This is a genomic window from Mycobacterium sp. G7A2 (assembly GCF_041902445.1).
Taxonomy (GTDB): Bacteria; Actinomycetota; Actinomycetes; order Mycobacteriales; family Mycobacteriaceae; genus Mycobacterium.
The window spans coordinates 3,245,929-3,301,867 of record NZ_CP169251.1 but is presented as its reverse complement, the minus strand read 5'-3'; the positions used below and the strand labels follow the sequence as shown (position 1 = coordinate 3,301,867).

Below are 55,939 nucleotides of genomic sequence, written 5' to 3'. Positions count from 1 at the left end.
AACAGGCCGAACCAGCGTTGATCGGGGATACGCCCCCTGCGGGTGAGCCACAGGGCTGCCAGCGCGAAGGCCACCGGGATCAACAGGAACCCGATCATGGCGCGAAACGCCCAGTAGGTGACGAACAGGTTCGGCCGGTAGTCGCCGGGACCGAACTTCTCCTGGTAATCCGCCTGCAGGTCGTTGACCCCGTCGAGGGTCACCCCGGTGAACTTGCTCTCGGCCAGGAATGGCAGCACATAGGGCACCTCGATGAGGTGGATGACGCTGTCGCAGTTGTTGTGCGTGCCGACGGTGAGGACGGAGAAGTTCGGATCGGTCTCGGTGTCACACAACGACTCCGCGGATGCCATCTTCATCGGTTGCTGGACGAACATCAGCTTGCCCTGGAAGTCGCCGGTCAGGAAGAGTCCGCCGGCCGCGATCAGCGCCACCAGGCTGCCCATGATGGTCGCCGGGCGGTACATGGAGCGGGCCTCGGCTGTCTTGTGGTCGCGCACCATCAGCCAGGCTGAGACCCCGGCGACGAACACCCCGGCGGTGAGGAAGGACCCGGCGACGACATGCAGGAACGCCCAGATCGCTGTGTTGTTGGTCAACAGCGCCCCGAAGTCGACGAGTTCGGCTCGACCGGTGTCGGGGTTGAACCGGGCGCCGACCGGGTGCTGCATGAACGAGTTGGCGGCGATGATGAAGTAGGCCGAGGCGTTGACGCCGAAGGCGACGATCCAGATGCAGGCGAGGTGCACAGCCCGGGGCAGCCGGCCCCAGCCGAAGATCCACAACCCGATGAAGGTGGATTCGAAGAAGAACGCAATCAGCCCTTCGAAGGCGAGCGGGGCTCCGAAGATGTCGCCGACGAACTTGGAGTACTCGCTCCAGTTCATGCCGAACTGGAACTCCTGGACGATGCCGGTGGCGACGCCGAGCGCGAAGTTGATCAGGAACAGTTTGCCGAAGAACCGCGTCAGCCGGTACCAGGCGGTGTTGCCGGTGATGTGCCACGCGGTCTGCATGGCAGCGATCAGCGGTGCCAGGCCGATCGTCAGCGGGACGAAGATGAAGTGGTAGACCGTGGTGATCCCGAACTGCCACCGCGAGACATCCAACGCGTCCATTCGCCGCTCCCAGGCTGTACTGACCTAATCTACGACACAGTGTAGTAACTATTGGGGCGCTGTGCGCTAGGGACTTCCGGCCCTCATTCGGTCGTGGCGGCGGTGACTTCCTGCCTGAAATCCGTCATTTTCTTGCTCGCGCTGCGGATACCGAAGGCCGAGACCACCTCGAACGCCCCCAGAACGATCAGCCAGATGCCGACCACCTGGGTGAGGATGGCAAGCGACTCGAACGGAACGGCGAGCATGATCACACCGGCGATGAGGCTGATCACCCCGATGAAGATCTCCCAGCCCCGCCCAGGCAGCGTCGGGTCGCTGATCGCGGACACCAGGGTCGCCACGCCGCGGAAGATGAACCCGATCCCGATCCAGATCGCCAGCAGCAGCACCGCATCGCCGAAGTTGATGAAGCACATCACGGCCAACACGAGCGCCGCGGCGCCGCTGATGAACAGCAGTACCCGACCGGCCAGGGAGACCTTCAGGCTGAACGCGAACACCACCTGGGTGATGCCGGCGACCAACAGATATGCCGCGAAGAAGACCGACGCCACGAAGATGCTGATGCCGGGCCACACCAGCACCATGACGCCGAGGATGACGGCAAGAATTCCTGAAAGCAGCACGGTTTTCCACAGATGCTGCAACATGCTTGGGGGAGCACCGGTTTCCATTCGCGCAGTGTGGCACACCCGCTGCGCCGACCCGCCGATTTCGCGTTACCGCTGTGTTGTCTCCACACGGTCGTTAATGTTCCGTTACCGGCGCTGCGCGCCGGGTCATCGGTCGTTAACGTCCTTGGCTGGAGATGACCGGAGAGAACTCCGGTCAAGGCTGACGGCCCGAAGCAGAAAGTAGAGGCAACCGTGTTGTTGGGTGGAATCCAAGAGCGCCGGACGAGGTTCTGGCGCATCGCGGCCGTCTTCGCCGCTAGCGGAGCCCTGGCCCTTTCGGGCTGTTCCAGCAGTACCGACTCCAGCGCACCCGAGTCGCCGACCGAGAGTGTGCAGGCCGAGACAGTCGAAGAGATCGCGAACACCGTGCCCGAGCCCATCAAGTCCTCGGGCAAGCTGATCGTCGGTGTCAACATCCCGTACGCCCCGATGGAGTTCAAGGACCCGCAGGGCCAGATCGTCGGCTTCGACGTCGATCTGATGAATGCGATCGCCGCGACGCTCGGTCTGACGCCGGAGTATCGCGAGGCGGACTTCGCCAAGATCATCCCGTCCATTCAGGGCGGCACCTTCAACGTCGGGATGTCGTCGTTCACCGACAGCAAAGAGCGCGAGGAGCAGGTCGACTTCGTCACCTATTTCTCCGCGGGCACGCTGTGGGCCAAACCGGCCGGCGCCGACATCACGCCCGAGACCGCGTGCGGCAAGCGGGTCGCCGTGCAGGCCACCACCGTCCAGGAGACCGACGAGCTGCCCGCCCGCAGCCGGGAGTGCACCGACGCCGGGCAACCGGCGATCCAGATCGTGCCGTTCGACAGCCAGGACGCCGCGACCAACGCGGTCGTGCTGGGCCAGGCCGACGCGATGTCGGCCGACTCGCCGGTGACGCTGTATGCGATCAAGCAGACCAACGGAAAGCTCGAACAGGCCGGCGAGGTGTTCGACTCGGCTCCCTACGGCTGGCCGGTGGAGAAGGGGTCGCCGTTGGCCCAGTCGCTGCAGCAGGCGCTCGAGCATCTGATCGAGAACGGTCAGTATCGCGAGATCGCGGCGAACTGGGGGCTGGAGGAAGGCCTCATCGACAAGCCGGTGATCAACGGCGCGGTCTCCTGACCGGGGACTGTTCGCATGAGTGATGCGGCTGCGCCGTCGGCCATCGATGCCGTCCCGCTGCGACATCCGTGGCGATGGGTGACGGCGGCCGTCATCCTCGTGGTGGTGGCCCTGTTCCTGTACGGGGCCGCCACCAACCCGGCTTACGGCTGGGCGACGTTCTTCGAGTACCTGTTCAACGAGCGGGTGCTGCTCGGGGTGTTCAACACCATTCAGCTGACCGTCTACTCGATGGTCATCGGCATCGTGCTCGGTGTCGCGCTCACCATCATGCGCATGTCGGGAAACCCGGTGATGAGTGCGGTGGCGTGGGTGTTCCTGTGGGTGTTCCGCGGCACGCCGGTGTACGTGCAGCTGGCGTTCTGGGGTCTGCTGCCGGTGATCTATCAGAACATCCAGCTCGGTGTGCCGTTCGGGCCCACGCTGGTGCAGTTCGACCTGCAGTCGTTCTCGTTCCCGTTCATGCTGGCGGTGCTCGGGCTGGCACTCAACGAGGCCGCCTACATGGCCGAGATCGTGCGCGCCGGGATCACCTCGGTGCCGGAGGGGCAGCTGGAGGCCTCGACGGCGCTGGGCATGTCCTGGTCGCTGGCCATGCGCCGCACCGTGTTGCCGCAGGCGATGCGGGTGATCATCCCGCCGACCGGCAACGAGGTCATCAGCCTGCTCAAGACGACCTCGCTGGTGACCGCGGTGCCGTATGCCTTCGACCTGTACAGCATCGCCACCCGCGAGATCGCCGCGCGGATCTTCCAGCCCGTGCCGCTGCTACTGGTCGCTGCGGTGTGGTACCTGGCGATCACCAGCGTGTTGATGGTGGGACAGTTCTATCTGGAGCGTTACTTCTCTCGCGGCGCGTCGCGGAAGCTGACCACCAAGCAACTTGATGCGCTGGCGTCTGCTCAGGCGGGGCCGACGGAACGGGAGGGGCAATGACGACGCAGGAAGCCGACCGGCCGGTGGTCAAGGCCGAGCTCGTCTGCAAGGACTTCGGGGCGCTGAAGGTGCTCAAGGGCATCACCCTCGAGGTGCAGAAGGGCCAGGTACTGGTGTTGGTGGGTCCGTCGGGCTCGGGAAAGTCGACGTTCCTGCGGTGCATCAACCACCTCGAAACCATCAGCGCGGGAAGGCTGTACGTCGACGGACAGCTGGTGGGTTACCGCGAGCGCGGCGGCAAGCTGCACGAGATGAAACCCGCCGATGTCGCCCGGCAGCGCCGCGATGTGGGCATGGTGTTCCAGCATTTCAACCTGTTTCCGCACCGCACCGCGCTGGGCAACATCGTCGAAGCGCCGGTTCAGGTCAAGGGCGTGAAGAAGGCGCGAGCCCTCGAGCGGGCCCGTGATCTCCTCGATCAGGTCGGCTTGGCGGACAAGGCCGAGGCCTATCCCGCACAGCTCTCCGGCGGGCAGCAGCAGCGAGTCGCGATCGCCCGCGCACTGGCGATGGATCCGAAGCTGATGCTGTTCGACGAGCCGACCTCGGCGCTGGATCCCGAACTCGTCGGCGAGGTGCTGGCGGTGATGAAGAAGCTCGCCTCCGAGGGCATGACCATGGTGGTGGTCACCCACGAGATGGGTTTCGCGCGCGAGGTCGCCGACGAGCTGGCGTTCATGGACGGCGGGGTGGTCGTCGAGCGCGGCAACCCGCGCGAGGTGATGGCCAACCCTCAGCACGAACGGACGAAAGCGTTTCTCTCCAAGGTGATGTAGCGCCCGACCCGGCCGCGCCGCTGTGGCGGGCGGCTCAGGTGTTCCGGCTGCTCAGTTGCCTCTACGCGCTGGGCTTTCAGTTCGCGATCAACGCGGACCTCGACCACCCGCTGGCCGGCTGGCTGCTGTTCGGTGTCCTGATCGTGGTCAGCGTCGGTTACGCGATCGCCTACCTGCGGGGCTTCGGCCGGCGCCCGGGCTGGGTGATCGTCGAGATCGTCGTGGTGCTGGCGTTGATGCTGTCCACCGAGGTGATCGCCGGTGACCAGTGGGTGGCCGACAACCAGTCCTGGCCGACCACGCTGTGGGCCACCAACGCCGTGATCTCGGCGGCGATCCAGTTCGGTCCGATCGCCGGCATGCTGACCGGCTTGGCCGTGATGGCCGCCGCCGCAGCGCTCAAGGGTTACGTCCACATCGATCTCGGCCGTCACGCGACGCTGGTCATCGAGCTCGCTGTCGGGCTGGCGGTGGGTATGGCCGCCCAGACCGCGCGCCGGGCGCACGCCGAACTGCAACGCGCGGTGCGGCTCTCGGCCGCGCTCGAGGAGCGTGAGCGGCTCTCTCGTCAGGTCCACGACGGGGCGATCCAGGTGCTGGCGCTGATGGCGCGCCGCGGACGCGAGATCGGTGGCGAGACAGGGCGGTTGGCCGAGCTGGCGGGGGAGCAGGAGCGGGCACTGCGCCGGCTGGTCAGCTCGACCGGGACCGAACCGGCCGATCCCGGCACTGCCGACGTGGGGGCGCTGGTGCGCAGGCGTGCGTCCGACCGGGTGTCGGTGAGTGTGCCCGCCGAGCCGGTGTTGTTGGACGCCACGGTCGCCGGCGAGCTGATTGCCGCGGTCGGCAACGCCCTGGACAATTCCGAGAAGCACGCCGGGCCGGACGCGCGTGCGTATGTTCTCGTCGAGGACCTCGGCGACGCCGTCACCGTCAGTGTTCGCGACGACGGAGTGGGCATTCCGGATGGGCGGCTCGCTGAAGCGGCCGCCGAAGGGCGGCTCGGAATCGCGAAATCGATTGTGGGAAGAATGAACTGGTTGGGCGGCCGGGCGGAGTTGAGCACGGGTGCCGGCGCGGGCACGGAATGGGAGCTCACGGTGCCCAGGACGGGGGGATCGGGTGACTGAGCGGCGCACGACGGTGATGGTGGTCGACGACCATCCGATCTGGCGCGACGCCGTCGCCCGTGACCTCGCCGACGATGGTTTCGATGTGGTCGCGACCGCCGACGGAGTGGCCTCGGCCAGACGGCGGGCCGCGGTCGTGTTGCCCGACGTGGTGCTGATGGACATGCGGCTGGTCGACGGCGGCGGGGCGCAGGCCACCGCCGAGGTGCTCGCGGTGTCCCCGTCGTCGAAGGTGCTGGTGCTGTCGGCCTCCGATGAGCGCGAGGACGTGCTGGAGGCTGTGAAGGCCGGCGCGACGGGTTACCTGGTCAAGAGCGCGTCGAAGCAGGAACTCGACGACGCGGTGCGCGCCACCGCGCAGGGGCGGGCGGTGTTCACGCCGGGGCTGGCCGGGTTGGTGCTCGGGGAGTACCGGCGGATCGCGCGTGACTCCGCGCGTCCGTCCGGCCCGCCGGGGCCGAGCCTGACCGAGCGCGAAACCGAGATCCTGCGGTTCGTGGCCAAGGGGCTGACAGCCAAGCAGATCGCCGAGCGGTTGTCGCTGAGCCATCGCACGGTCGAGAACCACGTTCAGGCGACATTCCGCAAGCTGCAGGTCGGCAACCGGGTCGAGCTGGCCCGCTACGCGATCGAACACGGTCTCGACGAGTAGTTGTACTCATCCTCTGGGCGCCCGGTCGTTGCGAGGATGACGGTATGACCGAACCGCACGCCGTGATCGCCAGGATCCGTGCCGACCTCGCGGCCATGACGCACCAACTCGACAGGGTCTCGACCGACGTTGCCGAGCTCGACCGGATGCTGACGTGGCAATCCGGCGCACCGGCGCCTGTTCGGCCGCCCGCCGTGCCCGCCGCGCCGCCACCGCCCGCGCCGCAGTACTGGCCCTCGTATCCGCCGGTCCAGCCGGTGCCGTACTACCCGCCGGGGGCCGCGCCGCCGCTGCGGAAACCCGAATCGAAACCCCGGTCCGAGGGTTGGATCGGCAAGCTGCTCGCCGTTGCCGGGGTGTCGGTGACGCTGGTGGGCGTCGTCCTGTTGCTGGTGCTGGCCGCCCAAGCCGGTCTGCTGCGGCCCGAATTCCGCGTCGGGGCGGGGGCGGTGCTGGCTGCGGCGTTGGTGGCCGCGGGGTGGTGGCTCAACTCCCGTCCCGGTGGCCGGGTCGGGGCGATCGCGCTGGCAGCCACCGGCGTGGCGACGGCCTACATCGACGTCATCGCCGTCACCGCGATCTACGGCTGGGTGGTTCCGGCTGTCGGGCTGACGCTGGCAGCGGCGGTCGCTGCCGCAGGCCTGGGGCTGGCCCGCCGCTGGGACACCCAGCAGCTCGGTCTGTTGGTGCTGGTGCCGATGATCGTGTTGGCGCCCGTGGTGACCGACGGGATCACGCTGCTCCTGGTCGGGTTCATGCTGGCGTTGTCGGCGGTGTCGCTGCCGGTACAGCTGGGCCGGGACTGGATCTGGCTGCAGGCCGCCCGCATCGCGGTCGCCGTCCTGCCGCTGTGGATTGCGCTGCTGGCGCGTGCGATCAACGACCGGGACGATCCCTGGCTGGCCGGCGCGTGTGCCATCGCCGCCCTGATCGCGATCGGCACCGGTCTGATCCTGCTGCCGGGCACCACCAACCGGGTGTGGATGGCTCTGTTGACCGCGGCCGGCGTCGCCCCGGTGCTGGCCGTGGGAGTGGCGGTGGACCAGGTGCTCGCCGCGCTGATGGCCGCGGCTGTCGCGGCGGGCATGTTGGCACTTGCGTTGGTCGGGCACCGGCTGCCGGGGGTCACACCCGCGGTACGCCAGGTTTTCGGCGCCTTGTCGGCCGTCGCGGCACTGGTCGCCGTCACCGCCGCGTTCGACGGGCGCGTGGCCGGGCCCGTACTGCTGGCGCTGGCTGTGGTGGTGGCGGTGGCGGGTCGCCGCGACACCACGGCGCGGTGGGCGGCGTTCGGCTTCACGCTCGTCGGCGCCGGAGTCCATCTGAGCTACTCGCCGCTCTTCACGCTGCTCGAACCGGTGAAGACCAGTACAGCTGCGGGCGTCTCGACGTTGGTGTCCAGTGTTCTGCTCGCATCGAGCGCGGTGGCGGTGCTGTGGTCGTGGCGCAGCAGGGAGGCAGCGCTGTGGGTGGTCGCCGGCGGGGTGGTCGTCTACTCGATCACATCGTTCACCGTCACGGCGGGCACGATGCTCGCCGGCGACGGCGCCGGCTTCTACGGCGGCCACATGGCCGCGACGATCTGCTGGATCGTGCTGGCCGCCGCGTTGTTCGGCTACGCGGCCCGACGCTCCCGGGCCGAGCGTTCTGTCCCGATCGGGGCGGGACTCGCGCTGGTGGCCGCCGCGGTGGCCAAGTTGTTCCTGTTCGACCTCGGCACGCTCGACGGCATCTTCCGTGTCGTGGTGTTCATCGTTGTCGGGTTGATCCTGCTTGGCATGGGCGCCGGATACGCCCGGTTGCTCGACAAGCAGGACAGACAGGATCACGAGAATACCGTCGACGTGACGACCGACACCGGCTAAACTGGACTCAATCCAGAAAGCCGGACGTTGGGAGAGACATGAGTACTACAGCGAACCGTCGCAGGACCGATGCCGAGATCAGTGGATTCCATGCCTCCCCGGCGTTGGCCGAATCCCTCCAGCGAGTGCTGGTCGACCTCATCGAGCTGCATCTGCAGGGCAAGCAGGCGCACTGGAACGTCGTCGGCACCAACTTCCGCGACCTGCACCTTCAACTCGACGAGGTGGTCGACTTCGCCCGCGAGGCCAGCGACACCGTGGCCGAGCGGCTGCGGGCGCTCGACGCCGTGCCGGACGGCCGCTCGGACACCGTGGCGTCGACCACGTCACTGCCGGACTTCCCGGCGTACGAACACAGCACCGGCGAAGTCGTCGACCTCATCACCGCACGCGTCTACGCCGCGGTGGACACCATCCGGTCGGTGCACGACACCGTGGACGCCGAGGACCCCAGCACCGCCGACATCCTGCACCAGCTCATCGACGGGCTGGAGAAGCAGGCTTGGTTGCTCAAGTCGGAGAACCGGAAGGTCTGAGCGGGCGGTGCCCGACGAGGTACCACGTGTGCATGGTGCCCTTGCCCTTGATGTCGACCACACCGCGTTCCTCGAGCACGAACCGGTGCCGCAGGCGGTCATAAACGTTGTCGGGCACCTGAATTCGGCCTTCGACGTCGGTGGTCTCCATACGGGAGGCGACGTTCACGGCGTCGCCCCACACGTCGTAGAAGAACTTGCGGGCACCGACCACTCCGGCCACGACGGGGCCCGCGGCCATGCCGATGCGCAGCGGCACCTCCCGGCCCCACGGATCTTTGAGATCGGCCACGGCGTCGGCCATGTCGAGAGCCAGCGCCGCCAGCGCCTCGAGGTGATCGGACCGCGGCGTCGGGACCCCGCTGACCACCATGTACGAATCGCCGCTGGTCTTGACCTTCTCCAGGCCGTGGCGGTCGACCAACGCGTCGAGGTCGGTGTAGAGCAGATCCAAAAACCGCACGAGGTCGGCCGGCGGGGTGTCGCTGGCGCGCTTGGTGTAGCCGGCGATGTCGGCGAACAGGATCGACGCGTCGTCGTACTTGTCGGCGATCACGCTGCGTGACGGATCTTTGAGCCGCTCGGCGATCGTCGTCGGCAAGATGTTGGCCAGCAACCGTTCGGAGCGTTCGTACTCGGCCTCCATCGCCGCCTCGGCGCGGTCGATCTCGCGCAGCGTGTACCAGATCGTGGCCACCACCATCACCGCCGAGCCCACCACCGAGCTGACGAAACCGACGGTCAGCGTCCACGGCGGACCCAACCCCCGGCTCTCCGGCACGGTCATCTCCAGTGCGATGGTCAGCGCCCCGCCCGCGGCAGCGACCAGCGAGGCCAGCACGATGCGTTCGATGCCCAGCACCAGCACCATCAGCGAGGCCGCGACCAAGAAGTAGAACTGCAGGCCGGATCCGGTGCCCACCGTGTAGCACATGAAACCGACCGACGCGTAGGCGAACACCGCGAACGTCAGTGGTGCGACGAGCTCACCGTAGGGGCACAGCTTGGGGATGACCAGGAACACCACTGCGCACGCGACGTTCGCCACGCCCAGCCACCACAGGGCACCGCCCAGCGTCAGCTGCAGGGCACCGAACGATGCCGTCACCGCCGCTGCGATCCAGCTGGCCAGTTTGAGCACCCGCACCCGGCGGGCCACCCGGTCGCTGTGATGCCGACTCGGCGACCAGGCGCGGCCCGTCAGAGCAACTTCGGGTACGCACATCGGCCGCACGCTGAGCACGGCCAAAGACTATCGCCCGGACGACGACTAACCTGCAGGAATGACGCGTATCGCGTGCTGCCAACTCGACCCCGTACTGGGTGATCTCGACGGCAACGACGAGCTGATCCGCGCAGCGCTGACCGAGGCCGTCGCCGCTGGTGCCGACGTCGTGGTCCTGCCCGAGCTGGTGACGTCGGGGTACATGTTCACCGATGCCGCCGAGGCGCGGACGGCGGCATTGTCGGCGGACAGTCCTCGATTCGCCGAATGGGCTGCGCTGCTGGGCAATTCGATCGCCGTGTTGGGATTCTGCGAACTCGGCACCGACGGGGGGCTGTACAACAGCGCCGCGGTGCTGCAGTCCGACGGCGTCACCTCGGTGTACCGCAAGACCCACCTGTGGGACCGGGAGAAGCTGATCTTCACGCCGGGACAGCAGCTGCCGCCACTGCTCCAGACGCGCCACGGCGTGCTCGCGGTGATGGTCTGCTACGACCTCGAGTTCGCCGAGCTGACCCGCCACGTTGCCGTGGCCGGCGCCGAACTGCTCGTCGCGCCGGTGAACTGGCCGCTGTTCCCGCGTCCGGCCGGTGAGCACCCCGGCGAGGTGATCACCGCGATGTCCACCGCGCGGCTGAATCGGGTGGCCGTGGCCGTGTGCGACCGGGCCGGCGTGGAGCGGGGGCAGGCCTGGACCGGCGGCACCGTCGTGGTCGATCCCGACGGGTGGATCGCCGCCGAAGTGGGGCCGGGGGTGGGGACAGCGGTCGCCGACATCGATCTGGCGCGAACGCATGACAAGAAGCTGACCGAACATGTTGACCTGCTGGCCGACCGCAGGCTCGACCTCTACGGCTGAGCTGGGGTTATCCGGTGCCCTCGGTGAGATTCGAACTCACACTGTACGGGTTTTGAATCCGTTTAATACGGCGTCGTCGGGTACTGAGGTGTTTGGCGGCTTCGGTCAGATTGCCGTCTGATCTGGGATTAAATGTTGTAGCCGTTGATGGTTCTACGGCGGGTTTGAATCTTAGTGCGGACTATCTGCGGACCAGCCTGGCCCACGTAGTGCGGAGGGCCTGCTTCTGTCTAAACGGCGGCGGATCCTGTTGCCGGCTCGCCTCTGCGCCAACATCCCCTTCGCGATGACCCGTGACGCCCGAGAGACCGGAATCGCTGACGGTCGCGACTACGCTCAGAACGTGCTTGGCATCGAGTGGACCGAGTGCAACAACCAGCTCGGCGAGTGTGTGGGGGCGAAGCGATGACCAAGATCCTGATCACCGTGCTGGGAGCCATCGGCATCGGTCTGCTGGCTGCTCCGGTAGCCGCTGCGGACGAGGATGGCTTCATTGCGGCCATCGAGTCCCTGGACTACTACTCGACGGTCTACCCGCAGGACACGATCTCAGTGGGCTACCGCGTCTGCGGTGCTTTCGCTCGTGGTGGTGACACCGCTGCCATCGCCGAGGTGCTGCGGACCTACAACGGGCCGGGGCAGAGCAACCTGGAGTACTACGCCACGCTGTTCGCTCAGTACTCGGCCTATGAGCTGTGCCCTCAGCACAGTGGAGAGATCGGGCAGATCTAGCCCACAACGCAAAGAAAGCCCCGCTCCGGTGATCCGGGCGGGGCTTTCTGCTTACCTACCCACCGACCGCCGGTCCGGGGTAATGGCCAATACCGGACCGGCAGGCTCGCCACAATTCCTCGGCAGCTTCTGGGTTGGGTTTGTTCCAAATTGGATCGTCCTTGCGGACGCTTATCTCCCGATCGCCGCATGTCAGCGTCTGCTGATCCGACTCGAACACCTGCGGAAGCACCAGTGCGGCGGTCAGCGGGACAGTCATGATCGTGATAAAGGCCACTCCGAACGAGACGAGGTACTTCGTGCCCCCACTCAGTGCCAGATACCAACGTGTGAATGAATCTCCCCAGTTCCCCATGGGGCCGAGGATAGCCGCGCTGAGACCGTCAGCGTGGTCGATGCTGTCCTGGAGGTGTGTGGCTGAGGTCCAGTCCTGGGTCGGATCTCAAATCCGGCCCTTCCGAGCTACAGAGGCCCCACTCTCCTGAGACGGTGGGGCTTCTTGCTGTCTGAGGTGGAGACCCCGGAACCTGTGAGACATAGGGCACCCTGGGAAGCACACCTATATCTCACGTCCTTCAGGTGAGATCACTTCTGTAGAAACGATTCTCGACAGACACCACACCCCGACCGGGACGCAGGCACGCCCGAGAGTTTCAGTGTCCGGAGAGTCGGTGGTTCGGCCATACGCTGGAGTCACGCGTGATCGCGATCAGATAGACAAGGAACTGCCGTTTTTGCGCGGAGTCCGGACCGCGATCAGGGAGTGTGATGGACGGCGATCAGCAGAGGCACTGAACACTCTGCTCGATGAGCGCTCGCTTTGAGTGCGGTTACGGCAGGTCCAAGACCCGCAGGTCGGTGAGTCGGCCATCCCGAACCTCGACGCTGAATGCTTCGGGTTCCTTCCGCACCTCGGCGTAGACAGCGTCTAACTGTGCTTGGGTTGCCGGCGTTCTGACATCCCAAAGGACCTGGCCTTGAGGAAAGTCTGAGCGGGGGATGTCCACTCTGACCAGCCCGTCCCGGAAACCCATGGCCTTGGCGGCCACGCTGACCGCATGAAATGAGTCAGCAGCGCCCGCAATGTCGATCACAGGGACGTCGGCATCCAGGCTGACATAGATTGACTGCGCCTCGACGGAGGCCTCAAGTTGGCGAGCGATGCGCACACCATCTTCGGTTTCACCGGGGCGGAATCGTAGGGCTCCAAGTGTGACCTGGGGGCTCAACCTGATAGTCAGAGGGTGGTACGCATCCGCGAAATCGGCGAGCATCGATGCGCTGAGTTCGTGGCCCACTGACGCAACTTGCCCATCGACAGCGTTCGGCATTGACACCTCCACTGCCACGACCTGCATAGGTGTGTCTTGGTAGGTGACGACAACGCTTTCAACACCCGGCAGGCTCTGGAGATGAGATTCGAGGGCGCTCGATTTCTCGCGGTCGTTCGGTGAGCAGCCAATCAGCGCGAGCACTGCGCTAGCCGTGAGGGTCCACGCACACAATCTCCACCCCATGGGTTGACGGTAGCGTCTGTATGACTGCAATGGCTGAGGAGACACTGAGGGGCGACCTCTTCGGTGCGTCTAGCTGTACTGCCCAGGCAGGTTGGTCAACCTTGTGATGGGTGGGACCTTCCCAATTGCTGAGTGTTGCCGGTGGTGATTGTAGGTATGCAGCCATGCCGGTAGTGCAGATCGCCTCGCCCGTTCGTTGGGGTAGAAGCGGGCGAAGGCCCATTCGGCGGTCATGCTGCGGTGAAAGCGCTCGATCTTTCCGTTGGTTTGGGGTCGGTACGGTCGGGTCCGGCGGTGTCTTATGCCGAGGTCGTGGCACGCGTGGCGCCATGCGTGGGAGCGGTAGCAGCCGCCGTTGTCTGACAGCACCGCTTCAACGGTGATCCCGCGCTCGGCGAACCACGCCACCGCACGGTGTAGGACCGCGACAGCGGTATCGGCTGTTTCGTCGTCATGAATCTCGGCGTAGGCCACGCGAGAGTGATCATCGATGACGGTGTGTACGAAGGCATGCCCGAGCAACGGCTGGCGGTGTCGGCTGCGGTTGACCCCGGTGGTCAGGTGTCGATTCTTCTTGCCCTGAGAGCGGCCGACGAACCGCCAGCCGCCGCCGGTAGGGATGTTCCCCAGCTTTTTGACGTCGACATGGATCAAAGCACCAGGGCGATCGTGTTCGTATCGCCGGATCGGCTCACCGGTGCGTACGTCGATACAGGACAGACGATTCAGCCGACACCGCACCAGCACTGCATGCACGGTCGAGGCCGGCATCGACAACCTCGACGCGATCGCCAGCGGCGAGAGGCGGTGACGCCAACGCAGATGAACGATCTTGCGCACGAGCACCTGCGGTGTGCGATTCGGGCTGTGATGAGGCCGGCTGGAGCGGTCGTTCATCCCGGCGGCACCCATCGCCAAGTAGCGGGTTGCCCATCGTTTGGCCGTCGGCCAGGACACGTGGAAGTGCTCGGCGGCCCGAACTACTGACCAGCCTTCATCGACGATCAGACGCGCAAGCAACAACCGGCCGCGCGGAGTCAACACAGCGTTAGCGTGGACCATGAAGGTCTCCCGTTCGTTGAAGTGAAGTGGTAGCAGCTCCACTCCACGACGGGAGGCCTTCGCCAATCAACGACCGCTACAGCGAGTCGTCACACTTCTTCAACCAACCTGCCTGGGTAGTACATCTAGCCGAACGGGGCCAGCGTCCTCGACTTCCGCCCGAGCTGCGCTCGCCCATGTCGGGCAGGATACTGATTGCGGACCACGGATCGACTCGTGCTGCAGTTTCAGCGGAAAAGCAGGACTGAGCTGGGGTTATCCGGTGCCCTCGGTGAGATTCGAACTCACACTGTACGGGTTTTGAATCCGTTTCCTCTGCCAGTTGGGATACGAGGGCGTCGCACGGTGTCAGTGCGCGGGCTTTCACCATAGAGGATGCCCCCGCGCTCGCTCATCCGGCCCGGGAGCGCCACAATGTCCTCATGTCATCGCCTGGTGCGTCACCGACCGACGCCGTCCCCGCACGCCGCGTTCTCGTCGCCGAGGACGAGGCGCTCATCCGGCTCGACCTGGCGGAGATGCTGCGCGACGAGGGTTACGAGATCGTCGGCGAGGCCGGCGACGGGCAGGAGGCCGTCGACCTGGCCGAATCGCTGCGGCCCGACCTGGTGATCATGGACGTCAAGATGCCGCGACGTGACGGCATCGACGCGGCCTCGGAGATCGCCGCCAAGCGGATCGCCCCGATCGTCATCCTGACCGCATTCAGCCAACGCGAGCTCGTGGAACGTGCCCGCGACGCCGGCGCGATGGCCTATCTGGTCAAGCCGTTCAACATCTCCGACCTGATCCCGGCCATCGAGGTGGCGGTCAGCCGATTCAGTGAGATCGCCGAGCTGGAGAAGGAGGTCGCCAGCCTTTCCGACCGGCTGGAGACCCGCAAGCTGGTGGAACGCGCCAAAGGCCTGTTGCAGACCAAGCAGGGCATGACCGAGCCCGAGGCGTTCAAGTGGATCCAACGTGCGGCCATGGATCGCCGCACGACGATGAAGCGGGTGGCCGAGGTCGTCATGGAGACGCTGGATCCGCCGGGCGAGAACGCGGACAACGGCGAGAAATAGCTCGACGCCGGCCCCGTCCGGTTAAGAGTGCGTTTCGGAGGCGTGTTTCCGCGCCGATGAGCGGCGCGGCGCACACGCCGCGTTGTCCAACATCACGCATCACGGCTACTGGTTGGTTATGGTTTCCCGCGAAGCGTCGCCTCCCCGGCTGTCCTGGGTAGGGCCCCGGCGGCGCCGATCAACTCAGTGAACCGGAGGTGAAGCGTGCGAGGTCGCGTGGCACGGAGTGCATTTGCTCTCACAAGTGCGGGTCTGGTGGTGCTCGGCCTGGCCGGCTGCAGCCAGTCGGCGCCGGAACAGGATTCCGGCGATTCGGACCTGTCGATCGTCGAGCAGGTCCAGATCGACGAGAACGGCGCCGAAGTGCAGGCCGACGCCAGCGCCGACCCGGCGGATCCCGCCGGTGACGGCAACGCCACCTGCCCACCCATCTCGATCGCGATGGCCGGCGCGCTCACCGGCCCTGATGCCGCGCTGGGCATCAACATCCGCAACGGTGTGCAGCTCGCGGTCGACAAGCACAACGAGGCCAATCCGGGTTGCCAGATCCAGCTGAAGACCTTCGACACCGAAGGTGATCCGCAGAAGGCCACCGCGATCGCCCCGCAGATCGTCGACGACCAGTACACCGTCGGCCTGGTGGGCCCCGCGTTCTCCGGCGAGACCAAGGCCACCGGCGGCGTGTTCAACCAGGCCGGCCTGACCGCGGCGACCGCCTCGGCGACCAACGTCACGCTCTCCGAACAGGGCTGGCGGACCTTCTTCCGCGGCTTGGCCAACGACGGCGTGCAGGGCCCCTCGGTCGCCAACTACATGAAGAACACCCTCGGCATGCAGAAGGTGTGCGTCGTCGACGACAGCACCGACTACGGTCTCGGTCTGGCCCAGGCGATCCGCGACACCCTCGGCCCGGTGGCCGACTCCGGCTGCAACATCTCGGTCAAGAAGGGCGACAAGGACTTCTCGGCGGCGGTGACCCAGATCGACGGTGTCGCTCCCGACGGGGTGTTCTTCAGCGGCTACTACGCCGAAGCCGCGCCGTTCGTGCAGCAGCTGCGTGACGGCGGCGTCGAGACCACCTTCGTCACCGGTGACGGCGTCAAAGACCCCGAGTTCGTCAAGCAGGCCGGCCAGTCGGCGGCTGACGCGGTGATCTCGTGCCCGTGCGGCCCGGCCTCGGAGCAGTTCGCCCAGGAATACACCGACAAGTTCGGCCAGGCCCCGGGCACCTACAGCACCGAGGGCTACGACCTGGGCACCATCATGGTCAAGGCCGTCGACTCCGGCGCGATCACCCGTCCGGCCATGCTGGACTACTTCGCGAACTACGACGGGCAGGGAGTGGCCCGCCGTTACCAGTGGACCCCCGAGGGCGAGCTGACCACCAGTCTGATCTGGATGTACAAGGTCCAGTAGTCGACGAGGACGAAACGCGTCCGGAACAGCGAGGTTCCGGACGCGTTTTCGTCGCTCACCCGGTCTCCAGGAGCCCTCCCGCGGATGATGCCCGACTGTCTCACCGAGTACGCCTGCCTCGCGGCGAACATCGACTTCAACGTCGACGGGCTCCGTAACGGGTTCTGGCAGTTGACGATCGATGGTTTGGCCTGGGGCGCCATCTACGCCCTGGTCGCGGTCGGTTACACGCTGGTGTACGGCGTGCTGAAGTTGATCAACTTCGCTCACGCCGAGATCTTCATGGTCGGCATGTTCGGCGCCTACTTCTGCCTGGACATGATCCTGGGCTTCACGCCGAGCGGCAACGACTACAACCTCGGCATCGGGCTGACCGTGTTCTACCTGTTGGTGGCCATGCTTTTCGCGATGGCCGTGTCAGGCACGGCGGCAGTCGGTCTGGAGGCGGTGGCATACCGTCCGCTGCGGCGGCGCAATGCCAGTCGGCTGTCGTTTCTGATCACCGCCATCGGCATGTCGTTCGTCCTGCAGGAGTTCGTCCACTTCATCCTGCCGAGCATCATCGACGGCTACGGCGGCAGCAACGCCCAGCAGCCGATCATGCTGGTGGTTCCCGAAACCCAGTTCACGGTCTTCGGCGCCGACGTCAGCAACGTCACCCTCGTCATCATCGCCGCGGCACTGCTGCTCGCGCTGCTGACCGACATGGCCATCAACCGCACCCGGCTGGGCCGCGGCATCCGGGCGGTGGCCCAGGACCCCGCCACCGCGACCCTGATGGGGGTGTCGCGCGAACGAATCATCATGACCACCTTCCTGATCGGCGGTCTGCTCGCCGGCGCGGCGGCGCTGCTCTACACGTTGAAGGTGCCCCAGGGCATCATCTACTCCGGCGGGTTCCTGCTGGGCATCAAGGCCTTCTCGGCGGCGGTACTCGGTGGTATAGGGAACCTGCGCGGCGCGCTGCTCGGCGGTCTGCTGCTCGGTGTGATGGAGAACTACGGACAGGCGCTGTTCGGTACGCAGTGGCGTGACGTGGTCGCCTTCGTGCTGCTGGTTCTGGTGTTGTTCTTCCGGCCCACCGGCATCCTGGGGGAGAGTCTGGGGAAGGCACGCGCATGAGTGTGGGGAAGACGGGCGCCGACGGGAAGGGCACCACAGCGACAGGCAATGCACTGCTGGCTCCCGGCGACGTGCTGCGGCGCTGGTGGGCCGATCGAACCCGGGTGCAGAAATGGGGTGTCGGCCTGCTGGCGTTCGGCGCGCTGGCACTGCTGCCGCTGTACACCCCGCACTTCCTGGACACCCCGGGCATCAGCTTCGGCGGCACGATGGCGCAGTTCGCGATGGTGGCGATCATCGCGATCGGCCTCAACGTCGTGGTGGGGCAGGCGGGGCTGCTCGACCTGGGGTACGTCGGCTTCTACGCCGTCGGCGCCTACACCGTCGCACTGCTGACCAGCCCCGAGAGTCCCTGGAACCAGGTCGGCGTGTCGAAGTTCTTCAGCACCGACTGGGCGTGGCTGGCGTGCGTGCCGATCGCCATGGCTATCACGGCGCTGACGGGTTTGATCCTGGGCACCCCCACGCTGCGGCTGCGCGGTGACTACCTGGCCATCGTCACGCTCGGGTTCGGCGAGATCATCCGCCTGATGGCCGACAACCTCTCCGACATCACCAACGGCCCGCGCGGACTCAACCAGGTCGCCTACCCCCGCCTCGGTACGTCCGAAGAGCTGCCCAACGGCGTGTTCTCCAGCGCCAACTCGTCGGGCGACGCGAACTACGGCACGTGGTGGTTCTGGCTGGGTCTGGCGTTGATCGTCGGCATCCTGCTGCTGGTCGGCAATCTGGAGCGCAGCCGGGTCGGGCGGGCCTGGATCGCCGTGCGCGAGGACGAGGATGCCGCCGAGATCATGGGTGTGCCGACGTTCCGGTTCAAGCTGTGGGCCTTCGTGATCGGCGCCGCGGTGGGTGGGTTGTCGGGCGCGCTGTACGCCGGTCAGGTGCAGTACGTCGCGCCGCCGACGTTCAACATCATCAACTCGATGCTGTTCCTGTGTGCGGTGGTGCTGGGCGGGCAGGGCAACAAACTCGGCGTGGTGTTCGGCGCGTTCGTGATCGTGTACCTGCCCAACCGGTTGCTCGGCGTGGAACTGTTCGGCATCAACCTCGGTGACCTGAAATACCTGTTCTTCGGGCTGGCGCTGGTGGTGCTGATGATCTTCCGGCCCCAGGGGTTGTTCCCGGTGCGTGCCCAACTGCTGGCCTACGGCAAGAGCGCGCGCAAGCTGTTGCGCGGCGCGGACGAGCAGGCACCGGTATGACCGAACCCCATCCGGACCCCGAGCAGGCCGCGCTGCACCGCGACGTACACACCGCCGCCGGCGAAGTGCTGTTGCGCACCGAGGATCTGACGGTCAAGTTCGGGGGGCTGACCGCGCTGGACTCGCTGACCTTCGACATCCGGCGCGGGGAGATCCTCGGGCTCATCGGCCCCAACGGTGCGGGCAAGACGACCTGCTTCAACGCCATCACCGGCGTCTACCGGCCGACATCGGGCACGGTGCTGTTCGACGGCGCGCCGCTGGGCACGGTCAAACGCCACCAGATCACCCGCAAGGGCATTGCGCGCACGTTCCAGAACATCCGGTTGTGGGGCGAGATGACCGCGCTGGAGAACGTGGTCGTCGGTACCGACGCCCGACACAAGACGTCGGTCCCCGGTGCGTTGTTCCGCAGCGCGCGTCACCGCCGCGAAGAGCGCGACGCGATCGAACGCGCCACGGCCCTGCTGCAATTCGTCGGCATCGCCCACCGAGGCGAGGAGAAGGCCAAGAACCTGCCCTACGGCGACCAGCGCCGCCTCGAGATCGCCCGCGCCTTGGCCACCGAGCCGAAGCTGCTCTGTCTCGACGAGCCCGCGGCCGGCTTCAACCCCAGCGAGAAGTCCGCGTTGATCGACTTGATCCGCAAGATCCGCGACGATGGCTACACCGTGCTGTTGATCGAACACGACATGAGGTTGGTGATGGGCGTGACCGACCGGATCGTGGTGCTGGAGTTCGGCCGCAAGATCGCCGACGGCCTGCCCGCCGACATCCGCGAGGATCCCGCGGTCGTCGCCGCCTACCTGGGGGTGCCTGATGACGAACTCCACTGAAACGACGCGTCGGGTGCTGCTGGAGGTGCGGGACGTCGTCGCGCACTACGGGCGGATCCAGGCGCTGCATGGGGTGTCGCTGGTGGTGCACGAAGGCGAGCTGGTCACGCTGCTGGGCTCCAACGGCGCCGGGAAAACCACCATCATGCGCGCCATTTCGGGTCTGCTGCCGCTGACGTCGGGATCGGTGTGGTTCGACGGCCGCGACGTCTCGCGGGTCAAGGCGCATCGGCGGGTCTCAGACGGGTTGATCCAGGCACCTGAGGGGCGTGGGGTGTTTCCCGGCATGACCGTGACCGAGAATCTCGAAATGGGTTGCTACGGTCGCAAATTCGAGTCCAGGGCCGCGCACCGGGAACGTCAGGACTGGGTGTTCGAGACGTTCCCGCGCCTGGCTGAACGGCGGAACCAGATGGGCGGCACACTGTCCGGCGGCGAGCAGCAGATGCTGGCGATCGGCCGCGCGTTGATGGCGCGGCCCAAGGTGCTGCTGCTCGACGAGCCCTCGATGGGGTTGGCGCCGATGGTGATCTCCCAGATCTTCAAGATCATCGCCGAGATCAATTCGACCGGTACCACGGTGCTCCTCGTCGAGCAGAACGCCCAGCAGGCGTTGAGCCGATCCGACCGGGCCTACATCCTCGAAACGGGGGAGATCACCCGCACCGGAAATGCGCGGGATCTGCTGGCCGACGACAGCATTCGCGCCGCCTACCTGGGTGTGGCGTAGGTCGCGTTCCGCGAGTGCGCGGGTCTGCACGCCTGCGCGCCGCGTGTCGCGGCATTCTGCGCGCGCTCGTCGGCGCGGAGTGCGCTCACTCGATACGGAAGCGCTTGATTCGCGCGGTGGCGCCGGCGACCAACGTGATCCGGGCGCGGGGCAGGCCGAGGTGTTCGGCGAGCAGTTGGAGCACCGCCGCGTTGGCCTTGCCGTCGACCGCCCGTTCGCGCACATAGATGGTCAGCGCACCGTCGGGCCCGGTCTGCACGAGTGGTCCCTTCGCGCTGCCGGGCTTCACCCGCACGGTGACGACGTCGGCCATAGGCTGCATTGCACCGCGAGCGCGCGCGGAATGCACGCCGTGCGCAGCGTGTCGCCGGACAGCCACCCGCGCCGTGCGCGCTCAGCGCGCCCTGGCTCGATTGCGCGCTCAGCGCGCCCGGTCTGATTGCGCGCTCAGCGCGCCCCGGTCTGATTGCGCGCTCAGCGCGCGACCACGACCGAGGAGCCGTGTCCGAACAGGCCCTGGTTGGCGGTGATGCCGACGGTGGCGCCGTCGACCTGGCGGCCGGTGGCCTGGCCTTTGAGCTGCCAGGTCAGTTCGCAGACCTGGGCGATGGCCTGGGCGGGGATCGCCTCGCCGAACGAGGCCAGCCCGCCGGAGGGGTTGACCGGAATCCGGCCGCCCACGGCGGTGGCGCCGCTGCGCAGCAGTTGCTCGGCTTCACCCTTGGGGCACAGGCCGAGGTGTTCGTACCAGTCGAGTTCCAGCGCGGTGGACAGGTCATAGACCTCGGCCAGGCTCAGGTCTTCGGGTCCGATGCCGGCCTCGGCGTAGGCGGCATCGAGGATCTGGTCTTTGAAGACCCGTTCGGGGGCGTTGACCACGGCGGTGGAATCGGTGGCGATGTCGGGCAGTTCGGGCAGGTGCTGGGGATACTGCGGCGACTGCAGGCTCACCGCGCGCACCGACGGCACGCCGGCGACCGAGCCCAGGTGCTTCTCGGCGAAGCTCTTGCTGGCCACGATCAGCGCGGCCGCGCCGTCGGAGGTGGCGCAGATGTCCAGCAGCCGCAGCGGGTCGGAGACGACGGGGCTGGCCAGGACGTCTTCGACGGTGGCTTCCTTGCGGTAGCGGGCGTTGGGGTTGTTGAGGCCGTGGCGGGCGTTTTTGACCTTGACCTGGGCGAAGTCCTCCAGCGTGGCGCCGTGGAGGTCCATGCGGCGGCGCGCCAGCAGTGCGAAGTAGACGGTGTTGGTCGCGCCGATCAGGTGGAAGCGCTGCCAGTCGGGGTCGTTGCGGCGTTCCCCGCCGACGGGGGCGAAGAAGCCTTTGGGGGTGGTGTCGGCGCCGATGACCAGCGCGACGTCGCAGAGGCCGGCCAGGATCTGGGCGCGCGCGCTCTGCAGGGCTTGTGATCCGCTGGCGCACGCGGCGTAGCTGGAGGTGACCGGGACCCCGTTCCAGCCCAGTTTCTGGGCGAAGGTCGCGCCGGCCACGAAACCGGGATAGCCGTTGCGGATCGTGTCCGCGCCGGCGACGAGCTGGATCTGGCGCCAGTCCAGGCCGGCCTCGGCCAGTGCGGCGCGGGCGGCCACGACGCCGTACTCGGTGAAGTCGCGTCCCCATTTGCCCCACGGGTGCATGCCCGCACCCAGGATGTACACCGGTTCGGGAGTCGTCATCGCGCTGCACCTTCCGTGCTCGATGCGCCTGCGATTTTCCAGGCGTGAACGATGCGTTCCACACCGTCGTCGTCGACGTAGAGCGCCATGGTGGTCAGTTCCATGTCCATGCCGACCTTCAGGTCGGCGGCCAGGGTGCCCTCGACGACCTTGCCGAGCACGATTAAGCCCTCGTCGGCCAGTTCGACCGCGGCGACGGCGAAGGGTTCGAACGGGTCGGGGGACGGATACGGCGGGGGCGGGGCGTAGCGGTTCTCGGTGTAGCTCCACAGCTTTCCGCGACGCGACAACGGCACCTGAGCCAGGTCATCACCGTCGCAGGCCGGGTTGGGGCAGTTGTTGGCGCGCGGCGGGAAGACATAGGTCCCACACGTGTTGCACTTGCCGCCGATCAGGTAGGCGCCGCCGTCACCGTCAGTGGCGAACCATCCGTCGATCGCAGGGAGAGTTGAAGCTGACACGGGGTCAGCGTACCCAGTGCGGCGGAATAACTGAAACGTGTTCCAGTTTGGCGGCCGGCGGTGCGCAGGTCCTGCGTACCGGACCCACCGGCCCACCGTGCGGTAGCGGCCCCCGACGTGTCGGCGCCGGTGCCTAGAGTGAACCCGTGAGCCCCGCCAAGACCGCTTCGGAGTCCAAGCCCCCCACCGCGGAGCCCGGTCAGTCCGACAAGCCGACGCTGATGTTGCTCGATGGCAACTCTCTGGCGTTCCGGGCGTTTTATGCGCTGCCCGCGGAGAACTTCAAGACGCAGGGCGGGCTGACCACCAACGCCGTCTACGGCTTCACCGCGATGCTGATCAACCTGTTGCGTGACGAGCAGCCGAGCCACATCGCCGCGGCGTTCGACGTCTCCCGCCAGACCTTCCGCCTCGAGAAGTACCCGGAATACAAGGCGGGCCGGTCGGCGACCCCGGATGAATTCCGCGGCCAGATCGACATCACCAAGGAGGTGCTCGGCGCACTGGGCATCACGGTGCTCGCCGAGCCCGGGTTCGAGGCCGACGACGTCATCGCCACGCTGGCGACCCAGGCCCAGGGCGAGGGGTACCGCGTGCTGGTCGTCACCGGCGACCGGGACTCCCTGCAGCTGGTCAACGACGACGTCACCGTGCTGTATCCCCGCAAGGGGGTCAGCGAGCTGACCCGGTTCACCCCGGAGGCGGTGGTGGAGAAGTACGGTCTCACACCGGCGCAGTACCCGGACTTCGCGGCGTTGCGGGGCGACCCGAGCGACAACCTGCCCGGCATTCCCGGGGTGGGCGAGAAGACGGCGACGAAGTGGATCGCCGAGTACGGCACGCTGCAGGGCCTGGTCGACAATGTCGACAAGGTCAAGGGCAAGGTCGGCGACAACCTGCGCGCGCATCTGTCCAGCGTCGTGCTCAACCGCGAACTCACCGACCTGGTTCGCGACGTCCCGTTGGCGCAGACCCCGGACACATTGCGCATGCTCCCGTGGAACCGCGACCAGATCCATCGGCTCTTCGACGACCTCGAATTCCGGGTGCTGCGCGACCGGCTGTTCGACACGCTGGCTTCGGCTGATCCGGAGGTCGACGAGGGCTTCGATGTCCGCGGCGGCGCGCTCGAGCAGGGAACGCTGGCCGAGTGGTTGGCGCACTACGACCGCGGCGAGCGGTTCGGCCTGGCCGTCGTCGGCAACCATCTCGCGTTCGACAGCGACGCCACCGCGCTCGCCCTCGTCGCCCCCGACGGTGACGGCCGTTATCTCGACACCGCCACACTGCATCCCGACGACGAGGCGGCACTGGCGTCCTGGTTGGCCGACCCCGCGGTGCCGAAGGCCCTGCACGAAGCCAAGCTGGCTATGCACGACGTGCAGGGCCGGGGCTGGACGTTGGCCGGGGTCACCTCGGACACCGCGCTGGCGGCCTACCTGGTGCGGCCAGGACAACGCAGCTTCGCCCTCGACGACCTCTCGCTGCGCTACCTCAAGCGTGAGCTGCGCGCGGAAAATCCGGAACAGCAACAGCTTTCGCTGCTAGACGACAGCGACGGCGTCGACGACCAGGCGGTGCAGACGCTGCTGTTGCGCGCCAACGCGGTGCGGGACCTGGCCGACGCTCTCGACGAGGAACTGGAGCGCATCGACTCCTCGGCGCTGCTGGGCAGCATGGAATTGCCGGTGCAGTGCGTGCTGGCCGAACTCGAGACCGCCGGCATCGCGGTGGACCTGCAGAAGCTCTCAGCGCTGCAAAGTGAGTTCGGCGATCAGATCCGCGACGCCGCGGAGGCGGCCTACGGGGTCATCGGCAAGCAGATCAACCTGGGCTCGCCCAAGCAGCTGCAGGTGGTGTTGTTCGACGAGTTGGAGATGCCCAAGACGAAACGCACCAAGACCGGCTACACCACCGACGCCGACGCGTTGCAGAGCCTTTTCGAGAAGACCGGACACCCTTTCCTGCAGCACCTGCTGGCCCACCGGGACGCGACCCGGCTGAAGGTGACAGTCGACGGGTTGCTCAACGCGGTGGCTTCCGACGGGCGCATCCACACCACGTTCAACCAGACGATTGCGGCCACCGGGCGTTTGTCGTCGACGGAGCCGAACCTGCAGAACATCCCGATCCGCACCGAAGCCGGCAGGCGGATCCGGGATGCCTTCGTCGTCGGCGGTGACGCGACGTACACCGAGTTGATGACCGCGGATTACAGCCAGATCGAGATGCGCATCATGGCGCACCTGTCCGGGGACGAGGGCCTGATCGAGGCGTTCAACACCGGCGAGGACCTGCACTCGTTCGTCGCCTCGCGGGCTTTCTCCGTGCCCCTCGACGAAGTCACGGCCGAACTGCGCCGCCGGGTCAAGGCGATGTCCTACGGACTGGCCTACGGACTGAGTGCCTACGGGCTGGCTCAGCAGCTCAAGATTTCCTCGGAAGAGGCCAAGGTGCAGATGGAGCAGTACTTCGACCGGTTCGGCGGGGTGCGCGACTATCTGCGTGACGTCGTCGACCAGGCCCGCAAAGACGGATACACCTCGACGGTGTTCGGTCGCAGGCGTTACCTGCCCGAACTCGACAGCAGTAACCGCAACGTCCGCGAGGCCGCCGAGCGGGCCGCGCTCAACGCGCCGATCCAGGGCAGCGCTGCCGACATCATCAAGGTCGCGATGATCAACGTCGACAAGGCCGTCAAAGACGCCGGCCTGGCGTCGCGGATGCTGCTGCAGGTCCACGACGAGTTGTTGTTCGAAGTCGCCGACGGGGAGCGGGACACCCTCGACGCACTGGTTCGCGAACACATGGGCAACGCGTATCCGTTGACGGTGCCCCTGGAGGTGTCGGTGGGCTACGGACCCAGCTGGGACTCCGCGGCCCACTGAGGATGCAGGAGACGACGGACCGCACACAGTTCCTGGCCCGGCTGGGGGCTGCGATGGCCGGCGCGAGCTATCCGGTGACGTTCGTCCGGCAGACGCTCGAACGGGTGTCCGCCGGCTACGGCCAACACAACGAGGTCGTGGCCTTGCCCAACAACGTGCAGGTGGTGGGACCGACCTCCCGCGAGGGGACGCCGGTGGCTTCCGCCAGCGTCGGTTCGGCCCTGCGGTTCGACCAGACCTTCCCGCTCGCGCAGCTGGTGACCCGGACCGTCGAAGGCAGGGTGTCGCCCGCCGAGGGCCAGCGGGACCTGAACCGGATCATCGCGCGTCGCCGCCCGTATCCAGCGTGGGTCACCGTGCTCGGGTACGGCGTGTTCTCGGCAGGGCTCGCCCTGGTCATGGAACCCACCGTGCTCAACCTCGTGGCGGCCACGGTGCTCGGGTTCATGGTCGGAGTCATGTGGACGGTCAGCGAACGAGTGCCGGTGCTTGCTCCGGTGACGCCGGTGCTTGCCGCGGTGCTCGTGGCGGGGCTGTGCATCGTCGGCGCACAGTATCTGAGCCTTGACCATGTCGGGTTGCGAGCGCTGATCCCGCCCCTGGCGGTGTTCCTGCCAGGGTTGGCGATCACCGTCTCGGTGATCGAGCTGGCGGCCGGTGACGTCATCTCCGGTGCCAGCAGGCTCGTCGCAGGCTTCATGCAACTGGCGCAGCTCGCCTTCGGAATCTTCATCGCGAGCCACATGCTCGGGCTCGACGACGCGCAGCTGACCTCGCAGGCCGTGAACAAGCTCGGCCCGTGGGCGCCCTGGCTCGGGGTCGGCGTATTCGTCGTCGGCATCATGCTGTTCCTCGCGCCGCCACTGGCGTTCCTGCCCTGGCTGGCGGTGCTGGCCTACACCGCCTACGTCGCGCAGTATCTCGGCGATCTGCTGTTGGGTGGCTACACCAGCGGGTTCTTCGGGGCGCTCGCCCTGACAGTCGCGGCGCTGATGATCGCGCGGCGCCGGGACTCGCCGCCTGCGGTGGCGATGGTCGTCCCCGGCTTCTGGCTGCTGGTGCCGGGCTCGCTGGGGCTGATCGGGGTGGCGGAGTTGTTCGGAGCCGACGGCGATTCGGCGTTGCCGGCCACGCTGATCTCGATGATCGCCATCGCGTTCGGGGTGCAGGCGGGTCTGGTGGCCTGGCAGCTGGTCCGCCGACGCCGACAGCGTCACTGACGCCCAGTTGTCGCCGACGTCGACATCTCGCGGCTGGGGTGATCGTGCATGTGCATGATCAACTCACGCGGCCCGGTGGGCAGCCGCCAATGAAACGTGATGGCCGCGAGCCGAAGCACCGTGGCGACTGCGGAGCCCACCACCACCGCCAGCCACTGATGGCCGACGTGGTCGATCGCGACGTAGAGCACCGCCCCGAGCATCGCGGGCGCGGCGTACATGTCGTCGGGTCCCAGCACCATCGGTACCTCGCGCGCCACCACGTCGCGCATCGCGCTTCCCGCGACTGCAGAGATCACGCCCAGCACCGCGGCAGCGAACCAGCTGGCCCCGTGATCGGCCGCGATCGCCGCGCCCGAGGTCGCGAAGAACCCCATGCCGACCGCGTCCAGCACCAGCACGAGCTGGTTGAGCTGGATCACCCATTTGGCGAAGACCGTGGTCAATGCCGACGCTGCCAGGCAGACGGTGATGTCCTGCCAGTGTTGGATCGACGCCGGTGGCGCCAGATCCAGCAGCATGTCCCGCAGGACGACGCCGCCGATTCCGCTCAGTACCGCCAGTGTGGCGATACCGAACAGATCGAACCCTTTGCGCACTCCGACGACCGCCCCCGAGGTCGCCAGCACGGCGATACCGACGTAGTTGACGAGGTGTTGGATCACGACCCGCACGCTAGGGCGGAAAGCTGACAGCTACCTTCCAGGCGGCTGAAAACCACGAAGCTGGACGCCGGCGTGGTAACCCGCCAGCTGTCTCAGCGCAGGCGAGGCGGCGCGGGCAGCGTAGACGGCGTGGGTCTCGTCGACCAACAGTGCGGCGACGCGGTGATCACCGAACCCGCGGTCGATGCGGTCGCGCACGAACGCCAGTTCCACGACCTGCTGGGCGAACCGCTTCACCGATTCACCGGCCTGCTTCCCGCCGAACCGGGAGGCTTCGGCGATCGCGCGCTTGCGGGTGGCGATGGCGCCCAGCCAGCTGGCTTCGTTGGCGGTCACGACACCGGCGGCCACCATGCCCGGCAGTTTGGCGGCCACGATGCGTTGTTCGCGCCGCCGGTTGTACAGCGCGAGCGCGACGGTCGCCCCGAAAACCGGCATCATCCACAGCACATACACCGCGAAGTAGCCCTCGGGGCCCAGCAGCGCCGAGCCGTTCCACATCGCATGCAACAGCACGGCTCCGGCGTAGCCGGCCACGATGCAGCTGGTCTTGGCGATGGCGCTGCGTCGGTGCAGCGCGAACCAGACGCCCAGCGCGAACAGCGTGGTGAACAGAGAATGCGCGAAGGGCGCCATCACCAGGCGCAGAGCCGCGGTGGCCAGCGAGTCCGCCAGCGACTCACCGTCGGCGATGTAGAGGATGTCCTCCAGCCAGGCAAATCCCGCCCCGACCAGTCCGGCGTAGACCAGACAATCGGTCAGCGAGTTCATCTCGTTGCGGCGGGCACCGGTCATCATGAGCAGCAGGAACAAACCCTTGGCCGCTTCCTCGGTTACCGGCGCGGCCAGGACCAGCGTGAGTGCGCTCGGGGTCGCCTCGTCGGTGGCCGGTGTGCCGGCGCTGAACCAGACCTCCAGAACGATCTGCAGCACCGCGGACATCAGCACCGCGACCGACGTTCCCCACAGGAACGCGAACAGCAGCAGCCGCGGCGGTTCGGGCTCCCACCGGTCGAGCCACAGGTAGGCCAGCACCACGACAGTCATCGCGGCGCTGGACAACACGAACCCCACCGCGGTGCCCGCCGGGTTCACCGCGGTCAGCAGGATGACCAGCAGGCCGGCCAGCGTCCCCAGCGTGATCAGTACGCCGATCGGTGCGCCGACGCTGCGCACCCGACGCACGAACGGCGCTCCCGCCGGTGTGCCAGGATGCACGGGTCCGCCGTAGGCGCCGGGGAAAGACACGTGAGCAGCCTATCGACCAGCACAGATGTGCGCTGGCGGCTGGGTCGCTGTCGACCTGCGGTGTCAGCGCCGAGGCGACCAGGTTTGTTCGGGCTGCACCCCGTCGAGTAAACTCGTCACGCACCTGTGTGCAAGATCTCAGGTCACGCAACAACCACAATTGTCCCTACGATCGAACCTGTCCGGAGCAACCCACCATATGCCAAGTCCCTCCGTCACCTCGCCGCAAGTAGCCGTCAACGACATCGGCTCGAGCGAGGACTTTCTCGCCGCCATCGACAAAACCATCAAATACTTCAACGATGGCGACATCGTCGAGGGAACGATCGTCAAGGTTGACCGTGACGAAGTCCTTCTCGACATCGGCTACAAGACCGAAGGCGTCATCCCTTCTCGTGAGCTGTCCATCAAGCACGACGTCGACCCCAACGAGGTTGTGTCCGTCGGCGATGAGGTCGAAGCTCTGGTCCTCACCAAAGAGGACAAAGAAGGCCGCCTGATCCTGTCCAAGAAGCGCGCCCAGTACGAGCGCGCCTGGGGCACCATCGAAGAGCTCAAGGAGAAAGACGAGGCCGTCAAGGGCACCGTCATCGAGGTCGTCAAGGGCGGCCTGATCCTCGACATCGGGCTGCGCGGCTTCCTGCCCGCCTCGTTGGTCGAAATGCGTCGTGTCCGCGATCTGCAGCCGTACATCGGCAAGGAGATCGAGGCCAAGATCATCGAGCTCGACAAGAACCGCAACAACGTCGTGCTCTCGCGGCGTGCGTGGCTGGAGCAGACGCAGTCCGAGGTGCGCAGCGAGTTCCTCAACCAGCTCACCAAGGGCGCCATCCGCAAGGGTGTTGTCTCCTCGATCGTCAACTTCGGCGCCTTCGTCGATCTCGGCGGTGTCGACGGCCTGGTGCACGTCTCCGAGCTGTCGTGGAAGCACATCGACCATCCCTCCGAGGTCGTGCAGGTCGGCGACGAGGTCACCGTCGAGGTGCTCGACGTCGACATGGATCGCGAGCGGGTTTCGCTGTCGCTCAAGGCGACTCAGGAAGATCCGTGGCGTCACTTCGCCCGCACCCACGCCATCGGCCAGATCGTGCCGGGCAAGGTCACCAAGCTGGTGCCGTTCGGCGCGTTCGTCCGCGTCGAGGAGGGCATCGAGGGCCTGGTGCACATCTCCGAGCTGTCCGAGCGCCACGTCGAGGTGCCCGACCAGGTGGTCCAGGTCGGCGACGATGCGATGGTCAAGGTCATCGACATCGACCTCGAGCGTCGCCGGATCTCGCTGAGCCTCAAGCAGGCCAACGAGGACTACAACAGCGAAGAGTTCGAGGCCTGGAAGTACGGCATGGCCGACAGCTACGACGACCAGGGCAACTACATCTTCCCCGAGGGCTTCGACGCCGACACCAACGAATGGGTGGAGGGTTTCGAGAAGCAGCGTGACGAGTGGGAGGCGCGCTACGCCGAGGCGGAGCGCCGCTACAAGATGCACACCGCCCAGATGGAGAAGTTCGCCGCGGCGGAGGCCGAGGAGGCCGCGCGTCCGGCGTCCAACGGCACGTCGCGGTCCGAGGAGTCGTCGGCAGGCGGGTCGCTGGCCAGCGACGCCCAGCTGGCGGCGCTGCGCGAAAAGCTCGCCGGCAACGCGTAGTTCGACACACGAACGGAGGCCCTGGCTCGATTCGAGCCGGGGCCTTCGTCGTTGGGTGACGGGGTCATCGTCGTCTGGTGACGGGGTCATCGTCGTCTGGTGACGGGGTCATCGTCGTCTGGTGACGGGGTCATCGTCGTCTGGTGACGGTGTCCTGACACACTGATCCGGTGCTGCGCATTGGGTTGACCGGAGGAATCGGGGCAGGCAAGTCCACGGTGTCGGCGACGTTCAGTGAACTCGGTGGCATCGTCGTCGACGGGGACGTGATCGCCCGTGAGGTCGTCGAACCCGGCACCGAGGGGCTGACCCGCCTGGTCGAGGCATTCGGTGACGGCATCCTGTCCGAAGACGGAGCGCTGAATCGGCCCGCGCTGGCGGCGATCGCGTTCAGCGACGACGAGAAGCGCGCGACCCTCAACGGCATCGTGCACCCGCTGGTGGCGCACCGCCGCTCGGAGCTGATCGAGGCCGCGCACGCCGATGCAGTCATCATCGAGGACATTCCGCTGCTGGTGGAATCCCAGATGGCGCCGATGTTCCCGCTCGTGGTGATCGTGCACGCCGACCCGGACCTGCGGGTCAAACGCCTGATCGAGTACCGCGGCTTCACCGAAGAGGACGCCCGCGCGCGCATCGCCGCCCAGGCTTCCGAGGAGCAGCGTCGCGCCGTGGCCGACGTCTGGCTGGACAATTCCGGCAGCGCCGGCGAACTCGTCGAGAAGGCCCGTGCCCTGTGGCACGACCGCATCCGACCCTTCGCCGACAACCTGCAGGCCCGTCGGCCCGCGCGGACTCAACCCGTGCTGGTGGCGGCAGACCCGGACTGGCCCGTGCAGGCGCGGCGGATCGTGGCCCGGCTGAACACCGCATGCGGGCACCGCGCTTCGCGGATCGACCACATCGGGTCCACCGCCGTCGCCGGCATGGACGCCAAGGACATCATCGACGTCCAGGTCACGGTCGCCTCCCTTGATGACGCCGACGGGCTCGGTGACGCGTTGCTGTCAGCCGGCTACGTGGCCACCGCTGTCACAGCCGACGTCGGCAAGCCCGATGCGCGCAGCACCCAGGCACCGTTCGACCACACCGACGACGACGCACTGTGGGGCAAGCGGCTGTACTGTTCGGCCGATCCGGGTCGCCCGACCCACGTGCACCTGCGGGTGGCGGGGTGGCCCGGTCAGCAGTTCGCGTTGCTGTTCGTCGACTGGTTGCGGGCCAACCCAGACGCCGCGTCGGACTATCTCGCGCTCAAGCGCCGCGTCGCCGACGCCGGGCCGGCCGACGGGAGTGCCTATGCCGCGGCGAAGGAGCCGTGGTTCCTCGACGCCTACCGTCGGGCCTGGGCGTGGGCCGATGCGACCGGATGGCGTCCCAGCGCGTAGCTGGACGTTCGGCCGCTAGGCCGGTGCCGGCGCCACCTCCGAGGACGGGGCCGGGGCGGCCGGTTCCGCCGGCGGCGCAGGTGCGGCGGGAATCGCCGCGTCGAGGCCGCCGACGGGCGCCTGGCAGGTCAGGGCGCCGAAGTCGGGGTCGTCGCGCTGGGGGGTCAGCCGTGGCCCGACGAAGTCGTCGGCTTGGGCGACCACCGCGTCGTCGACCAGGATCTCGCAGTGCAGGTTCGCCGAGTACGGCCACTCGATGGACACGCGGATGTTGGCGGTCTGCGATGCGGGTAGCACGGCGTTGGCCTCGAACACCCGGCCCGGCACCATGGTCGGGTTGGCGGTGTGGAACTGGTCTCCCTCGGTGCGGTAGGTGATCGTCGCACCGCGCGAGACCCCGTCGACGCGGGCCCGGTAGACGATGTTGTGCAGGACCTGCTCGGCCGCGGCGGGCGGCGCCTCGGTCTGGGACGGCTCCGGCTGGGCCGACGCCGGTGGGGCAGTCAGCAGGGTGCACGCCACGGCGACGGCGACCGGTAGCGGCCATCTGCGCGGAACGAACCTCATGACTGCCGACATTACAACTTCCCGTCGCTGTCGATCACATGCGCTGGGGGAGGCGGTCGTCGTCATCATCAAGATCATCGCCGCGCGCCCGCCGGTTCGTTACCCGCCCCGTCGAGACCTCCTCAGCCTGGCTGGCACCGCGGGCACCAGACAGTGCTGCGGCCGCCGACTCGGCCGCGGCTCACCCTCGCGCCGCACCGGGGGCAACTGGGATCGGGGTCGTCCCTGACCCGGGTGAGCCAGCGCCGTAGCCCCGGAACGCAACCGTGACGCACCGCGGTGCGCAACACGCTGGTCACGGCGCGGTGCAACTGCCGTATGTCGCTGTCGTCGAGCGCGGCGATGCGGATCTTGGGGTTCAGCCGGGCACGCCAGCAGATCTCGTCGACCAGCAGATTGCCCAGCCCTGCGATCACCGACTGGTCCATGAGGGTCGGCTTGAGCGCGCCGCGGTGGCGCCGCAGGATCTCAGTGAACACGTGCCGATCGAGACCGAGCGCGTCGGGCCCCTGGTCACCGAGCATGTCGTCGAGGTCATCAACGCTTCGTGGTCGTCTTCGTGGTCGCCGACCAGCCAGATCCCACGCAGTTTGCGCTGATCGGCGTAATGCAGTTCACCGCGGTCCAGGGTGATCACCACGCGGTCGTGGCGGTCACCGTCTCCGGCGGACGTGTAGTAGGGGCGTCCGGTCATCCCGCTGTGCACCAGCAGCGTCGGACCGTCGGCGGGGAGCAGCAGCCACTTGCCGTGGCGCCTCGGCTCCTCGAACCGGCGACCGGACAGCACCCGGTTCAGGGCACGGGCCGAGGCGTTCCGCAGCACACCGGAGTCACGGACCTCGACGGAGTCGATGCGGCGGCCGGGCAACGTCGCGGACAACCGTTCGCGGAAGCCCTCGACGTCAGGAAGTTCGGGCATGTCCGTGGCATACCCGCAGCCGCTCGAACTACGCGTCGCGCCAGGTCAGCGTGACGCCGAGGGTGGCCAGCCAGCGGTGCAGATCGTGGTCGTGGGTGGCCAGCGCGTCGACGGTGGAGATCGCGGTGTGGACTGCGCGCTCCCCGACTTCGGAGCTGAGCAGACCGTCACGCACGGCGACCAGCAATTCGTCCACGTCGGTGACCTCGACCGATCTGCCGGTTCGGACGACCAGGTCCAGGTAGTGGTCTTCACTGCGCCACCGCTGCGGGCCCGGTGAGTAGCGGCCCACATCCAGGTAGAAGTCCTGGTCCCGCTCGTAGCCGGGGTTGAAGTGGAACACCGTCACACGTAGGTCGAGCGTCGGCAGCAACCAGGACTCCAGGTAGTGGAACTGTGCCCGGCCCGGGGCGGGCCGGGCCATGTAGAGGCCCCACGGCTGCACGGTGTACACGTCGACCGCCCGGTCGATGCCCTTGGGATCGGTGTTGGTGCGCGTGGTGAGGTCGAAGGTCTCGCGCTTGGGAGGATGGATGTCGCCCAGCATAAGGTGCGGCCACGGGCCGGCGAGCGGCGACGAGGCGGCATGTCGGTGCCAGGTTCTACCCTGGTGCCATGGCCTTCGCGACTGAACACCCGGTGCTCGCGCATTCGGAATACCGGCCCGTCGACCAGGTCGTCCGGGCAGGCGGAAAGTTCGAGGTAGTCAGCGAATACCGGCCCGCGGGCGACCAGCCGGCGGCGATCGACGAGCTCGAGCGCCGCGTCCGCGCGGGCGAGCACGACGTCGTGCTGCTCGGCGCCACCGGTACCGGCAAGTCGGCGACCACGGCTTGGCTCATCGAGCGCCTGCAGCGGCCCACATTGGTGATGGCCCCGAACAAGACGTTGGCCGCGCAGCTCGCCAACGAGCTACGGGAGATGTTGCCGCACAACGCTGTCGAGTACTTCGTTTCCTACTACGACTACTACCAGCCCGAGGCGTACATCGCGCAGACCGACACCTACATCGAAAAAGACAGCTCGATCAACGACGATGTGGAGCGATTGCGGCATTCTGCGACATCGAGCCTGCTGTCGCGCCGGGACGTCGTCGTGGTGGCGTCGGTGTCCTGCATCTACGGTCTGGGCACCCCGCAGTCCTACCTGGACCGCTCGGTGGAACTCAAGGTGGGCGACGAGGTGCCGCGCGACGCGCTGCTGCGATTGTTGGTCGACGTGCAGTACACCCGCAACGACATGTCGTTCACCCGCGGGACGTTCCGGGTGCGCGGAGACACCGTCGAGATCATCCCGTCCTACGAGGAACTGGCCGTGCGCATCGAGTTCTTCGGCGACGAGGTCGAGGAACTGTACTACCTGCACCCGCTGACCGGTGACACCGTCCGCAAGGTCGACTCGCTGCGGATCTTCCCGGCCACGCACTACGTCGCCGGACCCGAACGCATGGCCCAGGCGATCTCGACGATCGAAGCCGAACTGGAGGAGCGACTGGCCGAACTGGAGGGTCAGGGCAAGCTGCTCGAGGCCCAGCGGCTCCGTATGCGCACCAACTACGACGTCGAGATGATGCGCCAGGTCGGGTTCTGTTCGGGAATCGAGAACTATTCACGCCACATCGACGGGCGGGGCCCGGGAACCGCGCCCGCCACCCTGTTGGACTACTTCCCCGAGGACTTCCTGCTCGTCATCGACGAGTCGCACGTCACCGTGCCGCAGATCGGCGGCATGTACGAGGGCGACATGTCACGCAAACGGAATCTGGTCGACTTCGGGTTCCGGCTGCCCTCCGCGGTCGACAACCGTCCGCTGACCTGGGAAGAGTTCGCAGACCGCATCGGTCAGACGGTGTATCTGTCGGCGACCCCGGGCCCGTACGAGCTGAGCCAGACCAGCGGCGAGTTCGTCGAGCAGGTCATCCGGCCGACCGGCCTGGTCGATCCGCAGGTCATCGTCAAGCCGACGAAGGGCCAGATCGACGACCTGATCGGGGAGATCCGCCTTCGCACCGAACGTGACGAGCGCGTGTTGGTGACCACGTTGACCAAGAAGATGGCCGAGGACCTGACCGACTACCTGCTCGAGATGGGAATTCGGGTTCGCTATCTGCATTCGGAGGTCGACACACTGCGCCGGGTCGAGCTGCTGCGCCAGCTGCGGCTGGGGGAGTACGACGTCCTGGTCGGGATCAATCTGCTGCGCGAGGGCCTCGACCTGCCGGAGGTGTCGTTGGTGGCGATTCTCGATGCCGACAAGGAGGGGTTCCTGCGCTCGCCGCGCAGCCTCATCCAGACCATCGGCCGCGCGGCGCGCAACGTCTCCGGCGAGGTCCACATGTACGCCGACCGGATCACCGATTCGATGAAGGAAGCGATCGACGAGACCGAGCGCCGTCGCGCCAAACAGATCGCCTACAACGAAGAGCACGGCATCGACCCGCAGCCGTTGCGCAAGAAGATCGCCGACATCCTCGACCAGGTGTACCGCGAAGCCGACGACACCGAGGCGGTGGAGGTCGGCGGCTCCGGTCGGAACGCCTCCCGCGGCCGCCGGGCGCAAGGCGCACCCGGCCGCGCAGTCAGTGCCGGCGTCGTGGAGGGGCGCGATACGACGAACATGCCGCGCGCCGAACTGGCCGACCTCATCAAGGACCTCACCGAGCAGATGATGGTCGCCGCACGCGATTTGCAGTTCGAGCTGGCGGCCCGGATCCGCGACGAGATCGCCGATCTGAAGAAGGAACTGCGGGGGATGGACGCGGCCGGCCTCAAATGAGTTGACCTCAACGGCTGTTGAGGTCTTACGGTCGTCGTCGTGACCGAGATCGCGGCCGTGGCCGCCGGACGCTGGCGAGAACTCCTGGGCCCCAGGAACCTCGGGGCGGCCACAGTGCTGGCCGGAGGCGTGGCGCTGTACGCGACGAACGAATTCCTCACCATCAGCCTGATGCCCAGCGCGGTGGCCGACATCGGTGGGCACCGGTTCTACTCATGGGTGACCACGGTCTATCTCGTCGGCTCGGTAGTGGCGGCGACGACCGTCAGCACCGTCCTCACCCGATGGGGCCCACGGCGGTCATACCTGATGGCGCTGAGCATGTTTGCCGTCGGCAGCCTGGGGTGCGCCCTCGCGCCCAGCATGGCCGCGCTACTCGTCGGCCGCGCCGTGCAGGGGGTCGCCGGTGGTCTGCTCGCCGGCCTGGCCTACGCGGTGATCAACACCGCACTGCCGGTGGTGCTGTGGACGAAGGCGTCGGCACTGGTGTCGGCCATGTGGGGTGTCGGAACCCTCCTGGGGCCCGCGGCCGGCGGGCTGTTCGCGCAGTACGGTTCGTGGCGCTGGGCTTTCGGCGTGCTGGTCGTGATGGTCGCGGCGATGGCGGTACTGGTGTGGATCTCGCTCCCGGCGCACCCCGGTGCTGTCGCGCCCCAGCGGCGGATTCCGATGTGGTCCCTGCTCCTGCTCGGCGTGGCCGCGTTGCTCATCAGTGTGGCGGGCGTCGTCCAGGACACGGCGATGACCGTCGGGCTGGCATGCGCAGGAACGGTGCTGCTCGCGGTGTTCCTGGTCGTCGACCGGCGGGCAGACGCATCGGTGTTGCCGCCCAGCGTCTTCGGGGCAGGTCCACTCAAGTGGGTGTACGCGACGCTGGGTGTGTTGATGGCGGGCACGATGGTCGACATGTATGTGCCGCTGTTCGGGCAGCGGCTCGCGCATCTCACGCCCGTCGCGGCCGGCTTTCTGGGCGCCGGTCTGGCGGTGGGCTGGACGGCTGCGGAGATCAGCAGCGCAACCCTGAGCCGTGACCGGATGATCCGGCGGGTGACGGCGATCGCGCCGGTCGTGATGGCCACCGGCCTGGCGCTGAATGCCCTTTCCCAACGTGAAGACGCGTCCGCGGGATATGTCGCGGTGTGGGCTCTCGGACTGATGATGAGCGGCATCGGGGTCGGCATGGCATGGCCGCATCTGTCAGCGTGGGCGATGAGCAAGGTCGACGACCCCGGCGAGGGGCCGGTGGCGGCCGCGGCCATCAACACCGTGCAACTCATGTCGGCAGCCCTCGGCGCCGCGGCCGCGGGAGTGGTCGTCAATTCCCTCGACAGTGGAGGCGCGACGGCGGCGCGCGCCTTGTTCGCGACGTTCGCGGTGCTCGTCGCGGCGGGGACGGTGGCCGCGGTCAACAGTGGCCGCGACCCTCATTCGGCGAGGCGCCGCACCAAGGTCCAGTGATTGCCGTCGTGGTCGCGCCGGTAGGACAACTCGTCGAGTACCCGGTAGGCGATCGCCAGACCCCGCCCCCGCTCGGACATCTCGTCGGGCATCGCCACCCGGGTCAGGTCGACGGGGGCGGGTCGCCCATCGTCGGTGAAGGTGATGCGGACGGAGTCGGGCAGCAGTTCCACGTCCATCATCAGGTGCACCGACTTGCCGTCGCCGGAATGCTCAATGATGTTGGCGCTGATCTCGCTGACAGCCAAATCGGTGTACATGCGGGTCGTCTCGGGCACATTGTTGGCGTCCCATACCTCGTCCAACAATCGCTGGATGTCCCGTAGCGTGTCCGGGCCGGTGGTGGTGTCGAGCACCCGGTGCCGGTCATGGCCGGTCATCGAAGGCGCTTTCCGCCGACGGGTGCACGCTGAGGACCCGGTTGAGATTCGTGAGTTCCAGGACCGTCACCACCTGGCGAGTCGGCGCGGCGATACGCAGATCGCCGCCCGCCTGCCGGGCCACCTTGAGCCCAGAGATCAGTGCCCCGAGCCCCGACGAGTCGATGAGCTCCGTGCCGCTGAGATCGACCACCACCCGGGTGCTGCCGCCATCGACGAGCGCGTGCAACTCCTTGCGCAGCGACGGTGCGGCCACCATGTTGAGCCGGCCGGCGGGCTTGATTACCACCACACCGGATTGCAGTGTTTGCTGAGCGAACTCACCCATCAGAGCCCTCCTGTCCTCCCGCCATGCGTCTCACACCCTAGGACCAACCGCGATCACCAGGGCGGACAACGACGCCATCGGGGGGACCAGGACGGGGTCACGGCGACCCGCTGCGCGTCTGCGAGGGGCATGGCCGATGATGGCCGGGCAGCGACGAGAAGGAGGACCGCCGGGTGACCCTGCTCTATCTGGCTCTGGCCATCGCGACGGAAGTGGCGGCGACGCTGTCGCTGAAGGGTTCGGCCACCATGCCCGCGTTGTATGTGGTGGTGGTGGCGGGCTATCTGGCGTCGTTCGTGTTCCTCACCGTGGTGCTCAAGCGCGGCATGGCCCTCGGAGTTGCCTACGGGATCTGGGGCGCGTGCGGAGTCGCGTTGACGGCGACGCTGTCGACGCTGATCTACCGCGAAGCGTTCACCGTCGCCATGGGCATCGGTCTGGTCTGTGTGATCGCCGGGGTCTTACTGGTGGAGACCGGATCCCGTGCGGAGGACTCCGAACCGCGCGCCGGCGCGGCGGACCGGTGAACGGCATGCAGTACCTGTTGTTGACCGGGGCGATCCTCACCGAAGTCACCGCGACACTGTCACTTCGGGTCGCGGCACGGGGTAGAGCAGCGTTCTACGTCGTGGTGCTGGTCGGCTACCTGCTCGCGTTCACGATGCTGGCCGGGTCGTTGCGCGCGGGTATGCCGCTGGGTGTCGCATACGGCATCTGGGCCGCCGCCGGCGTGGCACTGACCGCAACCGCATCGCGCTACCTGTTCCAGGAGGCGCTGACTCCCCGAATGCTCGCGGGAATCGCGCTGATCGTCGTCGGTGTGCTTCTGCTCGAAGTCGGCGCCATTCGCTGAGCGGAGGGGATTATCCCGCCGCTGAGACACCGAACGGCTTCATTGCGACACAACTTGGCAACTGTTGGGTCACTCTTGCATCGCCGAGCTGGGCAAATTTGCTAGCAATGTGTCAGCGTGATCGGCGTGCGCACATTCCAGGTCGCTCGCACCCTCATGGTCGCGGCACTGACAGCCGCGGCAGCCGCCGTGTCTGTCGTCAACGGCCCTGTTGCTGCCGCTGTCTCGTGCCCGGACGTCGAGGTGGTCTTCGCCCGCGGAACTGCGGACCGGGCCGGACTGGGCTGGGCCGGCAAAGCCTTCGTTGATTCGCTGAAATGGAAGCTGCTCGGAAAACGAGTCTCGGCTTACGCGGTCGACTATCCCGCCAGCTGGAACTTCTCCAAGTCGACATCGGCGGGTGCCGTCGATGCGAACAAGCACGTTCAGTACATCGCCGGCATGTGTCCGGACACCAAGATCGTCCTGGGTGGCATGTCGCAGGGCGCAGGCGTCATCGACCTCATCACCATCGGCAACAGAACCATCTGGTTCTTCCGGCCCGCGCCGCTGCCCGATTCCATGGTCGACCACGTCGCCGCCATCGCCGTCTTCGGGAACCCCTCGCGCGATGTGTCGACACTGGGCCCACTGACCCAGATCAGCCCGCTCTACGGCGACCGGGCGATAGACCTGTGCGCGAACGGCGACCCCTATTGCTCCGATGGGATCAACTTCTTCGCCCATTTCTCCTACCGCTGGAACGGGATGATCAACGACGCGGCCACCTTCACCGCCGGACGTGTCCTGGGCGTCGATTCCTGAGCGTCGACTCCTGAGCCGAAGGCCGGGTGCCGCTGCCGGCCCCACCGCTGCCTGTGCCGGTGCCCGGAGTGAGTGTCTCGGTCCTCCGAACCCGCGCGGCCCCAGTGGATTCCGTCGACCGCGGCCACCCACACGGGGAAGGTGTTACTGACGCGCAGAGATATTCGTTGCCGCAGTGCGTGATTCCCCGGGTTTGCGGGTGATGTCATCCCCGGTGTATCGGTCGTCACCCCTGATCGGGCATCGTGATGTTGCCAATTGCGGAGATGCGGCATCCAGGGCGAATGCACCGCGGGTGTGGTGATTCGCACCCATGTTCGCCTGGTGCCGGGTTACTGTCTGTGGCGTTGCAACTGACACTGGGAGGATATGGATGAGCGCCTATCAAACCGTGGTGGTTGGTACGGACGGATCAGATTCGTCGTTGCGTGCCGTGGACCGCGCGGGACAGATCGCCGCCGGGTCGAACGCGAAACTCGTCATCGCGACGGCCTACTTCCCGCAGAGCGAGGATCAGCGCGCCGCTGACGTCCTCAAGGACGAGGGCTACAAGATGTCGGGCAACGCGCCGATCTACGCGATCCTGCGGGAGGCACGTGAGCGGGCGAAGGCCGCCGGTGCGCCCGACATCGAAGAGAAGGCGGTCGTCGGAGCGCCCGTGGATGCGCTCGTCGACCTGGCTGAGGAAGTCGGAGCCGACCTGCTGGTGGTCGGCAACGTCGGGTTGAGCACGATCGCCGGGCGACTGCTCGGGTCGGTGCCCGCCAACGTCGCGCGCCGCTCGAAATCCGACGTACTCATCGTCCACACGTCGTGAGCCACACACCCTGGGCCGGACACAGACCGGCCCAGGGTGCCGGGCGGCTCAGGTGTTGGACGCTTTGGCGATGTTCGTGATCGCCGCGTCGAGGGTGGCGTTGAACTCCTCATCGCTCTGCTGAGCGGTCAGCCCTTCGGTCAGTGCGCGCGAGAAGCTGGCGATGACCCCGTGGTTGGCGGCCAACTTGTCGCAGGCGTCGTCGCGGTTGTAGCCGCCCGAGAGCGCCACCACCCGCACGACCTTCGGGTGCTCGACGAGTTCGCGATACAGGTTGTTCTCGTCGGGCAGCGTCAGCTTGAGCATCACCGACTGGCCTTCGTCCAGGCTGTCCAGACCCCGCAGGAGCGCTTCTTTGAGCTGCTCTTCGGCCTTGCCTTTCTCGGGGCTGTGGATGTCGACCTCCGGCTCGATGATCGGCACCAGGCCGGCGGCAAGGATCTGGCGGGCGACCTCGAACTGTTGATCGACGACGGCCTGCAGACCCGCGCCGGGCAGCTTGATCACCGAGCGCATCTTCGTGCCGAATACGCCGTGGTCGCGCGCCCGCGCCAGCAGGTCGTCGAGGTTCGGGATCGGCTTCATCACCTGGGCGCCGTCCTTCTCCTCGGCCAGGCCCTTGTCGACCTTGAGGAACGGCACGATGTGCTTGACGTTCCAGAGGTAGTCGGCGCTCGCTCGTCCGTCGATCTGACGGTCCATCGTGTCCTCGAACAGGATGGCGCCGACGATGCGGTCACCGTCGAACGCGGGGCTGGTGATGATGCGGGTCCGCATCTGATGCACCATGTCGAACATCTCGGCGTCGCCGGAGTAGGCGTCCTCCTCGATGCCGTAGAGCTTCAAGGCCTTGGGTGTGCTGCCTCCGCTCTGGTCCAGCGCCGCGATGAAGCCGGCGCCACTCTGCGCCTTGGTGAACTGCTCGCTGTTCATGTTCCCTTCCTGATCCTTCACACTGATCCTTTTCGGTCCCTGCCGTCACCACCCGCGGTCGCGCCACTCCTGCAGGTGCGGGCGCTCGGCGCCGAGCGTGGTGTCGTCGCCGTGTCCCGGGTACACGACGGTCTGATCGGCGTACACATCGAACACTCGACTGGTCACATCGCCCAGCAGCTGCTCGAAATCGCCTTCTTTCCAGGTCTTGCCGACGCCGCCGGGAAACAGGCAGTCACCGGTGAACAGATGCACCCGACCGTCGGTGGCCGGCCCGCTGAGCGCCAGCGCCACCGACCCCGGCGTGTGGCCGCGCAGGTGGATGACCTCGAAGCGCAGGTCCCCGACCTCGACGGTGTCACCGTCTTGCAGCAGTCGGTCCGGCCGGACCGGGAGCGGGTCGGCGTCCAGGGGGTGCGCGGCGGTGGGAGCGTGTGTCGAATCTGCGACCTCGGTCAGCGCACCCCAATGGTCAGGGTGCTGATGGCTGGTGACGATGAGCGACAGCGTCGGCGCGTATCGTTCGATCAGATCGAGCAGGAGCTCGGGTTCGTTCGCGGCGTCGATGAGTAGCGTCTGACCGGTTTGGGAACAGGTGACCAGATAGGTGTTGTTGTCCATCGGGCCCACCGATGCCTTGATGATCGTGGCTCCGGGTAGGACGCGTCGCGCGGCGTTGTGCGGCTCGACGTGTCCGGTGTAATCGTCATCGACCACTGTCATGGTGGTCACGTTACTTCCCGGAGTCGGGGCGTCGGCGCTGCCGCCGCGATTCGGGACCGGGCGGCGGGCTCGCTGGCAGCAGGACTTGTCGGTGGGGATGCTTAGCATGGGCCTGTGCTGCGTCTGCGGCCCGTAACGCGTGGAAGGGACATCGTTGGCTGACCGCCTCATTGTCAAGGGTGCCCGGGAACACAATCTGCGTGGCGTCGACTTGGATCTGCCGCGCGACGCGATGATCGTGTTCACCGGGCTGTCGGGTTCGGGCAAATCGTCGCTCGCCTTCGACACGATCTTCGCCGAGGGCCAGCGGCGCTACGTCGAATCGTTGTCGGCGTATGCGCGTCAGTTCCTGGGCCAGATGGACAAACCCGACGTCGACTTCATCGAGGGGCTGTCGCCCGCGGTGTCGATCGATCAGAAGTCCACCAACCGCAACCCGCGCTCGACCGTGGGCACCATCACCGAGGTCTACGACTACCTGCGCCTCCTCTACGCCAGGGCCGGTACCCCGCACTGCCCGGTGTGCGGCGAGCGCATCGCCCGCCAGACCCCTCAACAGATCGTCGATCAGGTCCTCGCGATGGACGAAGGCCTGCGGTTCCAGGTACTCGCACCGGTGGTGCGCACCCGCAAGGGCGAGTTCGTCGACCTGTTCGACAAACTGAACACCCAGGGCTACAGCAGGGTGCGGGTGGACGGAGTGGTGCACCCACTGTCCGATCCGCCGAAGCTGAAGAAGCAGGAGAAGCACGACATCGAGGTGGTCGTCGACCGCCTCACCGTCAAGGCCAGCGCCAAGCAGCGGCTGACCGACTCGGTGGAGACCGCGCTGAACCTGGCCGACGGCATCGTCGTCCTCGAGTTCGTCGACAGGGAAGACGACCACCCGCACCGCGAGCAGCGGTTTTCCGAGAAGCTGGCCTGCCCCAACGGCCACCCTCTGGCCGTCGACGACCTCGAGCCCCGGTCGTTCTCGTTCAACTCGCCGTACGGCGCGTGCCCGGAATGCGTCGGGCTGGGCATCAAGAAAGAGGTCGATCCCGATCTCGTCATCCCCGACCCGGACCTCACCCTCGCCGAAGGCGCGATCGCGCCGTGGTCGATGGGCCACACCGCCGAGTACTTCACCCGGATGCTGTCCGGGTTGGGCGACCAGCTGGGCTTCGATGTCGACACGCCGTGGCGCAAGCTGCCCGCCAAGGCGCGCCGCGCCATTCTCGAGGGCTGTGACGAGCAGGTTCATGTGCGCTACAAGAACCGATACGGTCGCACCAGGTCCTACTACGCCGACTTCGAGGGTGTGCTGGCGTTTCTGCAGCGCCGCATGGAGCAGACCGACTCCGAACAGATGAAGGAGCGTCTCGAAGGCTTCATGCGCGACGTGCCGTGCCCCGAATGCCAGGGCACCCGGCTCAAACCCGAGATCCTCGCCGTCACGATGTCGGCCGGTGACTTCGGCGCCAAGTCGATCGCCGAGGTCGCCGAGCTGTCCATCGCCGAGTGCGCCAGGTTCCTCAATGCGCTGACCCTCGGTTCCCGGGAGAAGGCGATCGCCGGTCAGGTACTCAAGGAGATCCAGTCTCGGCTCGGCTTCCTGCTCGACGTCGGGCTGGACTACCTGTCGCTGTCGCGGGCCGCGGCCACGCTGTCGGGCGGGGAGGCCCAGCGCATCCGGCTGGCCACCCAGATCGGGTCCGGTCTGGTCGGTGTGCTCTACGTCCTCGACGAACCGTCGATCGGACTGCATCAGCGGGACAACCGCAGGCTGATCGACACTCTGGTGCGGCTGCGGGACCTCGGCAACACCCTGATCGTGGTCGAACACGACCTCGACACCATCGCCCACGCCGACTGGGTCGTCGACATCGGGCCCGCGGCCGGCGAACACGGCGGCCGCATCGTGCACAGCGGACCCTATGAAGCTCTTTTGGAGAACACCGACTCACTGACCGGGGCCTACCTGTCCGGCAAAGAGCAGATCGAGGTGCCGGCCCTGCGCCGCCCGGTCGACAAGAAGCGTCAGCTCACCGTGGTGGGTGCCCGCGAGCACAATCTGCGCGAGATCGACGTCACCTTCCCGCTCGGCGTGCTGACCTCGGTGACCGGGGTGTCCGGCTCCGGCAAATCCACCTTGGTCAACGACATCCTGGCTGCCGTGCTCGCGAACAAACTCAACGGAGCGAGACTGGTGCCGGGCCGGCACACCCGGGTGACCGGATTGGACAAGGTCGACAAGCTCGTCCGGGTCGACCAGTCGCCGATCGGGCGGACGCCGCGGTCCAACCCCGCGACCTACACCGGCGTGTTCGACAAGATCCGCACCCTGTTCGCCGCAACGACGGAAGCCAAGGTCCGCGGCTATCAACCCGGGCGCTTCTCGTTCAACGTCAAGGGCGGCCGGTGCGAAGCCTGCTCCGGCGACGGCACGATCAAGATCGAGATGAACTTCCTGCCCGACGTCTACGTGCCGTGTGAGGTCTGTCAGGGTGCCCGGTACAACCGGGAGACGCTGGAGGTGCACTACAAGGGCAAGACCATTGCCGAAGTTCTCGACATGTCCATCGAGGAAGCATCCGAGTTCTTCGCGCCGATCACCTCGATCCACCGCTACCTCAAGACACTGGTGGACGTCGGGCTGGGCTATGTGCGACTCGGTCAGCCCGCGCCGACGCTGTCGGGGGGTGAGGCCCAGCGCGTCAAGCTCGCCTCCGAGCTGCAGAAGCGTTCCACCGGCCGCACCGTCTACATCCTCGACGAGCCCACCACCGGACTGCATTTCGAGGACATCCGCAAGTTGCTGACCGTCATCAACGGTCTTGTCGACAAGGGCAATTCGGTCATCGTGATCGAACACAACCTCGACGTGATCAAGACCTCGGACTGGATCATCGACATGGGGCCCGAAGGTGGTTCGGGAGGCGGAACCGTGGTGGCCACCGGAACCCCCGAGGACGTCGCCGCGGATCCGGACAGCTACACGGGCCACTTCCTGGCCGAGACGCTGGGCGTCTCCCGTCCGACCCGCAAAACCCGAAACGGCCGCCGCAAGGTCAGCGCCTAGCATCCGGTCGGCAGGCGGGGGAGGGAAACCGCGGACTGACGCGGACCCCGTCCAGCCACGCGGTGAGCTGCTCGGCGCGGGATGTCAGGTCGCGGTGTGCGCGACGGCCGACGTCCTCGAGCAGCACGAGTTCGACGCGTCCGGTGTCGTCCTGTCGCCACGCACCGACGACGCGGCCGTCGACCCACACCGTCGGGCCGGCATTGCCGTTGCGGTCGAAAACCTGGTCACGGTGTGCGCCCACGTACCAGTCGCGCTCCAGCCAACCCATCGTCGTGACGTCCAGTGCGGGCAGCAGCGCGCACCACGGCTCGACGTCACCGACGGCGGGTTCGGGCTCCACATCCTCGGGCAGCGCGTAACCCGTGCAGCCGGCCAGATCGACCGGCACGGCATCGACCTCGCTCAGCGCCTGCCGCGCCCAGGTGAGCGTCTGGCCGAACCACCACTTGACGTCGGCGACGGTGGCCGGCCCGAAGGCGGACAGCCACCGCCGCACCAGTTCCGCCCGCGCCAGTTCCGGTGACACCGGCCCCGGCGTGGTCGGCAGCCACTCGGCCATCGTGGTCCAGCGCGGCCGCGACGCGATCCACCGGCCGTCGTTGGGGCCGCGCACGATATCGCCGCGGGCACCGAGCACGGTCAGCACCCTCGGCGCCAAGGGTGTCGGGCCGCCCCAGCGTTTGCCCGGGGCGGTGTCGTGGCTGCCGGCCAATTCTGTGAGCCCTTCGCGCAGTTCCCGCGCGCTGGCCGGCCCGTGCGAGGTGAGATGCTCCAGCACCGCGGCCGCCGCCGCGGCGAACCACGCCTCACCGTCGTCGGTGACGCCGGCTTTCTGCACATCGGCGACGAGTCGCCGCTGTTCGGTGTCGGCGACTCGGTCGCTGGCCGCAGACTGGATCAGGGGAAGATCCTCGGCCTTCACCATCCACAACGTCCGCCGCATCGCCAGGTGCTTGACCACGGTGCGGTCTCGATACATCGCGGTATCGAGGTCGTCGACCGAGAAGCCGGGCGAGCGTGCCCACAGCGTCAGGTACGGGGTGGCCGGGTCGGTGGCGTGCAGACCGACGAAGCTGGCCGCTGCGCCGGCCACCGACGGCGCAGGCTCGTCGAGGAAGTGCCGTCGCGCCAGGCGCGCGCGGCGCTCTTCGGCAGTGATTGACCGCATTGATCGCGACCGTACCGGTGACGTCGGGCAGATCAGCCGGAGTCGTCGGCCCGATGCATGGACTCCCGGATGCGGGCCAGCCGCTCGGCGGCGGCTTTCTGGCGCGCCTCGTACTGCTCCTCGACGGAACGGCCTTCAGGGGTCTCCGAGGCCAGCTCCGCCGCGCCGATCGCGGTGCCGTAGCGGGTTTCGATCTTCTCGCGCACCGACTCGAAGGTTGGCACCCCGTCACGGGTGTAACCGGATGCGGGCTCGGTAATGGTGTCCCCGGGCCCGACCGGCTCAGAAGCGCTGACAGTCTCGTCGGGCTCGGGGGTGGTGACGGTCCCGTCCGGCTGGGAGGCGCTGTCGGGCGCAGGCCACGGCTCGACGATCTCCGCGTCGACAGGCTCGGGCTGCGGTTCGTCCGGCATGCCGCAAACGCTACCGCGGTTTGGCCAGCGGGAAGGGCAGCGTCTCGCGAATGCTGCGCCCGGTGATGAGCATGACGACACGGTCCACGCCCATGCCGAGACCGCCCGTCGGCGGCATCGCGTACTCCATCGCCTGCAGGAAGTCCTCGTCGAGTTCCATCGCTTCCGGATCGCCGCCGGCGGCCAGCAGCGACTGTTCCAGCAACCGGCGGCGCTGCTCGACAGGGTCGGTCAGCTCGCTGTAGGCGGTGCCCAGCTCGACGCCCCACGCGACCAGATCCCACCGCTCCGCGACGCCGGGGATGCTGCGGTGCGGCCGCGTCAGCGGTGACACCGACGTCGGGAAATCGGTGTAGAACGTCGGCTCCTCGGTGCGGTCCTCGACGAGACGTTCGTAGAGTTCGAGCACGACCGCACCGGCGTCCCAGTGCGACAGGTAGGGAATGTGGGCGGCGTTGCAGAGCCGCCGCAGCGTGCCGAGGTCGGTATCCGGCTCGATCGTCTCGCCGAGGGCTTCCGACACCGCGCCGTGCACGGTCTTGACCGTCCACGATCCGGAGATGTCGACGGGCTCGAGAGCGCCGTCGGGGCGTGGACGCCAGAACACCTGGGCTCCGTTGGCGGCGTCTGCGGCGTTCTGGATCAGTTCCCGGCATCCGTCGATCCAGACGCGATAGTCGGCGTGTGCCTGGTAAGCCTCCAACAACGTGAACTCGGGGTTGTGGCTGAAGTCGACGCCCTCGTTGCGGAAGGCGCGCCCGAGTTCGAAGACCTTTTCCACTCCGCCGACGCACAACCGCTTCAGATACAGTTCGGGCGCGATGCGCAGATACAGATCGAGGTCATAGGCGTTGATGTGAGTCATGAACGGACGCGCGTTCGCACCGCCGTGGATCTGCTGCAGGATCGGTGTCTCGACCTCCAGGAATCCCTTGCCGACCAGGGTTTCGCGAATGGCGTGCAGGACTGCGCTGCGCGCTCTGATCAGGTCGCGGGCCTCGGTGTTGATCGCGAGGTCGACGTAGCGGGCGCGCACCCGGGCCTCCTGATCCGTCAGCCCTTTCCATTTGTCGGGCAACGGCCGCAGGCATTTGCCGATCAGCCGCCACCTGGTGACCAGCACCGACACCGTGCCGTTGCGGCTGTGGCCCATCGTGCCCGACACCTCGAGCAGATCGCCGAGGTCGATCACGCGGGTGAAGTCAGCGGTGCCGCCCACGCGTAGCGCCGAGTTGTCAAGCAGGAGTTGGACTTCGGCAGACCAGTCACGCAGTTGCGCGAACAGCACGCCGCCGTAGTCGCGCAGGCGCAACACCCGGCCTGCGACCGACACCTCGGTGCCGTCCTGGGCCGACAACGCCGCGGCGACGGTGTGGCTGGGCGGACTGCCCACCGGATAGGCGTCCACCCCCTCGCTCTGCAGCGCCTTGAGCTTGGCCATCCGAACCCGGACCTGCTCGGGCAGTCCGTGACTCACGTCCTCGTCCGGCCCGCCCGGCAGGCTGACGTCGGGCGCGGAACCGTCACTGTGCAGCAGCCCGGTCGCGACGAGGGTGCCCGGTGCGGCGATGTGGTGGCCGGTGTGGGGCTGCTCGTGACGCTTGGAGAACGGAAGGACCAGAAAGCCTTCCGCGATCACCGAGGCCACCCCGACGCGCGGGACCAGCCGGGCATCCTCGTAGCACGCGTAGCGCGGGACCCACCGAGGCTGGTACTTCATGTTGGACCGGTACAGCGTCTCGAGCTGCCACCAGCGCGAGAAGAACACCAGGATCCAGCGCCACAGTCGTGCGACGGGGCCCGCGCCGAGTTGGGTCCCCTGCTCGAAGGCCGACCGGAACATCGCGAAATTCAGTGACACCCGGCTGATCCCGACGTGCTCGGAGTTCAGGCACAGTTCGCTGACCATCAGTTCGATGGTGCCGTTGGGGGAGCGGGGCGAGCGACGCATCAGATCCAGGGACACCCCGTTGGCGCCCCACGGCACCAGCGACAACATCGCGACCACCTGACCGTCCTCGCGCACCGCCTCCACCAGCAGACAGTCACCGTCGGCGGGGTCGCCGAGTCGCCCCAGCGCCATGGAGAAGCCCCGCTCGTCATCGGTGTCGCGCCAGGCGTCCGCGCGTGTGATCACGTCGGTCATCTCGTCGGCGCTCAGCTCGCGGTGGCGGCGCATCCGCACCGCGACGCCGGCACGGCGGGCCCGGGTCACCGCCTGGCGCACGCCGCGCATCTCCGGTCCGGACAGCCGGAACTCATCGGTGTGCAGGATCGCCTCGTCGCCGAGCTGCAATGCGTTGAGCCCCGCGCCGCGGAAGGCCTGCGCTCCGGCCGCGCTCGCACCCATCACGCCGGGCGCCCACCCGTACGCCAGGCACAGCTCCAACCAGGCCCCGATCGCCTGCGGCCAGGATTTCGGGTCGCCGACCGGATCTCCGCTGGCCAGACACACGCCGACCTCGACGCGGTACGTGATGGCGGCGCGGCCGTCGGGGGAGAACACCACCGCTTTGTCGCGGCGGGTGGCGAAGTACCCCAACGAATCGTTTTTGCCGTAGAGCTCGAGCAGCCCGCGGATCGCTGACTCGTCCTCGCCGGTCAGCGCGTTGTCGGCGCGTTGCGACTGAAACAACACCACTGCGGCCGCCATCAGGGCCAGCGCGCCGAACAAGCCGAGCATCGCGTTGACGAGCCCGTGGGGAGCCCCGCTGAAGGAGTCGGGATCGGCGCCTGCGAATGCGCTGACACGGTTCAGGGCGTAGAGGAACCGGTCCGGTCGCGCCAGCGTGCCCGGAAACAGCTCGAGCAGGGCCCAGCCGATCAGCGTGCCGATCCCCATGCCGGCCACCAGGACACCGGCCGCTTTCGCTAGCGCGCCCCGACGTGCCCTGGCCCAGAACTGCCCGCGTGCCAGGAGCAGGAACACAATGGCCGCGACGTGGAAGACCAACCCGATCATCTCGCCGAACTGCGCCAGCCGGGACTCCTCGCCGGAGAGCAGGTCGGCGATGTTCCACCCGGTTGCGGCGACCATGTAGCCCACGAGCGTCCACCAGGCGATGCGCTTGCGCGCGGCGAGCGCCCCGGCCAGCACCGCCAGCACGAACGCCCACGCGAAGCTGGTGTCGGGGAAGTTGAAGATGTAGTCGTTGACGAACTCACGCGGCACTGCGATGACCGAGCGGACCAGCGGCGAGATGCTGGCCAGCAGCGACAACGTGGCGATGATGCCGACCGTCCAGCCGGCGGCCGCCGGCACCCAGCGGAAGCGCGAGCGGGCAGCGGCCCGGATGGGACTCGTGACGGTCATACGCCGGGAGGATATGCGCTCACCAGGCCCACCGGGCAGATGTCCGGCTTCGGCGAGTGGCGCTACCAGACCGGCCCGGTGTACTTCTCTCCCGGCCCCTTACCGGGCTCCTCGGGTGCCGCGCTGGCCTCGCGGAACGCCAGCTGCAGGGATTTCAACCCGTCGCGCACGGGTCCGGCGTGCGGTCCCAGATATTCGGCGGACGCGGTCACCAGACCGGCCAGTCCGGTGATCAGGCGGCGGGCCTCGTCGAGGTCGCGATGGGGGCTGTCGTCGGGGTCGTCGGCCGACAGCCCGAGCTTCTCGGCGGCGGCACTCATCAGCATCACCGCGGCACGGGTGATGACCTCGACGGCGGGGACGTCGGCGAGCTCGCGTACGGACAGCTCGGCTGCCAGGGAGGATGGTTCGGGAACCTCGGTCATGCCTGCTAGACTGGCATGCGCGACCGTCCCGGCAACGTCCGGGACAGCAAAGTGGAGTCCCGCTCCCACCGTTCACCGACGATACGTCGGAGGTGCAACGGTCCGGTCACAGACATCGCAGATGTCTGTCCTGGTCGGTGTCGGGCCCTGCTCTGAGCAGGGCTTTTCTGTTCTGTAGGGACAGGGCGCCGGATAAGTGTGGACTCCTCGAGGACAGCAGGATCTATCCAGGGAGGCCCCATCAGCACTGAGACCCGCGTCAACGAGCGCATCCGCGTACCTGAAGTCCGCCTGATCGGACCGGGCGGTGAACAGGTAGGCATCGTGCGCATCGAAGATGCTCTCCGCGTTGCCGCGGATGCCGATCTCGATCTCGTCGAAGTAGCTCCCAATGCCAGGCCGCCGGTCTGCAAGATCATGGACTACGGCAAGTACAAGTACGAGACGGCCCAGAAGGCGCGCGAGTCTCGCAAGAACCAGCAGCAGACCGTCGTCAAGGAACAGAAGCTGCGTCCCAAGATCGACGACCACGACTACGAGACCAAGAAGGGTCACGTCGTCCGCTTCCTGGAAGCCGGGTCGAAGGTCAAGGTGACCATCATGTTCCGCGGACGTGAGCAGTCGCGGCCCGAGCTCGGGTTCCGGCTCCTGCAACGCCTGGGCGCCGACGTCGCCGACTACGGCTTCGTCGAGACGTCCGCCAAGCAGGACGGCCGCAACATGACGATGGTGCTGGCCCCGCACCGCGGCGCGAAGACTCGCGCCAAGGCGGCGCACGATGCAGACGCTCCAGCGGCGCAGCGCAAGGCGCAGCCCGCCCAGGAAGCACCCACCGATACCCCACAGAACTGAGGAAACATGCCGAAGGCGAAGACCCACAGCGGCGCGTCGAAGCGGTTCCGCCGCACCGGAACCGGAAAGATCGTGCGCCAGAAGGCCAACCACCGCCACCTGCTCGAGCACAAGCCGTCGACCCGCACCCGCCGGCTCGAAGGCCGCACCGAGGTGTCGGGCAACGACACCAAGCGCATCAAGAAGATGCTCAACGGCTGAGCGCTCCACCCGCTAGACCGGTGGTCCGACCGTCCCGGCCGGACCCCGACCCCTGACTGAACGACGATAGGAAACTCCCATGGCACGCGTGAAGCGCGCGGTCAACGCGCAGAAGAAGCGGCGTACCGTACTCAAGGCATCGAAGGGCTACCGGGGCCAGCGCTCGCGGCTGTACCGCAAGGCCAAGGAACAGCAGCTGCATTCGTTGACCTACGCCTACCGGGACCGCCGCGCCCGTAAGGGTGAGTTCCGCAAGCTGTGGATCTCGCGCATCAACGCCGCGGCCAGGTCCAACGACATGACCTACAACCGGCTGATGCAGGGCCTCAAGGCCGCCGGCGTGGAGGTCGACCGCAAGAACCTCGCCGAGCTGGCCGTCAGCGACCCGGCTGCCTTCACCGCGCTGGTCGAGGTGGCCAAGGGCGCACTGCCTGCCGACGTGAACGCCCCGTCGGGCGAGGCTGCCTGACCCTCACCGAGCGTTCTGCCCGGGTGGTGGCGGCGGTCAAACTGCACCGCCACACCGGGCGCCGCCGCGCCGCACGTTTCCTCGCCGAGGGGCCCAACCTCGTCGAGGCCGCGCTGCGGCGCGGACTCGTTTCCGAGGTGTTCGTCACCGAGAGCGCTGCCGCCCGGTTCGCCGACCTGCTCGCCGGCACCCCGACCCAGCTCGTCACCGAACGCGCGGCAAAAGCATTGTCAGACACGGTGACTCCGGTGGGCCTGGTGGCCGTGTGCACGATTCCTGACGCCGGCCTCGCGCAGGTGCTCGCCGACGCGCCCACGTTGGTCGCTGTGCCTGTCGGCGTCTCCGAGCCCGGCAACGCCGGAACCATCATCCGCGTCGCCGACGCCATGGGCGCCGACGCGGTGGTACTCGCCGGCCCGAGCGTGGATCCGTACAACGGCAAGTGCCTGCGCGCCTCGGCCGGCAGCATCTTCTCGATCCCCGTCATCGCCGAGCCCGACACGCAAGCAGTGGTCGCCGGCCTGCGGGACGCAGGATTGCAGGTGTTGGCCACCGTGCTGGACGGTTCGGTGAGCCTCGACGACGTCGACCTGGCCCGACCGACCGCATGGTTGTTCGGGCCGGAGGCCCACGGCTTGCCGCCGGACGTCGTCGAGCTCGCCACAGCCCGGGTGCGAATCCCGATGGCGGGCAACGCCGAAAGCCTCAACATCGGCTCCGCGGCGGCCATCTGCCTCTACCAGAGCGCGCGCGCCTCCCGCGACCGCTGACCGTTGCGCGGCACGACGCTGCCCTGGCGGGCGTGACAATCCGCGCCGGCGTGGATCGGTAACCCGGGCTTCGCGGAGGAGGTTCTCAGGCCGCCTCGGTCCGGCCGCGCGCCGGGCGCACGCCGGCCAGCGAGAACGTCGAATGCACCAGCGAGCCGACGCGGTCCAGGAGCGACTTGCGGGTCGGCACGTAGTGCATCGGCATTCCTCGACGATCCCGCGGCGGGGCCATGAACGCGGGCGCTTCGACCAGCGGCGCGTCCGGCGCCAGCTTGCCCTCCGCACGGCGGTAGGCGGCCAATGCACGCGGATGCAACCGGATCTCGTCGGGTACGGCCACGAATGCGAACTCCACCAGCTTGCCGAACAGCCGCAGCAGAATCTCGTCGCCGGGTGTCCATCGCATGCCCGCTCGCTCGCGCAGCGCCGGGTCGAAAACCCCTGCGGCGATCCAGCGTTGCGCATCGACCATCGGCTTGAACATCTGATCCCAGACCGGTGTCGGCATCAGCACGAACCGCGGCTTGGGAATCCGGATGGAGAAGATGTCCAGTGTCGCCCGGTTGATCTCGAGTTCCTCGTCGCACTTGTGTGCCCAGTACTCCTGAAAGGCCTCCCAGGACGACGGCACCGGCCGCATGCTCATGCCGTACATGCGATACCACTGCACGTGCTCGTCGAACAGCTGGCGTTTCTCGGCTTCGGTCAGTCCGCCGCAGAAGTACTCGGCAGTCTTGAGGATCAGCATGAAGAACGTGGCGTGCGCCCAGTAGAACGTCTCGGGATTCAGCGCGTGGTAGCGCCGCCCGGCGGCGTCGACACCCTTGATGGTCTTGTGATAGCTGCGAATCTGCGCGCCCGTGGACGCGGCGCGGTCGCCGTCGTAGACGACTCCCATGATCGGATACACCGACCGCGCGACTCTCTGCAACGGTTCGCGCAGCAACACCGAGTGATCCTCGACGCCCGCTCCGAGTTGGGGGTACATGTTCTGGATCGCGCCGATCCACACGCCGAGCATGCCGGTGCGGACGTCGCCGAAGTACCTCCACGTCAGCGAGTCCGGCCCGAGCGGATTGTCGGTCGGGACGGTCGTCGAGGAGGTCGAATGGTCTGCCATCGCCGTTGATCGCATCGCCTCACGATAAGCGTGACAACGACCGTTGTCTACGAATTCCACGCACCGCGCGGCCAGTGTTATACACCCTCCACACCGGCGGCATACGCGCGTGACCTGCGAATTTATCCGGTCGTTTCGGCTCGATTAGGCTGAGCGGCGTGGACGACGCCGAGTCGAGTGAGCCGGGAACCGATCACTCGTCAGGCCCGCTCGGCTGGCTGCGGGGAGTCAATCAGCACGACGGTGTCGTTTCCGCCATCCGTCGCGCCCGGCGGGCCCTGCCCGGTGATCCCGAGTTCGGCGATCCGCTGTCGGTGTCCGGTCTGGGCGGACCGCGAGCGGCCGCCCGGGCCGCCGACCGCCTGTTGGAACGCGCAGCCGCATCCCGTGAGCTCAGCCTGGGGGCGTTGCAGGTCTGGCAGGCCCTGACCGAGCGGGTCTCGGGCCGGCCTGCCAACGCCGAGGTGACGTTGGTGTTCACCGATCTGGTCGGTTATTCGGCGTGGTCGCTGAACGCCGGCGATGAGGCGACGCTGCGGTTGCTGCGCCGCATGGCCCAGGTGGTGGAGCCTCCGCTGCTGGAGTCGGGGGGCCACATCGTCAAGCGCATGGGCGACGGCATCATGGCGGTGTTCTCCGATCCGACCACCGCCGTCCGCTCGGCGATCGCCGCTCGCGAAGCGATCAGGGCCGTCGACGTCGACGGATTCACCCCACGCATGCGGGTCGGCATCCACACCGGACGCCCGCAGCGCATCGGCTCGGACTGGCTGGGCGTCGACGTCAACCTGGCCGCGCGGGTGATGGAACGCGCTACGCGCGGCGAGCTCATGGTCTCCGCCGCGACGCTGGAACGGATCCCACAGGAGGAGTTCGACACGTTGGGCGTGACCGCACGCAAGCTCCGGCGCCAGATGTTCGCACCCAAGCAGGACGGCGTCCCGCCCGACTTCGTCATCTACCGGCTCAAGAGCCGCAAGCCGACCGACGAGGACGACGGCGAAGCCACGGGATCGTGACGGCACTCTCCCGACCTCGGCGATGAATTCCCGTTGGCGCTGCGCTCACGGCGGCTCTCACTCGCACTTTGCCGCCGAGGTCGCAGTCTGAACGCCGGTGGGTCGGACGGATCGGCGGGAGGGTGTGGCGCCCCCGACCAAATGGATGCGAAGCGCGGCGAGCCCATCACCTATGATCGCCGGGTGGCTGAGCAGCCAGTGGACCTATCCGACACCGCACTCGACGAGGCGGTGCGTGCCGCCGTGCGCGCCTTCGACCAGGCCGGCACCCTCGACGAGCTGTCCCGCGCGAAGACAGAGCATCTCGGCGACCGGTCGCCGATCGCTCTGGCGCGCCAGGCCCTCGGGTCGCTGCCCAAGACGGAACGCGCTGACGCGGGCAAGCGCGTCAACGTCGCCCGCGCCGCGGCGCAGGCCGCCTACGACGAACGGCTGGCGGCGCTGCGTATCGAACGCGACGCCGCCGTGCTGGTGGCCGAACGCATCGACGTCACCCTGCCGTCGACCCGCCAACCTGTCGGCGCCCGCCACCCCATCACGATCCTCGCCGAACACGTCGCCGACACCTTCGTGGCGATGGGCTGGGAGCTGGCCGAAGGGCCCGAGGTCGAGACCGAACAGTTCAACTTCGACGCGTTGAACTTCCCGCCGGACCATCCGGCCCGCAGCGAGCAGGACACCTTCCACGTCGCACCCGAGGGGTCGCGGCAGGTGCTGCGCACCCACACCTCGCCGGTGCAGATCCGTGCCCTGCTCGAGCGTGACCTGCCGGTCTACATCGTCTCGATCGGCCGCACGTTCCGCACCG

Annotated in this window: 55 protein-coding genes, 1 tRNA gene and 1 pseudogene (2 of these 57 running past the window's edge); 32 read left to right on the top strand and 25 right to left on the bottom strand. The window is 67.3% G+C overall.

Translation table 11 applies throughout. The annotated features are described in order from the left end of the window. On the bottom strand, positions 1-1,118 hold the 5' portion of the coding sequence (locus tag ACEWX3_RS15725) for a cytochrome ubiquinol oxidase subunit I (RefSeq protein WP_374157030.1). Its footprint begins 331 nt before the window's first position; only the first 1,118 of its 1,449 coding nucleotides appear in the window; its start codon is at positions 1,116-1,118; the stop codon falls past the left edge of the window. 83 nt (positions 1,119-1,201) lie between these two features. Next, a complete protein-coding gene (locus tag ACEWX3_RS15720; protein ID WP_221363033.1) occupies positions 1,202-1,795 on the bottom strand; it encodes an HdeD family acid-resistance protein in 594 nt (197 codons plus the stop codon). 195 nt (positions 1,796-1,990) lie between these two features. Here ACEWX3_RS15720 and ACEWX3_RS15715 point away from each other — a divergent pair, with 195 nt between their 5' ends. The 7 genes and pseudogenes from ACEWX3_RS15715 (at position 1,991) to ACEWX3_RS15685 (ending at position 8,803) form a co-directional block, all read left to right on the top strand. Continuing rightward, positions 1,991-2,908, top strand: coding sequence for an ABC transporter substrate-binding protein (locus tag ACEWX3_RS15715; protein WP_207068681.1), 918 nt, complete (start codon positions 1,991-1,993; stop codon positions 2,906-2,908). A gap of 15 nt (positions 2,909-2,923) precedes the next feature. Then, entirely contained in the window at positions 2,924-3,844 is a 921-nt protein-coding gene (locus tag ACEWX3_RS15710; protein WP_207068666.1) for an amino acid ABC transporter permease, read from the top strand. Further along, on the top strand, positions 3,841-4,620 hold the full coding sequence (locus tag ACEWX3_RS15705; protein WP_163675267.1) for an amino acid ABC transporter ATP-binding protein: 780 nt from the start codon (positions 3,841-3,843) through the stop codon (positions 4,618-4,620). The genes ACEWX3_RS15710 and ACEWX3_RS15705 overlap by 4 nt, the downstream gene beginning before the upstream one ends. A gap of 2 nt (positions 4,621-4,622) precedes the next feature. Then, positions 4,623-5,750 (top strand): annotated as a pseudogene (gene macS / locus ACEWX3_RS15700) (MacS family sensor histidine kinase); the annotation flags it as partial. Between the two features lie 16 nt (positions 5,751-5,766). Continuing rightward, positions 5,767-6,402, top strand: a complete 636-nt coding sequence (locus ACEWX3_RS15695) for a response regulator (protein WP_374159871.1) — start codon at positions 5,767-5,769, stop codon at positions 6,400-6,402. Between the two features lie 44 nt (positions 6,403-6,446). Continuing rightward, positions 6,447-8,267 carry a DUF2339 domain-containing protein gene (locus tag ACEWX3_RS15690; protein ID WP_374157029.1) on the top strand — a complete coding sequence of 607 codons (1,821 nt, stop codon included), beginning with the start codon at positions 6,447-6,449 and terminating at the stop codon, positions 8,265-8,267. Between the two features lie 38 nt (positions 8,268-8,305). After that, positions 8,306-8,803, top strand: coding sequence for a DNA starvation/stationary phase protection protein (locus ACEWX3_RS15685; RefSeq protein WP_207068663.1), 498 nt, complete (start codon positions 8,306-8,308; stop codon positions 8,801-8,803). Here the strand turns inward: ACEWX3_RS15685 and ACEWX3_RS15680 are convergent. Beyond that, the gene (locus ACEWX3_RS15680; RefSeq protein ID WP_207068679.1) at positions 8,778-10,028 is read right to left on the bottom strand and encodes an adenylate/guanylate cyclase domain-containing protein; all 1,251 of its coding nucleotides are present in this window, start codon (positions 10,026-10,028) and stop codon (positions 8,778-8,780) included. The two genes, ACEWX3_RS15685 and ACEWX3_RS15680, sit on opposite strands and share 26 nt — an antisense overlap. Positions 10,029-10,086: 58 nt before the next feature. On the opposite strand from ACEWX3_RS15680, the gene ACEWX3_RS15675 reads away from it, so the two are divergent. Both ACEWX3_RS15675 and ACEWX3_RS15670 read left to right on the top strand, forming a co-directional pair. Then, positions 10,087-10,887 (top strand): nitrilase-related carbon-nitrogen hydrolase, encoded by an 801-nt coding sequence (locus ACEWX3_RS15675; RefSeq protein ID WP_374157028.1) that lies wholly within the window; start codon positions 10,087-10,089, stop codon positions 10,885-10,887. A gap of 405 nt (positions 10,888-11,292) precedes the next feature. Continuing rightward, a complete protein-coding gene (locus ACEWX3_RS15670; RefSeq protein ID WP_374157027.1) occupies positions 11,293-11,619 on the top strand; it encodes a DUF732 domain-containing protein in 327 nt (108 codons plus the stop codon). A gap of 55 nt (positions 11,620-11,674) precedes the next feature. Here ACEWX3_RS15670 and ACEWX3_RS15665 read toward each other — a convergent pair whose 3' ends face one another. The 4 genes from ACEWX3_RS15665 to ACEWX3_RS15650 all read right to left on the bottom strand — a co-directional run bounded on the left by ACEWX3_RS15665 (position 11,675) and on the right by ACEWX3_RS15650 (position 14,535). Next, on the bottom strand, positions 11,675-11,974 hold the full coding sequence (locus ACEWX3_RS15665; protein WP_374157026.1) for a hypothetical protein: 300 nt from the start codon (positions 11,972-11,974) through the stop codon (positions 11,675-11,677). A gap of 475 nt (positions 11,975-12,449) precedes the next feature. Continuing rightward, positions 12,450-13,094, bottom strand: a complete 645-nt coding sequence (locus ACEWX3_RS15660) for a hypothetical protein (RefSeq protein WP_374157025.1) — start codon at positions 13,092-13,094, stop codon at positions 12,450-12,452. A 111-nt stretch (positions 13,095-13,205) separates the two neighbouring features. Further along, positions 13,206-14,198 (bottom strand): IS481 family transposase, encoded by a 993-nt coding sequence (locus ACEWX3_RS15655; RefSeq protein ID WP_374157024.1) that lies wholly within the window; start codon positions 14,196-14,198, stop codon positions 13,206-13,208. Positions 14,199-14,461: 263 nt separating this feature from the next. After that, positions 14,462-14,535: transfer RNA gene (locus ACEWX3_RS15650), tRNA-Leu, on the bottom strand. Between the two features lie 85 nt (positions 14,536-14,620). On the opposite strand from ACEWX3_RS15650, the gene ACEWX3_RS15645 reads away from it, so the two are divergent. From ACEWX3_RS15645 to ACEWX3_RS15620, 6 genes are all read left to right on the top strand, one after another. Then, on the top strand, positions 14,621-15,259 hold the full coding sequence (locus ACEWX3_RS15645) for an ANTAR domain-containing response regulator (RefSeq protein WP_207064816.1): 639 nt from the start codon (positions 14,621-14,623) through the stop codon (positions 15,257-15,259). Positions 15,260-15,463: 204 nt separating this feature from the next. Continuing rightward, complete coding sequence (locus ACEWX3_RS15640; protein ID WP_207064815.1) at positions 15,464-16,675, top strand: branched-chain amino acid ABC transporter substrate-binding protein; 1,212 nt, start codon at positions 15,464-15,466, stop codon at positions 16,673-16,675. A gap of 84 nt (positions 16,676-16,759) precedes the next feature. Further along, a complete protein-coding gene (locus ACEWX3_RS15635) occupies positions 16,760-17,797 on the top strand; it encodes a branched-chain amino acid ABC transporter permease (RefSeq protein WP_221363038.1) in 1,038 nt (345 codons plus the stop codon). Then, positions 17,794-19,002 carry a branched-chain amino acid ABC transporter permease gene (locus tag ACEWX3_RS15630; RefSeq protein WP_221363039.1) on the top strand — a complete coding sequence of 403 codons (1,209 nt, stop codon included), beginning with the start codon at positions 17,794-17,796 and terminating at the stop codon, positions 19,000-19,002. Before ACEWX3_RS15635 ends, ACEWX3_RS15630 begins: the two co-directional genes overlap by 4 nt. Further along, positions 18,999-19,838, top strand: a complete 840-nt coding sequence (locus tag ACEWX3_RS15625; RefSeq protein ID WP_374157023.1) for an ABC transporter ATP-binding protein — start codon at positions 18,999-19,001, stop codon at positions 19,836-19,838. Before ACEWX3_RS15630 ends, ACEWX3_RS15625 begins: the two co-directional genes overlap by 4 nt. Next, positions 19,822-20,568, top strand: coding sequence for an ABC transporter ATP-binding protein (locus ACEWX3_RS15620; RefSeq protein ID WP_163675290.1), 747 nt, complete (start codon positions 19,822-19,824; stop codon positions 20,566-20,568). Before ACEWX3_RS15625 ends, ACEWX3_RS15620 begins: the two co-directional genes overlap by 17 nt. An 85-nt stretch (positions 20,569-20,653) precedes the next feature. Here ACEWX3_RS15620 and ACEWX3_RS15615 read toward each other — a convergent pair whose 3' ends face one another. From ACEWX3_RS15615 to ACEWX3_RS15605, 3 genes are all read right to left on the bottom strand, one after another. Further along, positions 20,654-20,881, bottom strand: a complete 228-nt coding sequence (locus ACEWX3_RS15615; protein WP_374157022.1) for a DUF167 domain-containing protein — start codon at positions 20,879-20,881, stop codon at positions 20,654-20,656. 161 nt (positions 20,882-21,042) lie between these two features. Then, positions 21,043-22,245, bottom strand: a complete 1,203-nt coding sequence (locus ACEWX3_RS15610) for a lipid-transfer protein (RefSeq protein WP_374157021.1) — start codon at positions 22,243-22,245, stop codon at positions 21,043-21,045. Continuing rightward, positions 22,242-22,706, bottom strand: coding sequence for a Zn-ribbon domain-containing OB-fold protein (locus tag ACEWX3_RS15605; protein WP_374157020.1), 465 nt, complete (start codon positions 22,704-22,706; stop codon positions 22,242-22,244). Before ACEWX3_RS15605 ends, ACEWX3_RS15610 begins: the two co-directional genes overlap by 4 nt. Before the next feature lie 221 nt (positions 22,707-22,927). Between ACEWX3_RS15605 and polA the strand changes: the two genes are divergently transcribed. Together polA and ACEWX3_RS15595 are read left to right on the top strand one after the other, a co-directional pair. Continuing rightward, positions 22,928-25,594 carry a DNA polymerase I gene (polA, locus tag ACEWX3_RS15600; protein WP_374159870.1) on the top strand — a complete coding sequence of 889 codons (2,667 nt, stop codon included), beginning with the start codon at positions 22,928-22,930 and terminating at the stop codon, positions 25,592-25,594. A gap of 2 nt (positions 25,595-25,596) precedes the next feature. After that, positions 25,597-26,814 (top strand): threonine/serine exporter ThrE family protein, encoded by a 1,218-nt coding sequence (locus ACEWX3_RS15595; RefSeq protein WP_207064806.1) that lies wholly within the window; start codon positions 25,597-25,599, stop codon positions 26,812-26,814. On the opposite strand, the gene ACEWX3_RS15590 is transcribed toward ACEWX3_RS15595, so the two are convergent. Further along, complete coding sequence (locus ACEWX3_RS15590; RefSeq protein WP_221363045.1) at positions 26,808-27,479, bottom strand: trimeric intracellular cation channel family protein; 672 nt, start codon at positions 27,477-27,479, stop codon at positions 26,808-26,810. The genes ACEWX3_RS15595 and ACEWX3_RS15590 overlap by 7 nt on opposite strands. A gap of 30 nt (positions 27,480-27,509) precedes the next feature. Next, positions 27,510-28,727 (bottom strand): PrsW family intramembrane metalloprotease, encoded by a 1,218-nt coding sequence (locus tag ACEWX3_RS15585; protein WP_374157019.1) that lies wholly within the window; start codon positions 28,725-28,727, stop codon positions 27,510-27,512. Between the two features lie 199 nt (positions 28,728-28,926). Here ACEWX3_RS15585 and rpsA point away from each other — a divergent pair, with 199 nt between their 5' ends. Together rpsA and coaE are read left to right on the top strand one after the other, a co-directional pair. Then, complete coding sequence (gene rpsA / locus ACEWX3_RS15580; protein ID WP_207064803.1) at positions 28,927-30,372, top strand: 30S ribosomal protein S1; 1,446 nt, start codon at positions 28,927-28,929, stop codon at positions 30,370-30,372. 170 nt (positions 30,373-30,542) lie between these two features. Further along, positions 30,543-31,760, top strand: a complete 1,218-nt coding sequence (gene coaE, locus ACEWX3_RS15575; protein ID WP_207064802.1) for a dephospho-CoA kinase — start codon at positions 30,543-30,545, stop codon at positions 31,758-31,760. Between the two features lie 15 nt (positions 31,761-31,775). On the opposite strand, the gene ACEWX3_RS15570 is transcribed toward coaE, so the two are convergent. The 4 genes from ACEWX3_RS15570 to ACEWX3_RS15555 form a co-directional block, all read right to left on the bottom strand. Further along, complete coding sequence (locus ACEWX3_RS15570) at positions 31,776-32,327, bottom strand: hypothetical protein (protein WP_207064801.1); 552 nt, start codon at positions 32,325-32,327, stop codon at positions 31,776-31,778. A 122-nt stretch (positions 32,328-32,449) separates the two neighbouring features. Next, positions 32,450-32,755, bottom strand: a complete 306-nt coding sequence (locus ACEWX3_RS15565) for a zinc finger domain-containing protein (protein ID WP_374157018.1) — start codon at positions 32,753-32,755, stop codon at positions 32,450-32,452. Next, complete coding sequence (locus ACEWX3_RS15560; protein ID WP_374157017.1) at positions 32,740-33,246, bottom strand: DNA-formamidopyrimidine glycosylase family protein; 507 nt, start codon at positions 33,244-33,246, stop codon at positions 32,740-32,742. The genes ACEWX3_RS15565 and ACEWX3_RS15560 overlap by 16 nt, the downstream gene beginning before the upstream one ends. A gap of 28 nt (positions 33,247-33,274) precedes the next feature. Beyond that, entirely contained in the window at positions 33,275-33,781 is a 507-nt protein-coding gene (locus tag ACEWX3_RS15555; RefSeq protein ID WP_374159869.1) for a DUF402 domain-containing protein, read from the bottom strand. A gap of 80 nt (positions 33,782-33,861) precedes the next feature. Between ACEWX3_RS15555 and uvrB the strand changes: the two genes are divergently transcribed. Both uvrB and ACEWX3_RS15545 read left to right on the top strand, forming a co-directional pair. Continuing rightward, positions 33,862-36,021, top strand: a complete 2,160-nt coding sequence (gene uvrB, locus ACEWX3_RS15550; protein WP_207064799.1) for an excinuclease ABC subunit UvrB — start codon at positions 33,862-33,864, stop codon at positions 36,019-36,021. 39 nt (positions 36,022-36,060) lie between these two features. After that, complete coding sequence (locus tag ACEWX3_RS15545; RefSeq protein WP_374157016.1) at positions 36,061-37,479, top strand: MFS transporter; 1,419 nt, start codon at positions 36,061-36,063, stop codon at positions 37,477-37,479. Here the strand turns inward: ACEWX3_RS15545 and ACEWX3_RS15540 are convergent. Together ACEWX3_RS15540 and ACEWX3_RS15535 are read right to left on the bottom strand one after the other, a co-directional pair. Next, a complete protein-coding gene (locus ACEWX3_RS15540) occupies positions 37,446-37,859 on the bottom strand; it encodes an ATP-binding protein (protein WP_207064797.1) in 414 nt (137 codons plus the stop codon). The two genes, ACEWX3_RS15545 and ACEWX3_RS15540, sit on opposite strands and share 34 nt — an antisense overlap. Then, a complete protein-coding gene (locus ACEWX3_RS15535; RefSeq protein WP_207064796.1) occupies positions 37,846-38,187 on the bottom strand; it encodes an STAS domain-containing protein in 342 nt (113 codons plus the stop codon). Before ACEWX3_RS15535 ends, ACEWX3_RS15540 begins: the two co-directional genes overlap by 14 nt. A gap of 173 nt (positions 38,188-38,360) precedes the next feature. On the opposite strand from ACEWX3_RS15535, the gene ACEWX3_RS15530 reads away from it, so the two are divergent. The 4 genes from ACEWX3_RS15530 to ACEWX3_RS15515 all read left to right on the top strand — a co-directional run bounded on the left by ACEWX3_RS15530 (position 38,361) and on the right by ACEWX3_RS15515 (position 40,661). After that, positions 38,361-38,714 carry a multidrug efflux SMR transporter gene (locus tag ACEWX3_RS15530; protein WP_374157015.1) on the top strand — a complete coding sequence of 118 codons (354 nt, stop codon included), beginning with the start codon at positions 38,361-38,363 and terminating at the stop codon, positions 38,712-38,714. A gap of 5 nt (positions 38,715-38,719) precedes the next feature. Then, a complete protein-coding gene (locus ACEWX3_RS15525) occupies positions 38,720-39,040 on the top strand; it encodes a multidrug efflux SMR transporter (protein WP_207064794.1) in 321 nt (106 codons plus the stop codon). Positions 39,041-39,196: 156 nt separating this feature from the next. Continuing rightward, positions 39,197-39,844, top strand: a complete 648-nt coding sequence (locus ACEWX3_RS15520; protein ID WP_207064825.1) for a cutinase family protein — start codon at positions 39,197-39,199, stop codon at positions 39,842-39,844. A 373-nt stretch (positions 39,845-40,217) separates the two neighbouring features. After that, positions 40,218-40,661 carry a universal stress protein gene (locus ACEWX3_RS15515; protein WP_152517171.1) on the top strand — a complete coding sequence of 148 codons (444 nt, stop codon included), beginning with the start codon at positions 40,218-40,220 and terminating at the stop codon, positions 40,659-40,661. A 48-nt stretch (positions 40,662-40,709) separates the two neighbouring features. Here the strand turns inward: ACEWX3_RS15515 and ACEWX3_RS15510 are convergent, their stop codons facing one another. Then, the gene (locus tag ACEWX3_RS15510) at positions 40,710-41,594 is read right to left on the bottom strand and encodes a fructose bisphosphate aldolase (RefSeq protein WP_374157014.1); all 885 of its coding nucleotides are present in this window, start codon (positions 41,592-41,594) and stop codon (positions 40,710-40,712) included. Between the two features lie 45 nt (positions 41,595-41,639). Next, complete coding sequence (locus tag ACEWX3_RS15505) at positions 41,640-42,317, bottom strand: MBL fold metallo-hydrolase (RefSeq protein WP_207064792.1); 678 nt, start codon at positions 42,315-42,317, stop codon at positions 41,640-41,642. A gap of 154 nt (positions 42,318-42,471) precedes the next feature. Between ACEWX3_RS15505 and uvrA the strand changes: the two genes are divergently transcribed. Then, on the top strand, positions 42,472-45,378 hold the full coding sequence (gene uvrA / locus ACEWX3_RS15500) for an excinuclease ABC subunit UvrA (RefSeq protein ID WP_374157013.1): 2,907 nt from the start codon (positions 42,472-42,474) through the stop codon (positions 45,376-45,378). Here the strand turns inward: uvrA and ACEWX3_RS15495 are convergent. From ACEWX3_RS15495 to ACEWX3_RS15480, 4 genes are all read right to left on the bottom strand, one after another. Beyond that, the gene (locus ACEWX3_RS15495) at positions 45,368-46,549 is read right to left on the bottom strand and encodes a winged helix DNA-binding domain-containing protein (RefSeq protein ID WP_374157012.1); all 1,182 of its coding nucleotides are present in this window, start codon (positions 46,547-46,549) and stop codon (positions 45,368-45,370) included. The two genes, uvrA and ACEWX3_RS15495, sit on opposite strands and share 11 nt — an antisense overlap. A 32-nt stretch (positions 46,550-46,581) precedes the next feature. Further along, entirely contained in the window at positions 46,582-46,809 is a 228-nt protein-coding gene (locus tag ACEWX3_RS15490; protein WP_207064824.1) for a hypothetical protein, read from the bottom strand. A 163-nt stretch (positions 46,810-46,972) separates the two neighbouring features. Next, positions 46,973-50,275, bottom strand: coding sequence for a bifunctional lysylphosphatidylglycerol synthetase/lysine--tRNA ligase LysX (lysX, locus tag ACEWX3_RS15485; RefSeq protein WP_374157011.1), 3,303 nt, complete (start codon positions 50,273-50,275; stop codon positions 46,973-46,975). 62 nt (positions 50,276-50,337) lie between these two features. Then, positions 50,338-50,700 carry a DUF1844 domain-containing protein gene (locus ACEWX3_RS15480; protein WP_163675353.1) on the bottom strand — a complete coding sequence of 121 codons (363 nt, stop codon included), beginning with the start codon at positions 50,698-50,700 and terminating at the stop codon, positions 50,338-50,340. Positions 50,701-50,940: 240 nt separating this feature from the next. Here ACEWX3_RS15480 and infC point away from each other — a divergent pair, with 240 nt between their 5' ends. From infC to ACEWX3_RS15460, 4 genes are all read left to right on the top strand, one after another. Continuing rightward, positions 50,941-51,552 (top strand): translation initiation factor IF-3, encoded by a 612-nt coding sequence (infC, locus tag ACEWX3_RS15475; protein ID WP_173012211.1) that lies wholly within the window; start codon positions 50,941-50,943, stop codon positions 51,550-51,552. A 6-nt stretch (positions 51,553-51,558) separates the two neighbouring features. Continuing rightward, positions 51,559-51,753 carry a 50S ribosomal protein L35 gene (gene rpmI / locus ACEWX3_RS15470; protein ID WP_152517179.1) on the top strand — a complete coding sequence of 65 codons (195 nt, stop codon included), beginning with the start codon at positions 51,559-51,561 and terminating at the stop codon, positions 51,751-51,753. Between the two features lie 79 nt (positions 51,754-51,832). Then, complete coding sequence (rplT, locus tag ACEWX3_RS15465) at positions 51,833-52,222, top strand: 50S ribosomal protein L20 (protein ID WP_152517180.1); 390 nt, start codon at positions 51,833-51,835, stop codon at positions 52,220-52,222. 23 nt (positions 52,223-52,245) lie between these two features. Next, complete coding sequence (locus tag ACEWX3_RS15460) at positions 52,246-52,992, top strand: TrmH family RNA methyltransferase (protein WP_374157010.1); 747 nt, start codon at positions 52,246-52,248, stop codon at positions 52,990-52,992. 85 nt (positions 52,993-53,077) lie between these two features. Here the strand turns inward: ACEWX3_RS15460 and ACEWX3_RS15455 are convergent, their stop codons facing one another. Continuing rightward, positions 53,078-54,112, bottom strand: a complete 1,035-nt coding sequence (locus tag ACEWX3_RS15455) for an oxygenase MpaB family protein (protein WP_374159868.1) — start codon at positions 54,110-54,112, stop codon at positions 53,078-53,080. A 158-nt stretch (positions 54,113-54,270) separates the two neighbouring features. Here ACEWX3_RS15455 and ACEWX3_RS15450 point away from each other — a divergent pair, with 158 nt between their 5' ends. Both ACEWX3_RS15450 and pheS read left to right on the top strand, forming a co-directional pair. Then, positions 54,271-55,131, top strand: a complete 861-nt coding sequence (locus tag ACEWX3_RS15450) for an adenylate/guanylate cyclase domain-containing protein (protein WP_374157009.1) — start codon at positions 54,271-54,273, stop codon at positions 55,129-55,131. A 183-nt stretch (positions 55,132-55,314) separates the two neighbouring features. Next, a protein-coding gene (gene pheS, locus ACEWX3_RS15445; protein WP_207064786.1) for a phenylalanine--tRNA ligase subunit alpha crosses the window boundary here: on the top strand, positions 55,315-55,939 show its 5' portion. 419 nt of this gene lie beyond the right edge of the window; 625 of the gene's 1,044 nt are visible here — the first part of the coding sequence; the start codon lies at positions 55,315-55,317; the stop codon falls past the right edge of the window.

Bases quoted from the DNA above. Each gene is read 5' to 3' on its own strand.
- ACEWX3_RS15565 (WP_374157018.1), bottom strand. From the start codon at position 32,755: ATGGACCAGTCGGTGATCGCAGGGCTGGGCAATCTGCTGGTCGACGAG.
- ACEWX3_RS15655 (WP_374157024.1), bottom strand. From the start codon at position 14,198: ATGGTCCACGCTAACGCTGTGTTGACTCCGCGCGGCCGGTTGTTGCTT.
- ACEWX3_RS15675 (WP_374157028.1), top strand. From the start codon at position 10,087: ATGACGCGTATCGCGTGCTGCCAACTCGACCCCGTACTGGGTGATCTC.
- rpsA (WP_207064803.1), top strand. From the start codon at position 28,927: ATGCCAAGTCCCTCCGTCACCTCGCCGCAAGTAGCCGTCAACGACATC.
- ACEWX3_RS15690 (WP_374157029.1), top strand. From the start codon at position 6,447: ATGACCGAACCGCACGCCGTGATCGCCAGGATCCGTGCCGACCTCGCG.
- ACEWX3_RS15480 (WP_163675353.1), bottom strand. From the start codon at position 50,700: ATGACCGAGGTTCCCGAACCATCCTCCCTGGCAGCCGAGCTGTCCGTA.
- ACEWX3_RS15495 (WP_374157012.1), bottom strand. From the start codon at position 46,549: ATGCGGTCAATCACTGCCGAAGAGCGCCGCGCGCGCCTGGCGCGACGG.
- ACEWX3_RS15635 (WP_221363038.1), top strand. From the start codon at position 16,760: ATGATGCCCGACTGTCTCACCGAGTACGCCTGCCTCGCGGCGAACATC.
- ACEWX3_RS15680 (WP_207068679.1), bottom strand. From the start codon at position 10,028: ATGTGCGTACCCGAAGTTGCTCTGACGGGCCGCGCCTGGTCGCCGAGT.
- lysX (WP_374157011.1), bottom strand. From the start codon at position 50,275: ATGACCGTCACGAGTCCCATCCGGGCCGCTGCCCGCTCGCGCTTCCGC.
- ACEWX3_RS15630 (WP_221363039.1), top strand. From the start codon at position 17,794: ATGAGTGTGGGGAAGACGGGCGCCGACGGGAAGGGCACCACAGCGACA.
- uvrB (WP_207064799.1), top strand. From the start codon at position 33,862: ATGGCCTTCGCGACTGAACACCCGGTGCTCGCGCATTCGGAATACCGG.
- ACEWX3_RS15595 (WP_207064806.1), top strand. From the start codon at position 25,597: ATGCAGGAGACGACGGACCGCACACAGTTCCTGGCCCGGCTGGGGGCT.
- ACEWX3_RS15610 (WP_374157021.1), bottom strand. From the start codon at position 22,245: ATGACGACTCCCGAACCGGTGTACATCCTGGGTGCGGGCATGCACCCG.
- ACEWX3_RS15510 (WP_374157014.1), bottom strand. From the start codon at position 41,594: ATGAACAGCGAGCAGTTCACCAAGGCGCAGAGTGGCGCCGGCTTCATC.
- ACEWX3_RS15525 (WP_207064794.1), top strand. From the start codon at position 38,720: ATGCAGTACCTGTTGTTGACCGGGGCGATCCTCACCGAAGTCACCGCG.
- ACEWX3_RS15515 (WP_152517171.1), top strand. From the start codon at position 40,218: ATGAGCGCCTATCAAACCGTGGTGGTTGGTACGGACGGATCAGATTCG.
- ACEWX3_RS15570 (WP_207064801.1), bottom strand. From the start codon at position 32,327: ATGAGGTTCGTTCCGCGCAGATGGCCGCTACCGGTCGCCGTCGCCGTG.
- ACEWX3_RS15620 (WP_163675290.1), top strand. From the start codon at position 19,822: ATGACGAACTCCACTGAAACGACGCGTCGGGTGCTGCTGGAGGTGCGG.
- ACEWX3_RS15685 (WP_207068663.1), top strand. From the start codon at position 8,306: ATGAGTACTACAGCGAACCGTCGCAGGACCGATGCCGAGATCAGTGGA.
- rplT (WP_152517180.1), top strand. From the start codon at position 51,833: ATGGCACGCGTGAAGCGCGCGGTCAACGCGCAGAAGAAGCGGCGTACC.
- ACEWX3_RS15695 (WP_374159871.1), top strand. From the start codon at position 5,767: ATGGTGGTCGACGACCATCCGATCTGGCGCGACGCCGTCGCCCGTGAC.
- ACEWX3_RS15705 (WP_163675267.1), top strand. From the start codon at position 3,841: ATGACGACGCAGGAAGCCGACCGGCCGGTGGTCAAGGCCGAGCTCGTC.
- ACEWX3_RS15615 (WP_374157022.1), bottom strand. From the start codon at position 20,881: ATGGCCGACGTCGTCACCGTGCGGGTGAAGCCCGGCAGCGCGAAGGGA.
- polA (WP_374159870.1), top strand. From the start codon at position 22,928: ATGTTGCTCGATGGCAACTCTCTGGCGTTCCGGGCGTTTTATGCGCTG.
- rpmI (WP_152517179.1), top strand. From the start codon at position 51,559: ATGCCGAAGGCGAAGACCCACAGCGGCGCGTCGAAGCGGTTCCGCCGC.
- ACEWX3_RS15720 (WP_221363033.1), bottom strand. From the start codon at position 1,795: ATGGAAACCGGTGCTCCCCCAAGCATGTTGCAGCATCTGTGGAAAACC.
- ACEWX3_RS15520 (WP_207064825.1), top strand. From the start codon at position 39,197: ATGGTCGCGGCACTGACAGCCGCGGCAGCCGCCGTGTCTGTCGTCAAC.
- ACEWX3_RS15535 (WP_207064796.1), bottom strand. From the start codon at position 38,187: ATGGGTGAGTTCGCTCAGCAAACACTGCAATCCGGTGTGGTGGTAATC.
- ACEWX3_RS15625 (WP_374157023.1), top strand. From the start codon at position 18,999: ATGACCGAACCCCATCCGGACCCCGAGCAGGCCGCGCTGCACCGCGAC.
- ACEWX3_RS15670 (WP_374157027.1), top strand. From the start codon at position 11,293: ATGACCAAGATCCTGATCACCGTGCTGGGAGCCATCGGCATCGGTCTG.
- ACEWX3_RS15560 (WP_374157017.1), bottom strand. From the start codon at position 33,246: ATGCCCGAACTTCCTGACGTCGAGGGCTTCCGCGAACGGTTGTCCGCG.
- ACEWX3_RS15665 (WP_374157026.1), bottom strand. From the start codon at position 11,974: ATGGGGAACTGGGGAGATTCATTCACACGTTGGTATCTGGCACTGAGT.
- ACEWX3_RS15710 (WP_207068666.1), top strand. From the start codon at position 2,924: ATGAGTGATGCGGCTGCGCCGTCGGCCATCGATGCCGTCCCGCTGCGA.
- ACEWX3_RS15645 (WP_207064816.1), top strand. From the start codon at position 14,621: ATGTCATCGCCTGGTGCGTCACCGACCGACGCCGTCCCCGCACGCCGC.
- ACEWX3_RS15455 (WP_374159868.1), bottom strand. From the start codon at position 54,112: ATGGCAGACCATTCGACCTCCTCGACGACCGTCCCGACCGACAATCCG.
- ACEWX3_RS15540 (WP_207064797.1), bottom strand. From the start codon at position 37,859: ATGACCGGCCATGACCGGCACCGGGTGCTCGACACCACCACCGGCCCG.
- ACEWX3_RS15505 (WP_207064792.1), bottom strand. From the start codon at position 42,317: ATGACAGTGGTCGATGACGATTACACCGGACACGTCGAGCCGCACAAC.